The sequence below is a fragment of the Lysinibacillus sp. GW823-FHT06C08 genome, from assembly GCF_058795135.1.
Genome location: NZ_JBXAHN010000012.1, coordinates 1 through 57671 on the forward strand (window position 1 = coordinate 1; position 57671 = coordinate 57671).

Consider the following 57671-nt stretch of genomic DNA (forward strand, 5'->3'; position numbering starts at 1 on the left):
ACCGAAGTCATTTAATCGCTGTTTAATGTAGCAAATGGTCTTTTATTAAACTGTCTACTTTATAGGGTTCAGTTCATAGCTACTAGGCTTGGACTTTTTATAATGGAATATTACCATGTTTTTTCTCAGGACGCGTTTCCTGTTTATTAGATAGCATATCAAGTCCTTGAATCAGTTTAATGCGTGTATCTCTTGGATCAATAACATCGTCCACCATACCACGAGATGCAGCAACGTATGGATTGGCGAATTTCTCTTTATATTCTTCAATTTTTGCCGCACGTGTTGCTTCTGGATCATCTGATTTTGCAATTTCACGGGCAAAAATGATGTTTGCAGCTCCGGCAGCTCCCATAACTGCAATCTCAGCGTTTGGCCAAGCAAATACAAGGTCTGCACCGATTGATTTAGAGTTTAGGGCAACGTAAGCGCCTCCATAAGCTTTACGTAAAATCACTGTAATTTTTGGTACAGTTGCTTCGGAATAAGCATAAAGAATTTTCGCGCCATGACGAATGATGCCACCATGTTCTTGTTTAACACCTGGGAAGAAACCAGATACATCTTCAAATGTAATGATTGGAATATTGTAAGCATCACAAGTACGGATAAAACGAGCTGCTTTATCGGAAGAGTCTATATCTAATCCTCCAGCAAGTACTTTTGGTTGGTTACAAACAAGACCAACTGACTCACCAGCAATACGTGCAAAGCCAACTACAACGTTTTTCGCAAATTCTGCATGAACTTCCATGAATGAACCTTCATCCACTACTTGTTCAACGACTTTACGTACATCATAAGGACGTGTTGTTTCAATCGGTACAGTATCTACGATTTCTGGACGGTAGTCATCCCCCTCTGGTCGATCTTGACGAGGTGCTTTTTCTTTATTATTTTGTGGTAGATAGCTTAATAGTTTTTTAATTTCTTGAATTGCCTCTTCTTCAGATGGTGCACGGAAATGAGCATTACCACTTACTGCATTATTTACTTTCGAACCACCTAAATCTTCAGCAGAGATTTTTTCACCTGTTACAGTTTCGATCACTTTAGGTCCTGTTATAAACATTTGAGATGTTTTATCTACCATTAAGATAAAGTCTGTGATTGCAGGAGAATAGACAGCTCCTCCAGCACATGGCCCCATTATTACGGAGATTTGCGGAATAACGCCCGAGTAAATCGCATTTCGGTAGAAAATATGACCATAGCCATCTAATGAAAGAACACCCTCTTGGATACGTGCGCCACCTGAATCGTTAATACCGATAAATGGTGTGCCATTTTTCGCAGCGAGGTCCATAACTGTTGCCATTTTTTTCGCATGCATTTCACCTAGTGCGCCACCAAACACTGTAAAGTCTTGAGAGAATAAGTATACTGGACGTCCGTTAATTTTACCGAAACCAGTTACAACACCATCACCAGGGCCTTCCATTTTTTCCATTCCGAAGTCTACTGTACGGTGAGTAATAAATGGATTGATTTCAAAAAATGTGCCTTCATCTAGTAACAAATCAATACGTTCACGAGCTGTTAATTTCCCTTTTTCATGCTGTTTTTCGATGCGCTCATAGCCACCACCAAGTTCAATTACCGTCTTACGATCATACAAGTCATTGATTTTGTCGAACATATCCATATTAATCACTTATCCCCTTTTCCACTTTTATCACATAATTCATATAACACCCCGAACGAAGATTTAGGATGCATGAACGCAACCTCTGCACCTCCAGCACCAGGTCCTGGCTCTTCCGATAAAAGACGTACACCTTTTTCACGAAGCTCCACCATACGCTCACGAATTCCTGTCACACCAAAAGCAATATGGTGAATACCTTCTCCACGTTTTTCAATAAATCCATGAATGGCACTTTTTTCACTCATTGGTTCTAATAGCTCCAATTTCACGTTGCCTGCGTCGATAAAGGCAACACGAACTTGTTGTGAATCTACTTCTTCCACTTTCAACAACTTTAAACCTAAAGTTTCTGTATAATATGTAATGCGTTCATCAAGATCGCGCACCGCAATCCCAATATGATCTACTTTCTCCATGGTGACATCTCCTTCTGTTATGGTACATACTCTATTTTACAGACTTTTTTGTCAAAACTCTACTACTTGAGAAATTTTTCAGATTTGATAAACTATTTATAAGAAAAGAAGGAGCGAACGAGCATATGAGTAATAAAAAGTTTCAAAAAATCGTTGTTTATACTATGGTCGCAATCATGCTAATCTCATCTCTAGCATTCGGCTTATCAATGCTAGTTTAAGGCAAGGCCATAGCGTCCACACTACTGTGGGCGCTCTTTTTTTACCTTTAAACCTTTAAATGACTGCTTTATTTCTAAATACCTGTCCATTTCCTCAATAAACTGATAGAGTGCGGCTTGAGCGATAAATTGCTCATGATTTTGCGGCAATGGTAGCTGAGAGAAATCATGTTTCACCTGCTCTAGCTTTTCCCGATAATGACTCGCTGTATTTCCAGAATGAATATGTCCCCCGAGGTCTTGTAGAAAATCTGCCACAATTTCAGCCTCTTGTACTATAACAGGTAAAGTTGTAATTTTCGGTAATACCCTTTCGATAATTTCTAGCTGTTTTTCTCGCATATCGAAATACATATAGTAATCATTTTTACGTCTCGTAAAATGGTTTTCAACATCTTTAAATGCCAAGGACTTTGCATCATTTAATGTTCGAATAGCTTCAATGATCTCATGCCCATCCCATAACGTATCCCCTTGTCGTAAATAGCTAGCAATTTCTAAAAATATTTTGCTATATAGTTCCTCAATTTTAACTCTGTAGTAATTTAATTCCTTTTGAATATCTGGCATATACATATTGATGGCTATACCGGTTCCATAGCCGATTGCCATTAACGCCAATTCATTATAAACAAGCTCCATCGAAAAACTTTTAGCGGCGTAAATATGCATAATAATTACGACACTAGAAATAAATCCGTCTGCAACTCTTAAGGACACAATCGTTGGGATAAAAAGCAATAGCATACCTGCTAGTGTTAGTGGCTGGTAGGAAAAAAGCTCAAAGCTTACAAAGGCAAAAAACATGGCCACTATACTAGCAACTAATCGTGTATAGGCTGCATGAATGGATTTTTTCTTCGTTGGCTGTACACATAATATCGTTAGAATACCAGCAGAGGCATACGAGGCTAAATTAAAATATTGAGCAATGGCAATCGCAAGTGCTGCACCAATTGCTGTTTTTAAAGTTCGATAGCCGATTGAAAACTTCTTCAGGCCGACTGCCTCCTATCTTTTAGTACTCTTCAGTGAATATCGCTAATTATTTAGCCAATATTACAAAAATTTTAATGGTAATGCTGAACTATCTATATATGATAATTAAGTAGGAAGCCTGCATAGATAAACTTTCTATGAGGCTTTTCTACTTAAGTTATAAAGGATTGCTCTTATGCAAAAATTGACTTACAGCTCGTCACAATATTCTTCAAAGTTTGCTTGTAAGTTTGTCACAACTGACATCGGGTCATGCCCTTCAATTTCATAGCGCCCCACTTCAGCGACAACTTGTCCATCTTTTAATAGAATAAATGATGGTGATGATGGTAGGTGATCTTCCCCAAAAAGGTAACGAGCCGCTGCAGTCGCTTCTTTATCTTGTCCTGCAAATACTGTTACTAAGTGATCTGGGCGTTTATCGTAATGTACACATTGTGCTGCTGCTGGACGAGCAATACCACCCGCACAACCACACACTGAGTTCACCATAACTAATGTTGTACCTGGACGAGCAAACGCCTCCTCAACAGCCTCTGGTGTTTTTAGCTGTTCGTAGCCAGCCGTTTCAATTTCAGCACGAGCTGTTTTTAAAATTTCCTGCATAAATAAATCGTAATCCATATTCATATAGCGATAGCTCCTTTCAAATCGCGTCAATTCAGCTTTTTATAGTAGGTATTTGACGCACATACATCTCTTATCATAGCAGTTTGCAACGAATTTGTGCACCCACTTGCTCATACATGTCAGTTGAATTTTCTAAGCTTATAAAGAAACTAGTTTACTGATCTTCCTGTTCCTCGTTAAATAAACGATCTACACCTTGTGTAACCGTTAATTGGCCACTTAAAATTTGACGTTCCAGAAGCTGTACCTGTGCTTTACGTTGTGGATTTCCATAGAACATATCTATTAAATAATCAGTAATCATGGATTGGAACCACTCTTTTGTTTGTTTTTGACGTCGAGTAGCCCAATAACTGTTTGATTCAACAATTTGTTTAAATTCTTCTATGGTTCCCCAAACCTTATCGAGACCCCGTTTTTCCAATGAACTAACTGGCATTGCAGTTGACATCCAGCCTGGTGTAGCAGGCTGTAAAAAATGCAGAATCTGTTTATACTCTGCGACAGTTTTCTTGGCAAGCCGCACATTATCACCATCCGCCTTATGCACAACAATGGCGTCTGCTAACTCCATAATGCCCTTTTTCATGCCCTGCAATTCATCTCCTGCTCCAGTTAAAACTAAAAGCAAGAAGAAATCCACCATACCTCGAACATAGGTTTCACTTTGTCCCACACCCACTGTTTCAATGAGAATGACATCATAGCCTGCTGCTTCACAAACTAACATCGTTTCACGTGTCTTTTTATGAACACCCCCAAGGGTACCAGCAGATGGTGAAGGACGTACAAAAGCAGTAGGCTTCTTGACGAGCTCCTCCATGCGCGTTTTATCCCCTAAAATACTCCCCCCTGATAAAGAAGAGCTTGGGTCAATCGCAAGGACTGCTACTCGTTTTCCCATGTCACAAAGCATTGTTCCGAAAGCCTCAATGAACGAGCTCTTCCCCGCTCCAGGAACACCCGTAATCCCGATTCGAATACTCTTTCCTGTATGCGGTAAAAGCTCCTGTAAAAGCTCCTGCGCTTGGATTTTATGAGTAGCATTCGAGCTTTCAATGAGGGTAATGGCTTTTGACAAATGTGTGCGAGAGCCTGCACGTACTTGTTGTGCAAGCTCTCTAATATTAACAATGTCGGCTTTTTTCTTTCGGAATTTTTTAGGTGTACCATAGTGCATACCGTCGTGAGTCGCCTCGACTCCGTCCATCACAAATAGCGCACTTTCTTCCATTCCTTTGTTGTCCATTATTCAGACACTTCCTCATAGCCTAAACGTTTGTAGATTTCCTCAATGATTTTCTGTGCGGATACAGGAATCACGGTACCTGGTCCAAAGATAGCTACTGCCCCAGCATTATAAAGGAAATCATAGTCTTGAGCAGGTATAACACCACCCACAATGATGATAATATCCTCACGTCCTAATTTTTCTAACTCCGCAATCAATTCAGGCACTAATGTTTTATGACCCGCTGCTAACGAAGAGACACCGATGACATGAACATCATTTTCAACAGCCATTTGTGCTGCCTCAGCAGGTGTCATAAATAATGGAGAAATATCTACGTCAAAGCCTAAATCAGCATAGCCTGTTGCGACAACCTTAGCTCCACGGTCATGTCCATCTTGTCCCATTTTAGCTACTAAAATACGTGGACGACGGCCTTCGTTTTCAAGGAATTCTTCTGTCATTTGCTTCACTTCTGAAATTTGCTCCTCATCAGAGAAGTTGGCAGAGTAGACACCTGAAATAGAACGAATGACAGCTTTATGTCGTCCGGAAACGGCTTCAATTGCATCCGAAATTTCTCCTAAAGAGGCACGTGCACGAGCCGCATCAACTGCTATAGCTAGTAAATTTTCTTCGCCATCTTGCGCCGCTTTCGTTAAACGAGCTAAATGTTTTTGAACCTCAGCCTCATCACGTGCGGCTTTCATCGCTTCTAAACGCTCTATTTGTTTTTGTCGCACTAGGGTATTATCAATATCTAGAATGTCAATTGGCTCTTCTTTCGTCAGACGATATTTATTTACACCAACAATCGTCTCTGTCTTGGAGTCAATTTTCGCTTGACGTTTAGCAGCTGCCTCTTCAACTTTCATTTTAGGAAGGCCTGTTTCAATTGCTTTCGCCATACCGCCAAGCGCTTCAATCTCTTCAATTAATGCCCATGCCGATTTAGTAATTTCTTCTGTTAATTTCTCCACGTAGTACGAACCACCCCATGGATCAATTACTTTCGTCATTGCTGTTTCCTCTTGCAAAAATAACTGCGTATTACGTGCGATACGTGCAGAGAAATCCGTTGGAAGTGCAATGGCTTCATCTAGTGCATTCGTATGCAGTGATTGTGTATGTCCCATTGATGACGCATTTGCTTCGATTAACGTACGTGCTACATTATTAAACGGATCTTGCTCTGTTAATGACCACCCAGATGTTTGCGAGTGGGTACGCAAAGCTAATGTTTTCGGATTTTTCGGATTAAACGTTGACATCATCTGTGCCCAAATACGACGTGCTGCGCGCATTTTAGCCACTTCCATATAATAGTTCATGCCAATGGCCCAGAAGAACGATAGACGTGGTGCAAATGCATCGATATCAATGCCTGCTTTTAGTCCTGTACGCACATACTCCAAACCATCTGCTAACGTATAGGCAAGCTCAATATCATTTGTTGCTCCCGCTTCTTGAATATGGTAACCAGAAATCGAAATTGAGTTAAATTTCGGCATATACTTTGCTGTATATTCAAAAATATCTGCAATGATTTTCATCGACATAGCTGGTGGGTAAATGTATGTATTACGCACCATATATTCCTTTAAAATATCATTTTGAATCGTCCCTGCTAATTTTTCTGGTGTTACGCCTTGTTCCTCTGCTGCTACAATATAGAAAGCAAGAACTGGTAGTACGGCACCATTCATTGTCATAGAAACGGACATTTGATCTAACGGGATTTGATCGAAAAGAATTTTCATATCCTCAACAGAGTCAATCGCTACGCCTGCTTTTCCTACATCCCCTGTAACACGTGGATGATCAGAGTCATAGCCTCGGTGAGTTGCTAGGTCAAACGCTACAGATAAACCCTTTTGTCCCATTGCCAGATTTCGCTTGTAAAAGGCATTGGATTCTTCGGCTGTTGAGAAACCAGCATATTGACGAACAGTCCAAGGACGAGCCACATACATGGTAGGGTATGGTCCGCGTGTATTAGGTGCAATACCAGCTACATCATTTAAATGTTTAGCATCCTTGATATCTTCTTTTGTATAAATATCTTTAATTTCAATACCTTCATTTGTCATAAACTTATCATCAGACGCTTGAGGTGCATTAGCTGATAAAACTTTTTCTATTTCAATTGCATTAAAATTTGGCTTACTCATCGTTGGACCTCCTTTATGCTCGCGAACACTGACTGTAATTTTTCAATGATGTTCTGTCCTGCGAAAATAAAGCCGTTTAGGCCATTTGCTAACCAAGCTTCTTCTTCGTCTTTAAATTTCCCAGCCACATCCACAAGTACACCTGCTGGTTTGTCTGCTAAAATGGCATGGACAAATTCCTTTGTATCCTCATCATTACCTGCAATGACAACATATTTAGCCTCTGTTGCCTTTAGCCAAGCTATTGCCTCTTCAACAGTTGCCGCCGGTTCACTTTTTTCAGGAACAAGACCTACCGTATTTAAGAAACCAGCAATAAAATCTGCTCTTGGCTTGGAGCTTTTTAATGTACCTAATGCTAAAATACCCGTTTTCACATCAGCTGCCGTCATTTCTGCACGCAGCTTTTCAAATGGAATAGCACTTCGTTTAATGCTAGCAAATAACGGATTCGTCTCACATTCAAGTGCATCAGCTGGGTTGGCATAAATATTCGTTCCAATCAATGATTGCTTACGTGTTTGTGCAGCATGATTACGAGATTGATACGATTTCTCTAATTCTTCAGCGAGCTTGCCAGATGCAGTGTATTCATCAATGCCGCCAGCTGCCTCTATTTCTAAGAATAACGCCCATGCCTCTTTGACAAAGTCTGCCGTTAACGACTCGATAAAGTAAGAGCCACCTGCAGGGTCTATTACTTTTAAGACATTTGTTTCTTCTTTTAAAATTAATGACACGTTACGAGCAATACGTATTGATTGTTCTGTAGGCTTTGTTAACGCATCATGTGGATGAACCGTAAAGAGATCAGCACCACCGATTAACCCAGAAAGCGCTTCATTAGAAGATCGTAATAAATTCACATAAACATCCAATTTAGAGAAGCTTCTTAAAGATGTTTCAGCAACAGTTGGAATTTTTACACTTTCTGTAACATCATAGGCAGATGAGAACGCTTTCCAAAGTACTTTAAAAGCACGGAGTTTTGCAATTTCTGTAAAGAATTGCGTATCAACAGCAAAGGATACAAAAAATTTCTTTGAAAATGCTTCAAAGCTTACTTCCTGTTCTACAAATTTTGCTGCTAATGCAAGTCCATAGGCCAATTCTTGAACGGCGTTGGCACCTTCATTGTGATAAAGGACTGTGTTAGCGCCGACTGAGCGCACGCTCGGAAAAGCATATAAAGAGATTGGTTCGTTCGAAACGATGAAACCTTTCACAGCTTCTCGTTGATCCAAAGCAATTTTGTCAAACACTGTTAATAATGGGTCTTTTGTATCTTTAATAGTAATTTTAAATGAATATTCTGAGAAATATGATGCTAATTTGACCAATACATCTTCTGTCCAGTCAAAATTAACACGACTATCAATGGTAATAACTTCATTACCTCGAGCTAAACTGTCATCAAGCTGTGCAAAAAACGCTTCACTCGTATCAGCATGAATTTGCTGAGCTACTTGAAATGCTTGACTATTTTGTAGGGAACGAATTGTGGCAACTTGTCGATCAAGCTCATCACCAAGCTTAGCTACTAAACTTTCTTGTGTGTACATGGGCTGTAGTGTAACACCCTCATTTGTTTTCGTGAATAGAGACTCAAATGGTTTCCCCTTTAAAGCTTTGATTGCTGCATCTTGCCAGTCGGAATAGGCCGGCTTTTCAAATTCAATATTTTTCATGTTGTTTGACATGCGGACGCTTAATCAGCTTCCCCCCTTAGTAGTTTCTATTTGTTATTCTACATGACAAATTGCGACTCGGAAAGCATAAAAAAAATCGGAAACCCTTATACAGCAGGTTTCCGACAAGTCATCAGTAGACTGACGTCGAAGATTTATTTGTATTTTCGAGTATTTCTTTTACTCTATTTAGGAATTTACCACATACTAGTCCATCCAACACACGATGATCTAATGATAAACATAAATTCACAATATCACGAGCGGCAAACATTCCACCAGGTAAAACGACTGGTTTTTTGACAATACTTTCCACTTGAAGGATAGCAGCTTGTGGATAATTAATGATACCCATTGATTGAATAGAGCCAAATGCTCCCGTATTATTTACGGTAAATGTACCACCTTTAATATCATCCATGGCTAATTTTCCAGTTCTAACCTTGTTAGCAAGCTCATGAATTTCTTTAGCAATTCCTTTAATGGATTTTTCATCCGCGTGTTTTATAACAGGTACGAATAGTGCATCATCCGTCGCTACTGCAATCGAAATATTGATGTCATGCTTTTGAATAATTTTATCCTCAGCCCACATCGAATTCATCATTGGGAATTCTTTCAAGGCTTGAGCCACTGCTTTTACAAAGAAGGCAAAATATGTAAGGTTAAAGCCTTCTTTTTGCTTAAATTCACCTTTTAGGCTATCTCGATAAGCAACTAAATCTGTCACGTCTACTTCCATCATCATCCAAGCATGTGGAGCCTCATGAACACTTCTTACCATATTATTAGCAATGGCACGACGGACCTTCGTCACTGGAATTTCAATATCTCCCGGCTGAATAGGTTGTACCGGTGCGGCAGGTTTTTCTGCATGCTGAGCTTGTGCAGGAGCTGGCTGTTCAAATGGTGCTTGACTCGTTGCTGGCGTAGGTGCCGCACTAGTTGCAGTTGGGATATCGCCCGTTTCAATTAGTTGTAACAAGTCTTTTCTTGTAATGCGACCACCCTCGCCCGTTCCCGTAACTTGCTCGAGTGCAATATCATGCTCCTGTGCAAGTCGTAGGACAGCAGGTGAGTAACGCACTTTGTCCTTACGCGCTTCTTTTGGAGCGGCTAAAGGAGGAGTAGAAACTGATTGTGATGCCTCTTGTTTCTTTTGAACACCTGCATTTAAAATCGCTGTGCTTACAGCAGATTTTTTCTCAGGAGGTGGAGGTGGTAATTCACTATCCCCTGCAATTTCAATCGAGCATACGACTGCACCAACTGGTAATGTTTGACCTTCTTGTGCAATTAGCTCTGTAATAACCCCTTCAAACGACGATGGAATTTCCGCATTTACTTTATCTGTCACAACTTCTGCTAAAGAATCATATTTTTTTACTGTATCGCCAGGCTTCACAAGCCATTTTTCAATTGTACCTTCTGTTACACTTTCGCCGAGCTGTGGCATAGTAATATTTTGAACCGCCATCATTTATTCCTCCCATCAATTAAGCCTAGGCGACATTGTACCTGATGCAGCGCTAAATTAATAAACGAAGATAGGCAAATAGACAGATTTTGACTTTCAAACGGCTAAGTCAAAATCTGTTCTTCCGTCTGAGGCTTTCATTTTTTCAATCAGCCTTGCTTGGTATGTTAAAATGCCGCAAGCTCTCGCATCGCACGTTCAACTTTATCAGGATTAATCATAAAATATTTCTCCATAGTTGGTGCATATGGCATTGCTGGCACATCAGGTCCTGCTAGACGTTGAATTGGTGCATCAAGCTCAAATAAACAATGCTCCGCTATAATTGCGGCAACTTCACTCATGATACTGCCTTCTTTATTATCCTCCGTAACAAGTAATACTTTTCCTGTCTTACTTGCTGCCTCAATTATTGCTTCCTTATCAAGTGGATAAACTGTGCGTAGGTCAAGTATATGCGCAGAAATACCATCTGCAGCTAGACGCTCTGCCGCTTGTAGCGCAAAGTGTACAGCTAAACCATAGGTAATGACCGTCACATCATCCCCTTCACGCTTCACATCAGCCTTGCCGATTGGTAACGTGTAATCGTCTAGCGGTACCTCACCCTTAATTAATCGATAAGCACGTTTATGTTCAAAGAACAATACTGGATCCTCATCACGAATAGCTGCTTTCAGCAATCCTTTAGCATCATACGGAGTTGATGGTATAACTATTTTTAAACCAGGTGTACCCGCAAAAAGGGCTTCAACGGATTGAGAATGATAAAGTGCCCCATGAATTCCTCCACCAAAAGGTGCACGGATTACCATTGGACAAGTCCAATCATTATTAGAACGGTAACGGATTTTAGCTGCCTCAGAGACGATTTGGTTGACAGCTGGCATAATGAAATCAGCAAATTGCATTTCTGCGATCGGACGCATACCATACATCGCTGCCCCAATACCAACTCCTGCAATAGCACTTTCTGCAAGTGGCGTATCTAGTACACGGTACTCACCGAATTGATCGTACAGACCATTAGTCGCTTTGAATACACCGCCCTTACGGCCAACATCTTCTCCTAAAATGAAAACTCGCTCATCACGTTCCATTTCTTCTTTCATTGCTAATGTAATCGCATCAATATAAGACATAACTGCCATTACATGTCACCTCCGTCCACTGGTGCATAAACATATTTCATGGCATCCTCTGGTTGTGCATATGGAGCCGCTTCTGCATAATCAGTCGCTTCATTCACTTCTGCCATCACACGTTCTTCAATTTCAGTACGTACTTTTTCAGTCATGACGCCAGCATCTGTTAAATACTTTTCGAATAACACAATCGGATCTTTTGCCTTACCTTCTGCTATATCTTCAGCCGTACGATATTGACGATCATCATCATCCGAAGAGTGGGCTGTTAAACGATATGTGACTGTTTCGATTAAGCTTGGGCCTTCTCCATTACGTGCACGGTCCGCTGCTTCTTTTACCACTTTGTAAACTTGTAATGGGCATTTCCCATCAACCGTGACACCTGGCATACCGTAGCCAATTCCACGATCAGAAACCTTCGCGCAGCCTAACTGGCGTTCAACGGGTACAGAGATCGCATATTGATTGTTTTCTACCATGATAATAACTGGCAATTTATGAACACCTGCGAAGTTTGCCCCTTCATGGAAATCTCCTTGGTTAGAAGAACCTTCACCAAGTGTCACGAAAGAAACAAAATCCTCTTTTTGTAGACGTCCTGCAAGTGCTACGCCAACTGCGTGCGGCACCTGCGTTGTTACAGGCGAAGATCCTGTTAAAATACGATTTTTCTTTTGACCAAAATGCCCTGGCATTTGACGTCCACCAGAGTTTGGATCTTCCGCTTTTGCAAATGCAGATAACATCAGCTCTCTTGGTGTCATACCAAAGTGTAAAACAACACCCATATCACGATAATATGGTGCAATATAATCTTTATCTTTATTTAGTGCAAAGGCTGCCCCAACTTGTGCTGCCTCCTGACCTTGACAAGAAATAACAAACGGAATTTTACCAGAACGGTTTAATAACCACATACGCTCATCTAATCTTCTGGCCATTAACATTGTTTCGAACATAGCAAGTACATCTTCATTTGACAAACCTAAATCTTCATGTTTGATTTGAACATCTTGCATACGAACACCCCTTTCGTATTATAGAGAAATAACTATCTTATCCTATATCCCCACATTTGGATACGTTAGTTATGAAATTCAGAAAAATTTAAAAATGGATAGCACGACCATCAACTGCTAAAGCTGATTCCACTAATACCTCATTTAATGAAGGATGTGGATGGATTGCCTGACTAATTTCCCATGGCGTTGCATCCAATAATTTAGCTAAAGATGCTTCTCCAATTAAATCTGTCACGTGCGGCCCTACCATATGAATACCCAAAATATCATCTGTTTCTTCATCAGCAATAATTTTTACAAAACCTTCTGCTTCTCCATTTACCAATGCCTTACCAATTGCCTTGAACGGGAATTTACCAATCTTTAATGAAAGGCCTCGCTCTTTGGCAGCAACCTCTGTTAAACCGATGCTAGCAACTTCCGGATATGAATAAACGCATTTTGGTACGTTCAGATCATTTAAATGCTCGGTTTTACCTGTCGCAATATGCTCGATCGCTGACAGTCCTTCATGAGAAGCAACATGTGCTAACTGTAAGCCACCAATCACATCTCCAATGGCATACATATGTGATTCCTTCGTTTGATAAGAATCATTCACTTTAATGAAGCCATTTTCCACTTCGATTTCTGTATTTTCCAAACCAATATCTTGCGTGTTGGCTTCACGTCCTACACAAAGTAAAAGTTTATCAGCGTCAAAGATTTCTTCCTGATCATTCACTTCGGCAGAAATGAAAACGTTATCATTTTCTATTTTGAATGTATCTGCCTCTAAACGGGCATTTGTCACAATGCGAACTCCACGCTTTTCAAGCTGCTTTGTTACTTCTTTTACGATATCTGCATCTTCTGCAGGTAAGATAGTTGGTCCGTATTCTACCACTGTTACATTTACGCCAAAATCGCAAAGCATAGATGCCCACTCAATACCAATGACACCACCGCCAACGATTAACAATGATTTCGGTAAATGATCAAGCTCCAACGCATGATCTGAATTCATCACATATTGACCATCAACTGTTAATCCAGCCATACCTCGCGGCTTTGAGCCAGTTGCAATGACAACATTCGTCGGTACAAGCATTTCATTTTCTTCCCCATTAGACATTTCTACCGAGATCGTTCCTGGCATTGGTGAGAAAATAGAGGGACCTAAAATTCGTCCTGTACCATGATAAACATCTATTTTACCTTTTTTCATCAGTGTATTCACACCTTGGCTTAATTGCTCAACGATTGCTTGTTTCCTAGCTTGAACTTTGTCAAATTGCAGTGTTACACCTTCAATATCGACACCATATTCACTAGCTGTTTTATTAGCCATTCGATATACTTCTGCACTTCGAAGTAAGGCTTTACTTGGAATACAACCTTTATGCAAGCATGTTCCGCCTAAACGCTCCCGCTCTACAATAGCTGTTTTCAAGCCTAGTTGTGCAGCTCGGATGGCCGCAACGTAACCGCCTGTACCTCCACCTAAAATGACAACATCATAATTTTGAGCCATGTTTATTCCCCCTTTTGAGAAAAGTGCTAAAGTATTCTATCTATTAAACAAGCACCCTATCAATTAGCTTACGGTCTATTCTTGCTTAAGAAGAACTTTAGCTTTACTACAACGATGCTCTTATTTGTTGGTAAAATTAGAAGAAGTCGACAATGCGACTTCTCCAAATTTTCAAACCTTGTATATTAGCGACCGTGTAAAATATTTTTTTCATTTTTTAAGAATTGGCTGCGAGATTTCGCCACACGCGCAATGCGTTCTTCAGCTAAACGATTCGCTGCCACATATGTTGGAATGCCATCTCGTTTTGAAATAGCAAAGATCTTTTCAATACTATCATAAATACCGTCAACGCGTTTCAGAGCACGTTCACGATTATAGCCATATAATTCATCCGCAACGTTAATAACGCCACCAGCATTAATCACATAGTCTGGTGCATAGACAATCCCTAATTCATGTAGGTAATCACCATGACGTGAATCTTTTAACTGGTTATTAGCAGATCCAGCAATTACTTTTGCTTTTAGTTGTGGAATTGTTTCATCATTTAATATTGCACCTAAAGCACAAGGTGAGAAAATATCAACTTCTTGCGCGTAGATTTCATCTGGAGCTACTGCAATTGCGTCAAAGTCATTTACAACTCGATCAATTGCTGCCTGATTGATATCTGTTACAACAAGTTTTGCCCCTTCATTATGTAAATACTCACAAAGCTTGTAAGCTACATTTCCTAGACCTTGTACAGAAATTTTTAATCCCTCTAATGATTCTGAACCGAATGCTTCTTTTGCAGCCGCTTTCATACCGCGATAAACACCATACGCCGTTACTGGAGATGGGTTCCCTGATGAACCGAATGCAGGTGAAATTCCTGTTACATAATCTGTTTCCTCATGGATTAAATCCATATCTGTTACCGTTGTACCTACGTCTTCTGCAGTAATATAACGGCCATTTAAGCCTTGGATGAAACGACCTAATGCACGGAACATTTCTTCGTTTTTATCTTTAAATGGGTCACCGATAATGACCGTTTTTCCACCGCCAAGGTTTAAACCAGCTGCCGCATTTTTGTAAGTCATGCCTCGTGCTAAACGCAATGCGTCTTCCACTGCATTTTCCTCTGAAGCATATGTCCACATACGTGCACCGCCTAATGCTGGTCCAAGTGTTGTGTCATGGATAGCGATAACCGCTTTTAACCCTGATGCTTCATCTTGGCAAAATACCAATTGTTCATAATCATACTTTTCCATATACTTGAAGATTTCCATGAAACTCGCCCCTTTGCTTTGGAAAGTGCATCCCCAAATGCCCGTCCCAATCAAGTTTTATCTAACAATTCTTTCCCTTATTGTCCTCTTCTCAGCAAAAAACTGAGCCCCATTTTACAGTAGGTGTTTAGACCCTTATACAGGAAGAAAAAAATTGTTTAGTAATGGATAATATTGCTCCACTTATTTTTACAATACTGACAAATTCACAATTTCGCAACTATTATTACACATTCTTATTTAAGTAAGAATTTTCTAAACATTCAGTAACAAAAACCACTTTATGCCCTCCCTAGCTTTGAGGAATAAATATTATATTGATTCCTCCCCTTTCTTGACATTCCCCCATCCACAGGTACAATTAATCATAGGAATAAGGAGGGGTATACATGGCCCGTTTAGCTGCATTTATTGTAATGCTTATTCCTGGTCTTATGGCTGCAGGCGGCATTAAATTTATGCGTGATACATTATTTGGAAAGCTTCTTTCGCCTTTCCCATTTTTATGGCTACAATTTGTAGTGGGTGTTATTTTCTTTGTGATAGGCTTCGGCTTTTTCGCAGGATTTTTACTACATCGTGACCGCAAAAATGGAAAAGTAGCACCTCGCTTCCAAAAAAAATAAAAATAGCTATCCAAATAAGTCACATGGACTTACTGGATAGCTATTTTTATACTCGCTGCTGTGTAGTGATGACTTTATCAGGATAATCCGTAATCCAACCTACCACAGCATGGTGCGGATTCGTTAAGAACGGTTCATTACCATCAATGGCATAAAAACGACAGGCTTTGCCGCTTGTAACGCATGCCTCTAAATATCTTGGCTTGTAGTACCGTTTATGCATATGAACAGTATCAGCCGCTTTGTAATCAGCTAACAAATCCCATTTTAATTTTTTCGTGGCTATAAGAGCAGTTTCAAATTCTGGCCTATGTTTTTTCACCATTTCCAGTAATTCATAATGGAATGATGAGAAGTGGCTTCCTGTTGGTAATGAGAGCCCTTGAAGAAAATCTTTTAGCCCATTTTGATTGTCTAGAATGGTTGATTTTAATTCAATATTTAAAGGGAGCTTATTTGTTTTAGCCCATGCTAAAACTGCATCAAATGCTGGCATTTTAGCCGATGAAAAAAGACGCCTCCAAGGCTTTCCGAGTTTAAAACGCAATAACTCTTCCATCGTACAATCACTCACCAGTTTATTGATACCTACTAATCTTGACAATTGTGGATCATGGTACACAATTGGACATCCCTCTTTTGAAAATTGAATGTCTAACTCAATGCCATCAGCCCCCAACTCCAATGCCTTTTCGAAAGCTTTAAAGGTATTTTCAAGCGCATAGGCCGAAGCCCCTCGATGTGCAAACACTGGAATATAGGACGAATTAGACATTTAACTCACCAAACTCTAGCAGAAATTTCCCATTGGTCATTTTGCTTAATAAAGATGATTTTTTACCAATTTGAATATATGTTCCCGGATGCGCTTCCTTTGTGACAATAATCTCTTCTTTTCCAATATGACGCATTTCGTCCATTATCAGTTTAATTTCACGATCTAATGTAACAGCTTCTGCCTTTAATTTTGTTAAAGCCTGCTTGGTCTCTTCGAAAGACGCGGTTTGTTCTTTAGACATTTGATTGAGGAATGGTAATAAGCTTTTCATTTTGGACTCATGAGCTGCAATTTCTGATTGTAACTCTTTAAGCTGAACAGCTTTTTCCTGCATCATCGAATTATTCTCTTGTTTATTGACACTTTCAATAATCAAATCCGTTCGACGTTCCAATCGGTTACCTGATATGGCAGTGACAATCGTATTTTTAGCTACGGCACGTCCTCCAATAATTTTACCTTTTCGTTCGTCCACGAAAATAGAATGAGCAGAAAGTTGTGAACCTAATGCATAGAAGCCTATATGGATACTATCCGCCGCAAATAAATTTGCTTCGTTAACATGTTTGACAAAAATATTGCCACCCGCTTCCACAACTGTTGAGCCTAGACCAAAAATGCCACCGCGAATATAAACATCGCCTTCAATGGATTTAATTAGTTTGGCACCGCTTACACCTTCAGCACCATCAATAGAAATATCGCCAGTTGCAATAACCGTATAGCCATTTGTTACTGTTCCTTTAATACTAAGAGAACCATTAAATTCTAGATTTCCTGTTTCAACACCCACATCACCGTTAATAGGTAGGTGTCTGTTTACACCAATCATACCTTTCACATCATCTAGAACACCAGCAATTTTCGAGCGGATCACAATTTTCCCGTCCTCTTCCACTTCATATGCTGATTTTGTATCATATCGAATAGGAAAATCTCGTCCTGGTGCGGCAGCCACTACCTCACCTAGCACATTTTTCCCTGGTTTACCTAATGTAGCAGGAATCTTTTCACCTAGCCATGAGCCTTCTGAAATTTCTGAGATAAAATTCATATCAAAGTAATCCGCTTTTCCATCATCACGAATAACCGGTTTTCGCTCCGGTTTAGGTAAGTATGTAATTTGTGCATCCGTGCCTGCTATAGGTGGTTGCCCCTGTGCAATTAAAAATGCTTTTCCTGGTTCAGCCTTCGAAATATCAAAATCTAATATTCCATGCACTATTTCATTTTCCGCAAGTGTTTCTTGTACTTGCTGTGTTAGCTTTTCTTTATGATTTGCCATATATTCGTTTGTTTCATAGATAAAAATAGAGGCTGACATTTTATCACGGGCAATTTCAGCTTCTATATTTGGAAGCCAGCGTCCAATTTCTACTGGACTTGTGTTTTGAGTTGACAGCACATTTTTTAAAATTGAAAAATTAGATAATTTAAGTCGCGGATGACTACGTAGTATGCTATCAAATTCTTTTAATGGAAATCCGGCACTAAAAGTAAGCATAAATACCTTGCCATTCTCTTCAGAAATTTCGAAGTTTTCATTTCGAACTAGAATCAAGCTACCTCCTCCTTCCCTCTATATGTAAGTATATACAATCCACTTACATTTGTTTAGAGACCATTGTCACTAACGAGAAAGAAAATAGTACTACTTAATCATTAAAACATCCAACTATTTTTTATTTCCCATAAATATAAATAGGCGTATAATACTAAAAAAATGTTTATCATTTAAGTTTCTTAATAAAATTACCCTTAAATAGAAGGTTATTCTATTAGGATAATTTGAACAAACAGTATTCCTACTCTATATATTATAGGATAGGATCGTCATAAAAATTAAATAATAAAGGTTCTTTAGAACTATAAAATTATCGGATATTAAGGCTCTTTATTCAAGATAGCTCTTTATATTTCCAATTTGAAAGGTCGCACCAAGCTGTCCCAATTCCTCCTTACTCATATATTGCATACTTATTTTACCGTCTAATACGAGTCGGACTTCAAATAAATGTTCCTCTAGTTGTGTAATTTCTAATGAGTCCATTCCATCTAATTGAAAGTTGACACTTTTCATTTTGATCACCTGCTTCTAATTTTATTACCATGCAGTACTCGATTTCATCAGTATCATCGCTCATAAGATAATAGATACCCATCAAAAAAATACGCCTTTCTAAACAGTGGTCACACTGTCTAAAAATGGCGTTATAAAAACTCGAGGTATAATTGCTATATCAGTTTTTCTATCGTTTATTGCTAAAAATTTTAAGTTTAGCTAGCCATCATGTCGATGCGGATTTTGTCTGCAATCATAGCAATGAATTCACTATTTGTCGGCTTGGATTTCAAGTGATGCACCGTGTAGCCAAACATCGACGAAATGGATTCATAATTACCACGATTCCATGCAACTTCGATAGCATGACGAATTGCGCGTTCAACGCGTGATGGTGTCGTATTGAATTTTTTCGCGATTTCTGGATATAAAATCTTTGTCACAGATCCTAATAATTCAATATCCTCAAATACCATTTGAATGGCTTCACGCAAATAGGAATACCCTTTAATATGTGCAGGTACACCGATTTCTTTAATGATAGCTGTAATCGTGCTGTCTAATTGATGCTGATTTAATTTTTGAGGGACGGTAGGTTGTAAAACGCTTGTCTTTTTAGGAAGTGTCGCCTTCTGTCCAGCACAATGTAAAATCTTCTGCACTAATTGATCAAATTCAAATGGCTTTAGCATGAAATAAGATGCCCCTAGATCTACAGCCTGCTTCATGACATCTTCTTGGCCAAAAGCAGTTAACATAATTACTTGGACTGATGACATTTTCTCATTTTGATACATCGATTCTAAAACAGCTAAACCGTCAAGATGAGGCATGATTATATCTAGAAGTAAAACATCAGGTGTAAATTCCTCAAGCATTTGTAGACAAACTTTCCCGTTTGAAGCCGTAGCAATAATTTCTATTTCGGCATGCCCCTGGAAATATTGCTCCATTGTTTTTAATAACTCACGATTATCATCTGCAATCGCTACTTTTACCTTTGTCATTTTAATTCCTCCTTCTGGACTTGCTTTGAACACTCCAAAGCGTTAACCTAACCCCTAAATGCCGTTTTTGGCACACTGTGGAATTTTCGACATTTTTGTTTAAAAACCTTTTTCATTTCCAAAAATGAGTATGTAGTCCGATACTTTCTTTTAATATCGACAAGTTGTGCTAAATATTGGCAAACTGTCGAAACACTCTTATTACCTATTTTAGATAAAAAAATAAGATAAAACTACAGTTTTTTTAAATATCATGACTCCTTTCGGTTATTATTAGAAATACTTGTTGAATTCAAAGTGTTTTTAACATAAAGATAAAAACCCGCAAGTTTCCAGCGGGCACCTGTTCTGCCTGCGGAAAATGCGGATTTTTACCAAATGCCATCCCACTTTTTAAGAAGACTTTCTTAACATTTCAGCTACTGTTAGAGCTGCTCCCTTTTTCGGCTCCTCCACAAACATATGTGTTACAGCACCGACAAATCGACCGTCTTGAATGATAGGACTGCCACTCATTCCTTGCAAAATTCCACCAGTTTTTTCAATGAGCTTTTCGTCAGAAACTATAAATTCAAGTCGTTCATTTTCAACTTTTGTTATTTCAATGGAAAAAGTTTCGACTTTTCGGCCTTCAATGGCTGTATATATTTCCGCTTTCCCCGTTTTTATATCTTTTTCATGCATAATTTCAATCGCTTTGGGTAATCTTTGTGGATAGCCTTCTTCCCAACGGCCAAAAATTCCATAAACAGTATTTTTATCTATACTACCCAGTCGTTCCTGATGTTTTTCAATGGAGGAAATTTTGTAACCTGGTTGGCCAGGCGTACTTTTACGGATTTGTTGAATTGAAGCTAAAAAAATGGAGCCAGCTCTAAATACAGGGGCCTCTTGTAGGGTTGAATCAACAATTTGATGACCTAGTGCACCATAGTTTTTTGTCTCTGGATCAATATAAGTCAGTGTTCCTACTCCATCTGTTTCATCTTTTAAGAAGGATATGATATGCTCTGCTTCTTGATTTTGTAATTCGAGTGTAACTTGTTTTCCGTCATTATTGATCGTCCATTTCTGTTGGCCTTCTTTAGCCATAGCTTGTTTGGCGTCTGCCAGCGATTTTACAGGTATATCATTAATTTTTTCAATCACTGCGCCACCTTTCATCCACTGATTGGAAGCTAACAGTACATCATGCGCTACGAACACATGTGATAATTGAAGTTGGATTCCAATGGCTTCACCCATCGGTATAAGCTTTTTGGCGGCTAAAGCTTGTATAGGCATCACTAACAAAAAGATGAGCATAGGCAAAATGACTAATTGACGCCAACGACGATTCATACGACACCTCCTTTTCATTTTTGTCTTTTTACTATGTGTTGTTGTGGCGTTCTTATAAGCGGTAAATATTTGTGCAAAAAGAAAAAAACCAGAAACAGGTTTAACTGTTTCTGGTATATGGTTAACGCATTTGTTTTTTACGCTCTTCTGCCATTGTTAATAACTCCGTTGCATGCTGTAGTGTTAAAGCCGTAATTTCTGTTCCAGACATCATACGGCTGACTTCTTCAATTCGTGCCTTTTGATCAATTTCTGATAAAGACGTAAATGTTCGATCATGCTCGACTTCTTTCTTAATGAAGTAATGATGATCAGCCATCGCAGCTACTTGAGGTAAATGTGAAATACATAGCACTTGAGAATTAATGGATACCGCAGCAATTTTTTCTGCAATGGCTTGTGCCACTCTTCCACTAACTCCTGTGTCCACTTCATCAAAAATGATGGATGTGATACCATTAGAAGAAGAGAAAATAGTTTTCAGCGCCAGCATCATTCGTGATAATTCTCCTCCCGAGGCAATTTTCGGTAAGGACTTTGGCGGTTCTCCAACATTGGTAGAAATATAAAAAATAATTTGATCTTTTCCATTTGCATCGAAATATGGTAATTCTTCAAAATTGACAATAAATTTAGCTTTTTCCATATGTAATTCCCGTAACTCTGCCATAATGGCTTCACTTAACTGTTGGGCAGCAGCTTTACGCACAATTGAAAGTTCTGTAGCAAGCTCATTAAGAACCGATTCCATTTCAAGCACTCTTCGTTCTTTCACCTGCAAAATTTCATCGCGATTTAGCAGTTCATTTAACTCTATTTTTATTTTTTCAAAATACGCTAAAATGTCCTCCACAGTCGAACCATATTTGCGTTTTAAATTTTGGAATAGTGCTAATCGTTGTTCTACCTCATTTAAACGCGCTGGATCAAACTCCAATTCATCTAATACATTTTTGACCTGATAAGCCGCATCTTGTAGCGCATAAAAAGCCGATGTCACTGCCTCAGAAGCTTCTTTAAATTGCTCGTCAACTGTTGCTGCATCATCCAAAGCACCCATTGCATTCCCAATCCAATCAAGACCTTTTGATTCTCCCTGAATGGCCTCATAGGCAGCACTAGAACGTTCAAAAATTTTATTATAATTCATGAGACGACGGCGTTCATCAAGAAGTTCATCTTCCTCACCTAGCCTTAAATTGGCTTCTTCTAGCTCTTTTATTTGGAATTGATACAAATCAATGCGTTGTGCCATTAATTGTTCATCGATGGAAATCGAGGCTAAGTCCTTTTTCAGCAATCGATATTCTTCATATTGTTCGCTGTATGTTTTTTGAATAGGTAGCAGCTGCTCTTCTGCAAACTGGTCGAGTAAATTGATATGCTGTTTTTCATCCATCAGCTCTTGGTTTTCATGTTGGCCATGAATATCAATGAGACTCCCACCAATTTCTCTCAGTACTGATAATGGCACAAGTTTACCATTTACACGGCAAATACTTTTCCCAGAATCATTTAAATCACGACGTAAAATAACTGTCTCTTCTTCAATCTCAATGCCTGCTTCTTCTAATTTTTTCAGCACAGGATGCGTGGAATTCGAAATTTGAAATAAGCCACCTAATTCAGCCTTTCTTGCCCCATGACGAATAAATTCAGTATTTCCCCGTCCACCAGCAAGTAAATGAACAGCATCAATGATAATAGATTTACCAGCACCAGTTTCCCCCGTTAGTACAGTCAAACCTTCTGAAAAACTCACAGTCAAATCCTCAATGATAGCAAAGTTTCGAATACTAAGCTCTCTTAACACAAATTGTCACCTCTGAATCCATTTCCCCATTTTTTAAAGCATGTCTAGTAAGCGATTTTTAGTATTTTCCCGCTCATTTTCATTTCGACAAATAATTAAAATGGTATCGTCTCCAGAAATTGTACCTAAAATTTCTGGCCAATCTAAATGGTCTAGTAAGGATGCAATCGCATTCGCATTACCTGGAAGAGCTTTCATCACTAAAAAATGCGATGCTCCATCAATGCTTATAAAGGCATCCGCTAATGCGCGATGTAATTTTTGCACTGGGTTAAATCGTTGATCAGCGGGCAAGCTATACTTATAGCGACCGTCCTGTAATGGTACTTTCACCAAATGTAGTTCTTTAATATCTCTTGATACCGTAGCTTGTGTCACATTATAGCCTGCATCTTTTAGGAAATCGACTAAATCATCTTGTGTTTCAATTTCATGATTCGCAATAATATCCCGAATTCGTATATGTCTTTGTCCTTTATTCATCGTAGCCACCTCTAATAAATAATTAAATATGTGTATAATCACACTACCATTTTCAACAAAAAAGCACAAGAAAAAACACGGCTCTATAAGCGAGCACGTGTTATTTTAAAGAATTATGCGCTTCTTCAACGAGTGCATTAAAAGCTGTATATGCAGGAATGTCTTCTTCTCCAATAGGATTCACTAAATGGAATAAAAATTCAATATTTCCTTCCCCACCTGTTATCGGGGAATAAGAAGCATCCTTTACAACAAATCCAATTTCTGTGGCCATTGCCGCTGTTTTTTCTAATACTTCGAGATGGACTTTTTTATCACGAACGATACCTTTTTTTCCAACTTTATCTTTTCCCGCCTCAAACTGCGGTTTCACCAATGCCATCACATCGCCACCTGGTAGCAATACTGTTTTTAACACCGGTAAAATTAATGATAAAGAAATAAAACTAACATCTATTGTAGCAAAATCAGGTAATCCTTCAGATAAATCTGCTGCCGTAGTATAACGGAAATTAGTTTTTTCCATGACGGTAACACGTTCATCTGACCGAATTTTCCACGCTAATTGATTGGATCCGACATCCAGTGCATAGCCATGTCTTGCGCCATGTTGCAATGCACAATCTGTAAACCCACCTGTAGAGGAGCCAATGTCAAGCATTAGCTTCCCTTCTACAGACATATCAAAAATTTGTAGGGCCTTTTCTAGCTTCAGACCACCACGACTAACATATTTTAAATCGGAACCTTTTACTTGTAGAGGCGCATCGATAGCAATTTTTTCTCCTGCTTTATCGATTCGTATTTCATTTGAAAAAACAAGTCCCGCCATAATGGAACGTTTTGCTTTTTCTCTTGTTTCACATAATCCACGCTCTACAAGTAAAATATCCACTCGTTCTTTTGGTTGTTTTGTCATTATTTATTTAAACCTACTTGCTGTTTTTGTTGAAGTAATACTTGCATACGTGCTGCTGCATCCTCTGCTGTCATATGAATTTCTTCGAGCAGTTGATCAACGTTACCATGTTCGATATATTGATCTGGAATACCCATTCGATCAACAATTGCATTGAGATAGCCGTGGTCGTGAGCAAATTCTAATACTCCGCTACCAAATCCGCCTTTTAGGACAGCTTCTTCGATGGTTAATATCGGTTTATGATTGGATAAAATTCGGTGTAGCATATCCTCATCCATTGGTTTGATAAAGCGTGCATTGACCACCTCGATATCAATCCCTTGCTGCGCTAACATATCTGCTGCTTGCATGGCCATCGGAATCGTTGTGCCAAATGTCAAAATGGAACCATCTTTTCCTTCTCGTAAAACTTCCCAGCTACCAATTGGTAATGCGACAAGCTCATCATCTAGTGGAACGCCAATCCCATTACCACGTGGGTAACGTAGTGCAATTGGACCACCATCGTACTCAATAGCTGTTTTAACCATATGTTGCCCTTCATTTTCATCCTTAGGCATCATAATCGTCATATTTGGAATATGACGTAGGAAAGCGATATCAAATACGCCCTGATGCGTTTCACCATCTGCCCCAACTAAACCAGCACGATCAATACCGATAAAGACATTTAAATTAGGACGCGCAATATCATGCAACACTTGGTCATAAGCACGTTGTAGGAATGTTGAATAAATCGCTAAAAACGGCTTCATATTTTGTGTAGCTAAACCCGCTGCCATTGTTGCTGCATGTTGCTCGGCAATCCCCACATCGAAGAAACGATTTGGAAAGTCTTGTTGAATACCCTGTAATTTTGACCCGACAGGCATAGCAGGTGTGATCGTCACGACTCGCTCATCTTCATGAGCAATTTTACGAACAGTTTCTGCAATTAAACTACTCCATGCTGGTCCTTTAGTCTCTGACTTCACAAAGGCACCATTTTCAATTTTATAAGGACCTGTTCCATGCCAATTACCGATCGTATCGTCTTCAGCAGGTTTATAGCCCTTTCCTTTTTTCGTAATTACGTGAACAAGGACTGGCCCCTTCACTTTTTTTGCATGGGATAATGTCATTTCCAATGCTTCAAAATCATGACCATCAATAGGACCAAGATATTTAAAGCCTAATTCCTCAAAAAAGACACCTGACACCACTAAATATTTTAAACTGTCCTTAAGTCGTTCCGCGGTAGAAGCAAGCTTCCCACCTAATACCGGAATTTTATTAATAAGTGATTCTAGCTCTTCTTTGGCTTTTGAATACTCCTTGGCAGTACGCAAACGACCTAAAACACTGTGAAGCGCACCAACGTTTGGAGCAATGGACATTTCATTATCATTTAGGATAACAATCATATTCGTTTTCGCATGACCGATATGATTTAACGCTTCAAGCGCCATACCGCCAGTTAAAGCGCCATCCCCAATAATAGGAATTACATAGTTATGTTCTTTTTTAATATCACGTGCTGCTGCCATACCCATGGCTGCTGATAAGGAAGTCGAGCTATGACCTGTTTCCCATTCATCATGTTCACTCTCCACGCGCTTTGGAAATCCACAAAGCCCTTTGAACTGACGTAGTGTGTCAAATTGACTCGCACGACCTGTTAAAATTTTATGCACGTAAGCTTGGTGGCCAACATCCCACAAAAACTTATCTTTTGGACTGTCAAACATTTTATGCAACATGATCGTAAGCTCGACTACTCCTAAATTCGGGCCGATATGTCCACCTGTGACAGAACATTTTTCGATTAAGAAGGTACGAATTTCTTGCGCTACCTGCTCAAGCTCCTTCTTATTTAAGTTTTTTAAAAAGGATGGACTAGTTATTTTATTTAAATCCACCTTTCTCACACACCTTTTCAATAAAATATTCACCGCATTTGTTTTCACTATTATAGCAGTGTTATCAATATGCTAAAAGTACGAGCACTTCATTGTTTACAATTTGTAAACGTTCCCACCTATTCTAGCATATTCTTTTCCTTCAATGCCTTGATTTTCTCTCAGTTTTTACGATGAACAATATATGCCGCAAAGTCTCGTAATAAGCTAGCATCTATTGGTAATTGATCGAGTGCATTAATAGCATGTTGATAATGCTCAGCAAGCTTTTCTTTCGCTCCATTTAGCGTTAAAAGTGCTGGGTAAGTACTCTTATCACTAGCTACATCTTTCCCAGCCGTTTTTCCTAGTTCCTCTGTTGTTCCTTCGATATCTAAAATATCGTCTTGGATTTGGAAAGCTAGGCCGATGTGATGGGCATATTCCTTCAATGTAGCACGGTCTTGTTTAGATGCGTCTGCTAATACGGCTCCCGCTTCAATACTAAATCTTAATAAAGCACCGGTTTTATTAACATGGACTTGCTCCAGTTCAGTTAAATCAAGCTGACGCTGCTCACCTTCCATATCCAGTACTTGACCACCAACCATGCCCTCAGCACCTGCGGCAACGCTTAACAATTGAACAAGCTCGATCCGCTTTTCAGCCGTTACTTCCATACGGGCTAAAATACCAAACGCCAATGTGTTTAATGCATCTCCCGCCAGTGTTGCAAGTGCTTCTCCATAAACTTTGTGGTTTGTTGGCTTGCCTCTTCTAAAATCATCATTATCCATGCTTGGTAAGTCATCATGGATTAACGAATACGTATGAATGATTTCAATGACAGATCCTACAATTAAACCATCCTGTAATTTTTTTTGATAAAGCTCCAGGACAGCTAATACAAAAAGTGGTCGAATGCGTTTACCGCCTGCCTTTAATGAATATAGCATGGAGTCCTTTAAATCTACTGGAGCATCAATTTTTGAAACAAGTGCAAACATCGTTTCTTCGATTTGTGGTATGTTGCTTTCGATAAAGTACTTTAATGGCTCATTCATTTCCTAATTCTCTCCCTTTAGTGGATCAAATGCTGTTGTTTCACCTGTCTCTTGGACAATAGATACTAGCTGCTCTTCAGCATGCTGCAGTTTACTATGGCAAAACTTTGATAGCTCCATTCCTTGCTTGTATAAATCAATCGCATTTTCCAATGGTACATCGCCTTGTTCTAGCTGGCGAACTATTTCTTCCAATGCCGTCATAGCTTCTACGAAAGTTTGTTGTTTTTCTGTCACAACGATTCCCCCTCATTCTTTGGCAAAATATCCTTCACTTCAGCCACAACCTTCCCATCATGGAAAGTCAATGTCAGATGATCCTGCTTCTGCACGTCAGTGGATGATTTAATCATCTGTTGATCTTTATAAGCGACTGTAAATCCTCTTGTTAAAATGGATAATGGATTTAATGCTTCTAATGTTCGAATAGTTGCCTCAAATTGTTGTTGCTGCTTCGCTACATAATACGTTGTAGCACGTGTTAATTGTTGCATGCGCGCTTCTAGCTCCCGTTGATGGAAGGCAAGTGCTTTTTTTGGTGAATGTTGTGCCACCGTACTATGTAATTGCTGAAGCTGAGCACTTTTCTTCATCAAATCTACTTGCATGGCTGTTTGCAATCCTGACTCGAGCTGTGCCAATCTTTCAGTAAACGGTCGATATAGTCTTTCTGGCATTGACAGTGGATAAGACTGTTGGAGCTTATTAAGACGCTGTCGTTCAGCCATAAGTTGCGACCTAACCATTTGATGAATTTGAGATTTTTGGGAAAGTACCCGTTGGAATAGCTCCGCTTGATCTGGGACTGCCATCTCAGCGGCCGCTGTTGGTGTAGGTGCACGTAAATCAGAAACATAATCGGCAATTGTCGTATCTGTTTCATGACCAACTGCGCTAATAATAGGAATTCTACTGTCAAAAATAGCTCTCGCCACTATTTCTTCATTGAATGCCCATAAATCCTCGATCGAGCCTCCCCCGCGTCCAACAATCAACACTTGACAAGTTGCCTCTTGATTGGCACGTTGAATGTTTTGTACAATATTTGGTGCCGCCTGTGCTCCTTGTACAAGTGTAGGGTAAATCAGAATTTCAGCTAGAGGGTAACGTCTCTTTAAAGTCGTACAAATATCTCGAATCGCTGCTCCTGTCGTTGATGTTAGCACACCTATTTTTTCAGGAAACTTTGGAATCGATTGTTTCCATTCTAATTTAAAAAGCCCTTCTTTTTGTAATTGCTCTTTTAATTGATTAAAGGCAACAAATAGACTACCTATACCATCCGGTTGCATTTCTTGGACATATAGCTGATAAGTCCCGTAGCCTTCGTAAACGTTTACATCACCACGGATAAATACTTGCATACCTTCTTTTGGTTCAAATGCTAATTTCGTGGCAGCCGTTTTAAACATCGTGGCAGCAATTCTTGCCCCATCATCCTTTAATGTAAAGTAAATATGGCCAGATTGATGAATTTTTACATTTGATAGCTCACCTTTCACATACACTTCGCGTAGGTGAGGGTCCGCATCGAATTTTCGTTTAATATATTTTGTTAATGCTTTTACAGTTAAATAAGAAGCAGAGGACATGTTTTCGGCTCCTTTACTAAGATCAAGTTTTTTACAAAAACTACACCTATCATAACATTTTTTACTGGTGTTGACGCGTTTAAATGCAGTTTCGCTAGAAAAAATGCCTGTCTTTTTTCTATCAAAAAATAACTATAACATATTCCAACACGTTCTAACTAATAGAAATTGACTATTCAATGAATAACAAAACAAGGTCCCATAACAACAGTTGTTATGAGACTTTACATTTTAATAAAATAATAATAATAATGTTCCTACAATAAAACAGTAGTACGTAAAATAGCTAAGTTTACCACTTTTCATTATGCCCATAAACCAACGCATGGCAAAGTACGTCATAATAAGTGTAGCTAGAAAAGTGGCTGCATAAGGAAGCGCTAACGCACCTTTATTAGGCTCATCTAAAAAATCAGTTATTCCTAATACGACCCCACCTAAGCTTACTGGAATATAAAGCATAAAGGAGAAACGTAAAGCTGTATCCTGTCTCATACCTACTGCAATAGCTGAAATAATCGTCGCACCTGATCGGCTAATACCTGGTGTGAGAGCGACTGCTTGCCCTAACCCGACAATAATGGCATCCTTCGCACTTAAATCTGCATCTTTTTTCTTCCCACGCTTATTACGAATCAACCATAAAGCCGCACCCGTAACAAACAACATGAGCGCAATTGTCGTCATACTCACATTGTCTGCAATAACATCACTTAATAATACTCCTAAAACGCCCGCTGGAATAGAACCTATAATGATATACAAGGCAAAACGAAAATCAGCATTGTAGCGCTTCTCACGTGTTTTCAAGTACAAGAAAAAATGGGAAATCAATCGTACTATATCCTCACGATAAATATAAACAATAGCAAGTAACGATGCTGTATTGGTTAGAATGGCGAACGTAAACCCTTGTTCACCAAGCCCTAGTATTTCGCTGGCAATCATCACATGTCCACTTGACGATACCGGAATTGGTTCTGTAAACCCTTGGACAAGACCAATAATGATATGCTTCACAATTAACACAATATCGATATTTTCCATAAAAACCTCCTACTAAGTATGTATGTCCCAAACGTTACATTAGACGTCAAAATTAGCATAAAAGTTCTGGAATCAATCCATAAAAAAAGTCATCTCAACATGATATTGAGATGACTTCATAAAAAGGCTATTAATTAGCAAGCTTATTTTCAGCTGCTTGCACAGTGTTGAATAGTAACATTGTGATGGTCATCGGTCCAACACCCCCTGGTACAGGTGTGATATGAGACGCTATACCATCTACTTCAGCAAAGTTTACGTCGCCGCATAATTTATTGTTGTCATCACGATTAATGCCAACATCAATTACAACAGCCCCTTCTTTCACATGCTCTTTTGTAATAAAGTTTGCACGTCCAACAGCAGCAATTAATATATCCGCTTGTTTTGTAAATGAAGGTAAATCTGGCGTTTTGGAATGAGTATACGTTACCGTAGCATCTTTTTGCAATAGTAGTTGCCCCATTGGCTTACCTACAATATGACTGCGTCCTACGATTACAGCATGTTTTCCTGCAATCTCAATTCCTGAATACTCAAGAAGCTTCATTACGCCAAAAGGAGTACAAGGTAAAAATGTTTCTTGGCCAAGCATCATTTTCCCAACACTGACAGGTGAGAAGCCATCAACATCCTTCTCGACAGCAATTGTCGCAATGACTTTATCCTCATCAATATGTTTTGGAAGTGGTAATTGTACTAAAATACCGTGAATATCTTCACGTTGATTTAATAGTTGAATTTGTGTTAATAATTCCTCTTGCGTCGTTTCTTCAGGTAATTTAATCAGTTCCGAATACATACCAATTGCTTCACAAGATTTTTGTTTATTTCTCACATATGTAGCTGAAGCTTGGTTGTCCCCAACTAACACAACCGCTAAACCAGGTGTTAACCCTTGTTCTTTTAAACGAATTACACGCTCTGCTACAGCATTACGAATTTCTTGACCAATCTCTTTACCATTAATAATTGCACTTGACATAAACCTTCGTTACTCCTTCCAATTCAACACATTATTCTTGTTCTGTAAATTTAGAAAGTACACCATTGACGAATTTAGATGAACTATCATCGCCAAATGTTTTACATAACTCGATTGCTTCGTTTAGTACTACTCTTTTTGGTGTTTCTGGCATGTATAACAGTTCGTATACAGCTAGGCGTAAAACAGTTCTCTCAATTTTGGGTAAACGGGCAAGTGACCACTTTTCAAGATGCTGTTCTAATGTAGCATCAATTTCCTCCAAATGTTCAGCTGTTCCAGTAACAATTTTTTCGTAGAAGGCATTTGTCGGTTGGCCTTTAATATGACCCATTGCTTCTTCAACTGTTAAATCTGTATTGTCTAGCTGAAACAAAACTTGCAACGCTTTTTCGCGTGCTTCATGTCGTTTCATGTAAAGCTCTCCTTCTTAAGTGGCATTAAGGTTTATAATAGCATAAAATCGCCTGAGAAACACGATTTCAAGCAAGTTTTCAATAATCTGAAACCTTTTTCAAGAAACTTTTTGCGCATCTAACAATTCGTCTCGAGCATTCCAAAATGCTTGTTTAATTCACAAAATGTTATAATAAAGAAAATTGAAAGAATCTACAGAGGTGTTCACAATGCAATATGAAGCTATTTGCACGAGCTGTAAAAAACCATTCAAGCTCCAAGAAGGTGAAGCACAATACAAACAAATGAAAGAACGTGAAGCTCACCTATTTTATTGCGAAGAGTGCAAGCATAAAATTCGCTTTGATGCCATCCGAAACTTCTTTAGCTACTACTAGTGGAGGCCATTATGAAGGAACATTATTATACAATCGGTGAGGTTGCCAAACTGTCCAATCTATCCGTTCAAACGTTACGTTATTATGATCAGATCGATTTATTTAAGCCTGCTTATACCGATACTTATACCAATTATCGCTATTATAAAGACAGTCAAATTTTCTATTTAGATATCATTAAATCACTTAAATATATTGGCATTTCGTTAGAGGATATAAAGAAAGCGCTCAAATTAACGTCTGAAGAACTACTTGACTTTTTTGCTCAGCAAGAGCAAAGAATTGATACTAAAATTTCACGCTTGAATGAAGTAAAAAACACGTTATTAAAAACCAAAAAGCAATTACAGGAACAAATCGATATCCCCTTCTTTGGTGAGGTATATATACAAGTAGAGGAAGCCATGCCCATTTTACAAGTGACAACTACCAAATTAACTCCAACTTCTAGTACCAATACATATTACGCAACACTTACAAAAATTATTGAGAAGGAAGGCAGTGTATTAAATAGTCGCTATGGTTGTATATATCCGCTCGCTCCCTATGAAAATGTGAATGCAATTATTTATGACGCCATTTTCACCCCGCTATTAACAGAGCGAGTATTTTCGAAGCTATCGTCGAATATTGAACAAACCATTATACCTGCTGGTACATTTGTCTGTATTGCATTTATCTACCATCCGGATACCTACTTTTCTTTTTATGAAAAATTAAGAAATTATGTCATGCCTCAGTCAGAAGCTTTTGAATCTCAAGTTTATGAACTGTATATGCCCGCAACCCTTACTTTAGAGCATGAAAAGAAATTCATTGTTGAATTAAAGATTCGAAAAATACAATAAAGATACAATCTCCCTTTATGTATAACTGTCCACATTAATTTCCAAACTGATAAAAAATCATCAAATTGAAAACAAATCTTTTGACCCTATAGTTACTATAGGGTTTATCGTAATACATGGAAATATTCTAGTAGAATGTCAATTTCATGTATCGTGAACGAATAAAAGGAGAACATTATGAGCAAGAAGCAAAATATAACATTAGCAATTTTACTATCGAATCTATTCATTGCCTTTTTAGGTATTGGTTTAGTCATTCCAGTTTTACCAACCATCATGAATGAGCTTCATATTTCAGGCTCTGTCGTTGGTTATATGGTGGCAGCCTTTGCTATTACGCAACTGATCGTGTCACCTATTGCAGGTAAGCTAGTCGATAATATTGGCCGCAAAGTCATGATTGTTGCAGGGCTTTTTATTTTTGGACTTTCTGAGTTTTTATTTGGATTGGGACGTTCCATTGAAGTCCTCTTTATTTCTCGAATGTTAGGTGGCGTGAGTGCGGCCTTCATTATGCCAGCCGTCACTGCTTATATTGCCGATATTACAACACTATCTCAACGCCCGAAAGCCCTTGGCTATATGAGCGCTGCAATTAGTACAGGCTTTATAATTGGTCCTGGAATTGGAGGATTTCTAGCCGAATATGGTACACGTGTACCTTTCTATGCGGCCGGTGTCCTTGGCCTTATAGCAGCAATCTTTTCATTGGTATTATTAAAAGAACCAACACGTGCTGGAGATAAGGAAGATACACCAACATCAATTTTAGGGAGTGCCAAGCGAGTATTTAGCCCGCTTTATTTCATTCCATTTATTCTTATTTTCGTCCTATCATTTGGCTTAGCTGCATTCGAATCATTATTTAGTTTATTCGTCGACCATAAATTCGCCTTTACGCCATCAGATATCGCCATTATCATTACAGGTAGTGGAATTGTAGGTGCATTGGCACAATTATTACTATTTGATTGGCTGACAAAGAAAATGGGGGAAATTAATGTCATTCGCTATTCGCTGATCCTCTCAGCGGTCTTAACTTTTGCTATGACTATCGTGAATCATTATTTTGCCATCTTATTTGTCACATTCTTTATTTTTGTTGGTTTCGATTTAATTCGTCCAGCAGTCACTTCTTATTTATCTAAGATTGCTGGCAATGAGCAAGGGTTTGTGGGTGGTATGAACTCTATGTTTACAAGCCTTGGTAATATTTTCGGTCCTATTTTAGGCGGAATATTGTTCGATATTAATTTGAACTATCCATATTACTTTGCCACAATTGTTTTAGTAATTGGTGTCATCCTTGCGTTATTCTGGAGAAAACCAAAGCATATTGAATTATAAACGGACAGCGATACAATATAATATTATGAATGAATTTCCAAATTTAAAAAGGATTGCCCACAGATATGTCATCTACGGGCAATCCTTTTAGTTTTATTCATGTACTACAGTTTCTTCTTTTTCGAAATGAATCGCTGTAATATGCACATTTACTTCTGCAGTTTCGAGTGCTGTCATATTAAAAATAGCTTGGCGTATCTGTGTTTGTACTTCCTTCGCTACCTTAGGAATGGCATATCCATATTTCACAGAGCAAAATACATCAATAGCGATTTCACCCGTTTCTGTTACACCTGATTTAATCCCTTTATTGTGTACCTTTTTACCGAAACGTTCCACGACACCTGTCGCAATATTACCACGTGTTGCAGCAATGCCTTCGACCTCATTTACTGCGATCCCTGCCACAACCTCGATAACCTCTGCCGCTACTTCAATTTTTCCAAGCTCTTCTTTTCCAGAAGGTGTTGGTTGTACGAAAGATTGTCCTATTTTCTCTGCCATACAAATATCATCCTTTCCCTTACACATCACAAACAAATGCTGTACTTACATATATTATACTATAAAAAGGAAGACTTGGCTGTCGAAAGCCGTTTTAATTTATAAAGAAGCTTCATGAAATGATTATTATTGATCTTCAACATTTATTAAATAAATCCCCTTGTCAAAGCCTCCGCGCTCCATTTTCTTCTGATTACGGAATGCCTCAAGCTCTTCATAGCTCACACCTAGTGCACTAATTGCTGTATATACTAGCTCTAAAATATCTACTAACTCCTCAACCTCATCTTGTACAGTAGTAGCTTCATGAAACTCCCTAGCTTCCTCGAGCATTTTTGCTTTCACTTCCGTTAAAAGCTCAATTGGTTCTAGAGTACGCGCACGATAAGTTACACCTTTCGCATCCATTATTTCTAATATATTATCTCTTACTAGCTTATTATATACAGGCATCTTGATCCCCCTCCTCAACTGCTCTACCCAAATTATACAATGGTATAAACAAAAAACCTCTAACTGCAAAAAAAAGTTAGAGGCTTTTCAAATAACGACCGCTTACTTCACTTTTTCTGCTACACCCAATACTTCGTTCTCTTCAAGGAACTTCGTATTGAATTGTGCTGATTTGAAGACGTCATTGTTCATGAATGCTTGGTGGAATGGAATGGTTGTTGCACTTAGTTTATTAGGAGTAGGATTTATGTGAATGATGAATCTCATATATGCTAGTCCTTTTTATGCTTTCAAATCAATCATAAGAACGCTCATAGGTGCTACAGTCGCTTTGAACACTTCTACAAGATTTTGCAATCTCCATTTAACTACCAACTCTTACTCTAATATGTTATGTTTTTAAATAAAAAGAATTTTCTGTTAGTAAAGGAAAAGATAGAAAATATGAGGGGGGAATGAAGATGAAAATTAGAACAGCAACAATTCAAGATGCACAAGGTATTGGAAAGGTTCATGTTGACAGTTGGAGGACAACCTATAAAAATATTGTTCCTGATAGTTTTTTAGATAAATTATCCTATGAACAACGAGAAAAATTATGGGAAAGAAATATCATCAGAGAAGATAATTATGTTCTTGTCGCTGAAAATGAAATTGGAGAAACTGTTGGCTTTGCAGTTTCTTCAACTAGAGAAACAAACGTTGAACGTAATTCAAGTGACTTAACCTCTATTTACCTACTAGAAGAATATCAAGGCAAAAGGATTGGAAAACTTTTATTGAAAGAGTTATTTATGTATTTTAAACAGAGTGGGTATCAGTCAATATTTGTAGAAGTATTAGCAGAAAATAAAACACGTTTTTTCTATGAATATTACGGAGCGGAATATGTGAAGACGGTGCAAATTAATATTGGTGGAAAAGTGTTAGAAGAATACGTCTATGTGTGGAATGATATTGATAAGGTTTTGGAAAAACTAAAATAGGAACTATGATCAACCATTCGACATTCAAAACAATAGTTATCATACTAAGGGCTTGTGAGTATGATTCAACCTCATTACAATCAAGTCCTTTTGCTATGCTCTCACAATCAAATGTGGGAGAATAATCCACTTGAACAAACATCTACTAAACGTTTAAAAGTTTATATATATTCACTGATTGACGCTTTACGAACCCCTACAGACGCATTTGCCCTTTCACCATTTACAAAGCACTTTTAATTTCTACACCCTTCTTAGCCTCATGTCATTCAGCTACATCAATCATTAGCTTTGGTGGAGTAAAGAGTATCGTATCTTCCTCTTTAAACGTACCATCAAAGCTTGGTAGCTGTATAGCTTCTGTCATATCTTCTAAATCAAAGTCCCTTGTACGCTGATCTTTTCTAGATAAACAAAAAACCTCTAACTATAAAAGTTAGAGGCATTTCAAATAGCGAACGCTTACTTCACTTTTTCTGCTACACCCAAAACATCGTTCTCTTCAAGGAACTTCGTATTGAATTGTGCTGATTTGAAAACGTCATTGTTCATCAATGCTTGGTGGAATGGAATCGTTGTATTGATTCCAGGACCAGATACTTCAAATTCACCTAGCGCGCGATTCATTTTCGCAATCGCCTCTTCACGTGTATCGGCATGAACAATAAGTTTTGCCACCATTGAATCATAGTATGGTGGAATTGTATAACCTGCATAGACAGCAGAATCAATACGTACACCATAGCCACCTGGCGTTACATACGTATCCACAGTTCCTGCTGAAGGCATGAAGTTTTTATAGGCATTTTCTGCGTTAATACGGCATTCAATAGCCCAACCATTTAATTGAATATCATCTTGAGTGAAAGGTAGTTTTTCACCAGATGCAATTTTTAATTGTTGTTGTACAAGATCTACACCAGAAATCATTTCTGTTACTGGGTGCTCTACTTGGATACGCGTATTCATTTCCATGAAGTAGAACTTGTCCTCTTGATAGTCATAAATGAACTCAATTGTTCCAGCACCTTCATAGTCACAGGCTTGGGCTGCTTTTACGGCAGCTGCACCCATTTCAGCACGGCGTTCAGAAGAAAGAGCTGGAGATGGAGCTTCCTCTACTAACTTCTGCATACGACGTTGAACAGTACAGTCACGCTCGCCTAAATGCACGACGTTACCATAGCCATCCGCTAAAATTTGGATTTCACAGTGACGGAAGTACTCGATGAATTTCTCTAAATATACGCCAGGGTTACCGAATGCAGCAGCAGCCTCTTTTTGCGTAATATCAATACCTTTGACAAGATCTTCTTCTGTACGTGCTACGCGAATCCCTTTACCACCGCCACCAGCAGTGGCTTTGATGATTACAGGATAGCCAATTTTAGCAGCCCATTCTTTACCTGTTTCGATATCTGGCACAATACCAGTACCCGGAACAAGTGGAACTCCTGCTGCTTCCATTGTTGTACGTGCTACGTCCTTGATACCCATAATTTTAATGGAATCAGATGATGGACCGATAAATTTAATGCCAGCGTTTTCACAAGCTTCTGCAAAATCAGCGTTCTCCGATACAAAGCCATAGCCTGGGTGGATACCGTCAGCACCTGTTTTTTCAGCTACACTAAGTAGAGCTGGGAAGCTAAGATAAGAATCTTTTGATAGCTTTGGTCCAATACAGTAGGCTTCGTCTGCTAATTTCACATGTAATGCGTCTGCATCTGCCTCAGAGTACACAGCAACTGACTGAATGCCTAACTCTTTACAAGCACGAATGATACGCACAGCGATTTCGCCGCGGTTTGCAATTAAAACTTTTTTCATGATTTGCACTCCTTACTGAGCTTTTACAAGGAATAATGGTTGGCCGTATTCTACTAATTCGCCATCTTTCACAAGTACTTCAACGATTTCCCCTTGCACTTCTGCTTCAATTTCGTTGAATAATTTCATTGCTTCTACGATACATACAATTGTTTCGTTCCCTACTTTGTCGCCTGCTTTTACGTAAGCTGGTGAATCTGGGTTTGGTGATTGATAGAAGGTACCGACCATTGGAGATACAATTTTATGTAGCGATGGGTCGTTAATCGCTGGCGCCGCTGCAGTAGGTGCTTCTTCCACTTTAGCTGGTGCTGCTACTGGAGCTTCTGCTGGTGCAGATTGTTGTACAACAGGTGCTACTACTTCTTTTTTAGGTGCTACAGTTTCTGTAACAACAATATTATTCTTTTTTAACTTAACTTTTGCGCCATCTACCTCATACACAAACTCGTCAATTGAAGAAGAATCTACTAATTTAATAATTTCGCGAATTTCTTGAATTTTGAACATTTCTAACTCTCCTTATGAAATAAAATCTACTACAATAACTATTTTATATTTTTTCGAATCAATTTGAAATAGTTAAATGAAAATTAAGTAAATATGAACAAAATAAAAGGCTTTCCTTTACTAAGCGAAAGCCTTTTCATAACGCTGATATATAACAACTCTTTTTAAATAAACTAAAAATTTATTATTTTCTATATTTTTAATAATTATTCGCGCTGAACTTTACTTGTACATCATTTGCGCCTTCCATCTCTGTTCTTACTAAATATATAATTTCATTTGCTTGGGATTTTGATAATTCTTCAGCCATGACTGTAACAGAAACTTTTTCTCCTTCAGCACGAACAAATGCATCAGAATAGCCTAATGATTTAATGAGCATTTCAAGCATTGCTTCTGCTGATTCTCGTTTAATAAGACCATCCATTTCATTGAATGCCTCATTTTTTTCGTCAGCGGAAGATTCTTCTGAAGCAATTTTTTGTGTTAACTGCTCACGAAGTTGGCTTCTCTCATCACTAACTTGCATACGCATTTCTTCAAATAAATGACTCGGTGAAGAAACTTCTTGTGTCACATCATTCGTTGCTTTTTGATCTGTAACACCACTTACAGCTGTTTGTTGTAATGTATCATCCGTAAAAATAGTAAGACCATTGAACTGTTTTGCTGGATCAACCAAATAATACACTGAAATGACTGCTACTAAACTTAATAATGTCATAAACCAAACTGTTCTTCTACGTACGCGCATTTACTTTTCCTCCTTATTTTCCATTGGAACGATAATAATTCGATGAATCGGCAACTGCATCACTTGACTGACGACTGCACGAATTTCATTTTTCACAAAGATATCGGATGCACCTTCTGAAACAACTAGCATTCCTGTTACGTTTTTCGCGCCTTGCTCAGTCCCTCGAAAATATTGGCTGAATAGTTTATTGGCATCTTGGTCATCTGTCATCTCTCCATAATAAAAATAGACTTTAACCTCCCCAACACCTTGCATTGCTTTCAGTGTTTGCTCAAGTTTTTCTTCATTCGTGAGCGGTGAACCTTTGTCGTTCGTTGAATTCGTTTGATACATAGGCAAAATGATGAAAATACCAACGGAGGCAGCTACCAGTATTAAAACCATTAATGACGTTGTTTTTTTTCGTGTCTTTTCCACATCACTTGTACATTGCCTCCTTTCATCTTCTCTTTTTCAAGTGTATGTACGCTTGTTTCTTCCTATGAATTGATAAATGGAATCTTTAATAGCAATTGCAAAAATACTAACGTGATGACCAGTTTTGTGAGTGAAATTATTTCCTTATCATCCGTTAGAAACACAAATATCTGACAAACAAAGAGCAATGCCAATAAAAGAATCAATCTATCTCCCCCCTGCCATAACTTGTACGAACACAATGAGGAAAAAACAAGAGAACATAAATGAAAAAGCAATCAAAAATGATACTGCACATAAGGTAAATAGGGATTTACTAATTTGATCTAGTAGTCTACAAATATCATCAAAGGCAATTGGTTCTAAAATAGCCGCAAGCATTTTTAAAGAATAGGCACTGACAACAAGTTGAACAGTTGGAATAAACGATACGGTAATAACTGCGATAAAGGCACTAATGCTAGTAAGGGAGGATGTAAATTGTGTCATATGCTGAAACATTGAAAAGCTATCAACTATAAACGAACCAACCACCGGAATATTTTCTTCAATTAATTTTTTGACTGGCTCAGCTACAGCTGCATTGACGCTAAACGCTGCCACTCCTCCTGCAGTCATCAATAGGACGTAGCAAATAACAGAGGCAGAAACGATACTCATAATGGTAAAGCGAATCAAATCCGCGATCCGTGTAAAAGATATTTCCTTGACAATCACACTACATACATCAAAAACAATGGCTAACAAAACACCAGGAATAAGCCACTTACTACTAATAATTGTGAGAACTTGTACAAAAAACAGCAAAAAAGGCTGCCAGGATGCAATGGCTGTAATACTACTAGATAACATAAAGCTTGAGGTCAAAATAGGATAAAACGCCGTAAATAAATGGGCTAGTCCTTGTGCAATTTCATCAATTAATGTAAAAGATTTAACAACAACTGGTCCTATCGTAGCTAACACAATTAGAAAAAAGAGGATTCTTGTCCCTTTTTCAAATTCTGGTAATATCATGTTGATGATTAAAATCATGATGACATAACTACAAAGCAAAAGTGTCATCTTGAGCAAGAGAAAGAATGGGTCGATTAAAAACGATAGTATTTGCTCCTGCAATGGCTCCGCTCCTTAGTTTAGCCTTTGTAAAATGGCCGACACCTCCTGTAAAACAGCCAAAAATTCTTTGAACCAATACAATAAAATAACAATCTTTACCGCCGTAAAAACAATGTTCCCGAGCACCCTATAGTTATGTTCTACAAGCAGCAATGACACCCATTGCCCGACATAGAACATACTTGCACTAATTAAAATAGCCTTTGCATAAGGCAAAAACGCAAGCGTTTCTAAAAGTTGCTTGACGAAGGGCAATAAAAGTGTCGAGAACAGCATGCCAAAAAGCAAAAACGAAAACATCACACTTATTAGCGCGTGGAGTGGCTGTATGACTTCTTTTATCAGCAATAATAAAAGCAGCATGACAACAGCAACGATAACAATTTCCATTTACCCTACCCGGATGATGTCAGCCATTGAAAGAATGTGAGAATTTCGGTAAAAAATAGACGTAAAAATCGGAGTAGTTCTGCTGTCATATATAAGTAGGCAATAAAAAATAGGAAAAATGAAAATTCCTTCTTCCCTGTTTGATCGAAGAAAACATGAAGAAGCGCAACTACTAGTCCCACTCCAGCAACTCTTAATACGTCTTGTAATTCCATTCCTACGCCCCCTCGTGTACAGCAATATATGTCGCTCTACAAAAAAAAAGACCTCTATACAGTTGTATAGAGATCTCTTCTATGTAAAAATTTTATAGCCATTTATCTACGATACTTTTGACCGTACCAGTTTGCTGAACAAGATGGCTATTTTCGCCCATCCACATCGATAAATATTCGGCATTGCCCTGTTCAGCACTTTCCTTACGAATAGTTGTCGTTAAATAATTTTGCAACGGATAGGGTGCAACTGTCGCATCCTTCATACGTCTAGTAAAATCATTTGCTAGACCCCTTGCTGGTTTACCCGTAAATGCGAGTGTAATGGTTGTTTCCTGTTCTTTTGATGCCAGCACCGCATTTTTATAAAGCGGAGAAATTTCACATTCTTCTGCCACCAGTAAAACCGTCCCAACCTGCACTGCCTGTGCACCGCTCTCTAAAGCCTTCTGAATATCCTCCTTCGTCACGAGACCTCCCGCTGCGATAATAGGAATAGCTATGTTCCCCGCTACCTGCTGCAGTAGGTCATATAAAGGAATCAATTGAAGTGGTGCTGTAAAGGAACCTCGATGACCACCCGCTTCTCCGCCTTGTAGGACCACCGCATCCATGCCAGCCTGTTCAACTAGCTGAGCTTCCGCTAATGTAGTAGCTGTACCAATTGTATATACCCCATGTTCCTTTAACTGTTGGAGCACCTCCGCTGAAGGAATACCGAATGTAAATGAGCAGATCTTTACATTCTCCTCAATAACCGCTTGGACTTGTCCAGCAAAAACTTCCTTGGATACAACGCTTTGTACAGGCGATAGTCCAAGCTCATCATAAAAAGGTTGGAGTGCCATGCGGGCCTTTTGTAAAACCTCGATATCAATTTGCGGCTCCTCTTGTACGAATAGATTGACCGCAAAAGGTTTTGTCGTTAGCTTTTTCACTTCCTGAATAAATTGCTTTGTTTGTTCACCATCTAAGTAACCTGCACCTATAGAGCCTAATAATCCTGCCTCGGTACAAGCTGCAACGAATTTAGGTGATGTGACACCTGCCATAGGTGCTTGAATGATTGGTTGTTGACTATCTAGTATTGTTTGTAGCATAACTCTCACTCCTTACGATTATTGTAGACATTTCTCCCAATAATGACCATCTATCTGATGATAGAAACTTGGAGGGAGACAAGAAAAAAAGAGACAGTTTCTCTATCCATTATCACAATGTCCCGATCGTTTAACAAGAAATGTATAAGAAAAAAATAAAAACCTACCCTTTTAATAAAAAAGAGTAGGTTAATGATCATTAATAATTAAGCACGAGAAACGTAAGAGCCTTCTTCTGTGTTAATGATTAGTACATCACCTTGGTTTACGAAGAATGGTACTTGTACAATAAGACCTGTTTGAAGAGTAGCAGGTTTCGTACCACCTGAAGCTGTGTCACCTTTAATGCCTGGTTCTGTTTCAGTTACTTCTAATTGAACCGTGTTTGGTAATTCAACACCTAGCATTTCACCTTGGTAAGATTGAATATGAACTTCCATGTTTTCTTTTAGGAATTTTAATTCATACTCGATTGCTGCTGAAGCTAGTTCAGTTTGCTCGTATGATTCTAGGTCCATGAATACATGGTCGTCACCTTGTGCATATAGATATTGCATTTTGCGGTTATCGATTTGTGCTTTTTCTACTTTTTCACCAGCACGGAATGTTTTTTCATTCACTGAGCCGTTACGTAGGTTACGTAATTTAGAACGTACGAAAGCAGCACCTTTACCTGGTTTAACGTGTTGGAAATCTAACACGCGGTATAATTGGCCATCAACAACAATTGTTAGACCTGTACGGAAATCGTTTACTGAAATCATTTGTGTTCCTCCAAAGTTTATAAAATAATGAGTTCTTTTGACGAATGTGTGAGTAATTCATTCCCAGTCTCAGTGATTAAAATATCATCCTCAATACGGACACCACCGATACCTGGTAAATAAACACCCGGTTCAATCGTCACGGCCATACCTGGCTCTAGCACTGCATCAGAACGCATCGATAAGCCAGGGCCTTCATGTACTTCAAGACCGATACCATGTCCTAAAGAATGACCGAATGCTTCGCCATATCCTTTTTCTTTTAAGTAGTCACGTGCAATAGCGTCCGCTTGAATACCTGTTAATCCAGGACCCACTTTTTCAAGTGCTAACAGCTGAGAAGCAAGGACTGCATTGTACATATCTACTAATTTTTCAGATGGTTCTCCAACAGCCACAGTACGCGTAATATCCGAAATATAGCCATTGTATAGCGCACCAAAGTCTAATGTAACAAAGTCGCATTTTTCAATCACTTTATCCGTTGCCACGCCATGTGGTAATGCTGAACGAAGACCAGACGCAACAATTATGTCAAACGAAGACTGAGTCGCTCCTTGTTTACGCATGAAAAATTCTAATTCATTCGAAACCTCAAGCTCTGTTTTACCAGGCTTGATGAAGCCTAAAATATGTGTAAATGCGTGATCTGCAATTTCACACGCAGCCTTAATAATATTAATCTCTTGTTCCGTCTTAATCAAGCGAATTTTTTCAATTAGCCCAGAAATCGGCACTAAATCAGCTTGAATATTCGATTTATACAGTTCATATGTGCCATAGCTTACAGTATCTCTCTCAAAGCCCAGTAATTTGATGCCCATATTCTTTACTTGTGTAGCAATTTCTTCAATAATTGTTGCTTCATGCTTAACAATTCGGAAGTCCTGAATTTGCGCGGCAGCTTGTTCTGTATATCGGAAATCTGTAATAAACACAGCATCATTTTGAGACACAATTGCTACGCCTGCTGTCCCTGTAAAACCAGTCATATAGCGGCGGTTATACCCATTCGTAACTAAAATACCATCGATGTTTTGTTCTTGAAGTGCTTTACGTAGCTTTTGTAATTTCAACATAATCAATTCTCCCTCTCGATAAATGTACGTAGTGCCAGTTCATAGCCTTTCGTACCTAGTCCACAAATTTGACCAAGGCAGGCCGGAGCAAGATAGGAATGATGACGGAAAGCCTCACGTTTATGGATATTGGAAATATGTACTTCGATTACTGGCACAGAAATTCCTGCAATAGCATCGTGTAACGCGATGCTTGTATGGGTATATGCACCAGGATTAAAGATGATGCCATCATATTTTTCGTCTTCTGCTTCATGCACCCAATCCACAAGTACCCCTTCGTGATTGGATTGACGAAATTCAACTGTGGCACCTAAAGAAGCCGCAAGATTTTGAACATTTTCTTGAACATCATCCAATGTTTCATGTCCATAAATATGTGGCTCTCTTTTTCCAAGTCGATTTAAGTTGGGTCCATTCAAACATAATAACTTCACGCTTCTATTCGCCTCTTTCTATGTACTTGCCATTTATTTTATCATACACGGCGCATACAGCAACTAATTTACTTTTTGCGCCGTATGCTCCCTCTGATGAAAATTGGCTGTTTCTAACAAGAAACGTAAAAGGCAAACCACGACAACAATGAATGGGATCGAAAGCTTTTTAAAGGAAGAAAGTTGTAATGGTAAATCTAATGCAATCCATTCTAATAAAATCGTTACAAAAAGCCCTAGCAGTAGCGAAGAAAAGACCGCCGGAATGACATAGACATAGCGCATAGTCATATATACAAACAATCCGATGATGAATAGAAGAAATATAAAGAAGGTCCAGTGAAATAATTTAGAGCTTTCTTCAAACCATCCCCATTTTTTATAAAAACCAATCGGATGCCATTTAATAAGATTAAAATAATGCAAACCTTTTAAGCACAATGCTAAAACAAGCGCATTTACAAGTGACGTTATTGTCCCTATTTTCACAATATTTCCTCCCTTGCCCACTAATCATTTCCTAAAATGTACGATTAGTGTAGCCATATAGAAAATTTACTATGCGTAACTGTAGAGGTTTTTGACTAAATTTAGTACAATGGTACAGTTGAAATATATAAAGAGAGTGGTGTTAGCCTTGAGCAATTCACCTGTATACGGGGGACAAGCACAATTAGAAGGTGTGATGTTCGGAGGAAAGGATCATACAGTTACAGCCATTCGTCGTAACGATGATTCCATTGATTATTATCATTTTAAAAAAGTACAAAAGCCTATTTTACAAAAGCTTAAAAAAATCCCATTTGTTCGAGGCGTTGTCGCGTTGATTGAATCAGCAGGCTTAGGTTCTCGTCATATGCAATTTGCAGGGGATCGTTATGATGTAGTACCTGGTGAAGAAGAAGATAATAAAGAAGAAGGATCCAAACTTCAAATGATACTTGGCGTTGCTGTAGTAGGTATTCTTTCCTTTTTATTTGGAAAATTTGCCTTTACACTAATTCCAGTTTTTATAGCTGATTTTTTCTCTAAATGGATTGAAGGAAAAACGGGCCAAATTTTACTTGAAAGCGGTATTAAACTACTATTACTGCTCACATATTTATATTTTATCTCGTTAACGCCTCTCATCAAACGAGTATTTCAGTACCATGGAGCCGAGCATAAAGTCATCAACTGCTATGAAGCTGGTTTAGACGTTACAGTTGAAAACGTCCAAGCACAATCACGTCTACACTATCGTTGTGGTAGTAGCTTTATTCTTTTCACAGTCTTTGTCGGCATGTTCTTATATTTCTTTGTGCCAACTGACCCGCTATGGCTACGTATTTTAGATCGTATTTTATTAATTCCAGTAGTACTAGGAATATCATTTGAAGTATTACAGGCAACAAATGCTTGCCGTAATATCCCTGTATTACGATTCCTTGGCTATCCTGGTCTATGGCTTCAATTGCTAACGACTCGCGAACCAAAGGATGATCAAGTGGAAGTTGCCATTGCATCCTTTAATATGCTACTTCAAGTAGAGCAACAGCCAGAAATAGCAGCAACATTAAATCATGATTAAGGAAAAGGCAGTCCCAACGTAAGTTGTTGGAACTGCCTTTTTTATATAGATGCTAGCCTTGCATTTTTCGTTTAAATGCCATAATCGCAGCTCGATAAACCTATCCAAAGGGATGAAACGTACAACTAAACTTACTTGGAAACTTTCCTATTGACTGTAAGGGCAGTAAATATCCCCATCATACTAGGCAGAATACTGAATAATAAAAACAGCCAATTATTTGTTAGGATCGAGATAATGGTAAAAATAAGTAGTGATGCGACATTGATGCATATACCTAACTTCACATAAGAAGGCTTAAAAGGTATTGGTCTGTACATGTTGATAGTCAAAATGAGCCCAATGATCGCCCAGCTCCCTAAGTGTACAAATAAAAGTACAGCTAAAACCATGGCAGTGCTTAATTTAATCCCAAACACTACTAAAGAAAAGAAAATATAAATTGCTGCTAACGTCAAATACCATGAATAAGATTTCGCCTTTTGCCAAATATGGTCGTGTACTTCATCTAAGCCTCTATTTTTCTTCGCTTTTTTCCTTCCGAACCACCAGCCAAGGATGCCAAAAATCATCCCGCCGTACAGTCCAAGAATACCCCCTATAGAAAATTCCATTATGTCATTCCCTCCTCTTCGAAAATAAAAACTTCCTCAATCGTGCAGTTGAACGCTTTTGAAATATTGTAGGCAAGCTCTAATGATGGATTGAATTTTCCCGATTCAATTGCAATAATTGATTGTCGTGAGACACCCACTACATTAGACAAATCCTCCTGCGTAATCTTTTTCGATTTCCGCAATTCACGAATTCTGTTTTTCATAATGCCTCCTCATTAAATGTAAAGTAAACTGTACATTTAGTAATAAGTAAAGTTTACTTTACATCTTTTATTATGTCAAGCTAGCTTTACAATTTGATTTTCGTTTAAACAATGAGATGTGAGGGGCTTAGCGTAAAAATCCGTTTATTAAAACAGGAAATAAAAAAAGCGTGTTTTGAAAAATCAAAACACACTTGGGATCTCCACACTATTTATTTAGTGTAACCCTTTCTATTTCAACACTTTACTATGAATAATATTTATAATTTTCTGTTGAGCGTCTAGTGCTTCGGGGATGGGCATGACAACAAATACATGGTTCATTTTAGGATAAACAAAGGTTGTAATATCAATCCCTTGCTCGCTTAGTTGTTCATCAAACTTTACTGCATCTGGATATAAACTTTCATGGGTGCCAATAAAATGAGTAATACTCGCTAGACCTTGAAAATCACCATAAATTGGACTAATCAATGGGTCCTTTAGATCCTTATCAGCTGCCCATATCTTTGTGATGACGCTCATTCCTTCACTAGCTAGCATAGGGTCCTTTTCTTCATATTCAGGGATAAGAGGATTTTCTAGACTTAGGTCAACACAAGCCGATAGTAAAATAATATCTTGTGGCTGTGGCAAATGGTTTTGCTTTAAAAGCTGGGCCAAACCAAGTGCTATATTACCTCCTGCAGAATCTCCTATAATCGTTAATTGATTGGAGCTTTCAACCGACTCTAAAATCCTATTATAGAGATGAAGTATTTTTTGGTACGTGTCCTTATGATTAAAATGAGGTACTTTTGGATATATCGGAGCGATAACTTTTGCCTGTAATGCTTGTGCTATTTTATCCATGAACAGCCAGTGTAAATTTAACGGTTGATTCGTCCAAGCACCACCATGAATATAGAGAATCACTTTTTGCTTCGAGGACTTTTGATCATTTAATGTAAAAACTTGCATATCCTCAAAAGTTTGTTCATCCTTAACACTTAAAAATTGAACATCATCCCCAATGACATAAGGCTGATTATTCACAGTTGCTCTTTGCTTGATGAACTGTTTAGCATTTTCAACACTAGAAAAACTCACTTTATTACTCTGGGAAAATAACAACTTTTCAAATAAAACACTTTCTTCAGAACGCTCTCCATTAAAAATTACTACACTCATTACTTTATCCCCTTTCACCATTTTTTTATCTAGCTGGATGTATGAGAACCCTAAATAAACAAGCCTTAAAATCAAATGTCATTAGCTAGTACTTTACAAAATAGGTGTTGTCGTCAAACTTTATTACAATTGACCGGACATTATTTTAATTCCACAAATTGGCGTATACTCCTTCAAATTTGCATGTTAAATATAAAATATCTATCCGCTTCTTTGAAGAAATAAAGCTGGGTTAAAATGAATGAAGTTCCCAAAGCGTTTTTGAGAACTTAATTTTGCTTACCATTTATCCGTATGAACCCGAATCAGTATTATTTTTTATTTTTTATTTTTTATTTTTTATTTTTTAGCTCTAATAGTATAGGTACTATATTTAGTAAGATAGAAACAATTGTCAAAAACCATAATGCCCTTTCCATACCTGGTACTACATCCTCTAAAGCTGCCCAATCTTCTACTTGTACCCAGCTAGATACAAAACTATATTCCGAACAAAGTGTCAATGCTGTAAATGATAACCCCATTGCCATCGCTAGTTTATAATCTTTACCTGTTGTATACAAATAAAGATTTATAAAAGTTGCTACTATAGCAATAAGTCCGAATAGTAACCACATTATTCTACCTCCCTTTTCAATATAGACATAAATTGTAATGAGGATGTTCCCAGCCCTTAATTGGAAATTATTATAATTATTGTTGTAAATCCACACTTTCCTGATGCGACTCCTATATATATAAATGTTTGATTGGTAATGATTCTTTCTTGCTTTAATGGAGATTTTACCATAAGGATATATATTCCAACATAATCAGCCTTTCACCAGAAACATTGTTATAAAAGTATTCCACTCTTCCTTTAAGTACAATACTAATCGGCACCAGAACTTTGTCCAAAACCCATTCTTCAATATCCTCACAATAGATGATGAACATTTAGTCGAATAAGTTTTGATTCTACTGGAGTCATATCAGACCTATAATTTTCAGAAAAATATAAAAAAATAACCTCTTACGGCCATAATACCGAAGAGGTTACTTTTAATCAAAATTTATTACCGTTTTCATTCTTTTATTCAAAGCAACAAGAACATAAAATTTACAGGCCGCATTTTAACTGTGCGCCACAGTTTGTACAAGTATTACAGCCGCCCATTTCTTCGACTGTTCCTTTACGACATACTGGACATGTATTTCCTACGTCCGAGCCAATTACCGTCGTGGACTCTAGTGCTTGAATCGTATCAACTAATACGACTGGACGTGTTGTATGTTCTTCTACTAATTCTTCCTCAAATGATAGTTGATCCATATCATTTTCTTCGGCTTTTAGCGTAAGTACCTGTGAATCACGGCTACCATCCACATAGACCGTACCACCTTTAGCGCCACCTTTATATAGTCTCTCATATACTTTTTCAACTTGTTGTACAGTATAGCCTTTTGGCGCGTTTACTGTTTTAGAGATCGATGAATCAATCCATTTTTGAATAATACATTGTACATCCGCATGTGCCTCTGGTTTTAGCTCCATTGCCGTTACAAACCATTCTGGAAGCTCTTGCTCACTAGCCTCTGGATGACGATCTAAATATTCTTTTACAATTTCAGCTTTCACTTCAATGAACTTACCTAGACGGCCAGAACGGTAGTAAGTGAAGGAGAAATATGGCTCAAGACCTGTTGCTACGCCTACCATTGTTCCTGTTGAACCTGTTGGGGCAACCGTTAATAAATGGGAGTTACGGATACCTGTTGCTAAAATTTGCTCCTTGATGTGAGCAGGCATTTTTTGCATGAAGCCTGTTTCTGTGAAAGCTTTACGTAAACGAGCTGTTTCTTCGTCAGTAGCACCTACTAAGAATGGGAAGCTTCCACGCTCTTTAGCAAGCTCTGTAGACGCCTCATACGCGGTTTCAGCAATTGTTTTAAAGATTTCATCGACTAAAGCATTACCTGCTTCAGAACCGTATTCTTTCTCACAATAAATGAGTAAATCAGCTAGGCCCATTACGCCTAGACCAACACGACGCTCACCAAGTGCTTGTACACGGTTTTCCTCTAAGAAGTATGGAGTTGCATCAATAACATTATCCTGCATACGAACACCAACACGAACCGTTTCACGTAGTGCTTCGTAATCTACAGTTTGATTGTCTTTATTCGCAAATTGTGCAAGGTTTACCGCTGCCAAGTTACACACTGAGTATGGCGCAAGTGGCTGTTCCCCACATGGGTTAGTTGCAACAACGCTTTGACCATATGCCTTTGCATTCGTCATATCATTCGCATTGTCGATAAAGAAAATTCCTGGCTCTGCAGAGTATGTTGCACATACGTTAATTAAATTCCACAATTCTTTCGCTTTGATCGTGCGATATGTGCGGATTTTATAGCCCATTTTCTCCCATTCACGAACGTCACCAACATGATGCCATTCTGTGTTGTAAGCATGCATTTCTTCTTTCGAGTATTCTTCAACCGCTGGGAAACGCAGTTCGAAATCAGCATCGTTTTCAACAGCTTCCATAAATTCTTTTGTTAATGTTACGGAGATGTTTGCACCTGTTAAAAACTCTGAGTTATGCACAGTATATGTGCCACCATCACGTAATTTATTTTCAGCCTCACGAATAATGGCTGTATCAAATCCACCTAAACCTTCAATGCTTTTATAGTTTACAATGCCTTGATACATAGCTTCTTCCTGCATAGAAAGTGGCTTGAAGTTTAATTTCTCTTTAGCTAGACGAATGATTGTTTCATCCGTTGTATTTTCAATTAGGTAACGAAGGATACGTGGGTTTTGCATTTTCGAAATAATAAACTCCACAATATCTGGATGCCAATCGGCAAGCATAATCATTTGTGCTCCACGACGTGAGCCACCTTGCTCTACAAGATGTGTTAATTTAGCAATATCATCTAACCAAGAAACAGAACCTGACGATTTACCGTTTACTCCACGTGCCAATGTGTTGCGAGGACGTAATGTGGAACCATTTGTTCCTACTCCACCACCACGGCTCATAATTTCCATTACTTGTTTACGGTGATCACTAATACCTTCACGTGAATCCGCAACAAAAGGCATTACGTAACAGTTAAAGAATGTTACATCTGTTTCAGATCCTGCTCCGTATATTACTCGTCCTGCAGGAATGAACTTTAAGGACACTAATTGCTCATAAAATTTTTCAAACCATTCTTGGCGTTTTTCTGGTGTTTTTTCAACAACCGCCAGTCCTGTTGCATTTCGTTTAGCGATTTGTTCATAAAAAATCTCAAGAGGCTTCTCTAGCACGTCAATTGAACGCGTAATCACACCCGTTTCTTGCTCCTGTGGATCGTCTAAAACGCTACGATAATCTTCCTCAATCAAAATATCAGCTGTTTTTGTAGTCATGTCCAGCTTTTGAATTGTCCCTAAACCACGTGCAGGGAACTTTGGATCAGCTTTTACCGTTAAAACAACAAAGTCACCGGCTTTTAGTGTTTTCTTTTCTGTGTCTTTAAACGAGTAGCGATCGATCATGACAAGTCTTGATACACCTTTGTGCGTGATGTGCATATCAGGCGTTACAGGGTGTACCTGCGGGAATTGTTCGATATCTTTGTTTAACTGTTCAAATTGATTGTTTACATCGGGTTGATGATTTGTGAGTACCATCGTTTTGCCTCCCTTACAAAATAAATACACAATATCATGTGTTGTTAAACACTACATATTGTGTATATGTCTTTAAAAAAGATACTATATATAGACTTTCAATTCAACTCTTGCTTTTTTCAATAGAATCGTAACTACTTGTAATAGCAAGGATTTAACGCTTAAAAATATTTTTTTTATACCATTTTTTACTTTTTGAAGTTCCACTCATCAGATGCATATTTTTTTTCTTCTAATGCACGGACATATTCTAACTGCTCCTCAGAAAGTGTAAATGGTTTTAATTCAATTTGCAACGATTTTGCAAAACCATCTCGAAAAGCAGTCACACATTGTTCAACTGTCACAGGTTCATCCACAAGACTGTTAATCGCTACTGCTTTCTCTGGTAATTTTCTGCGCATACGATCCTTCGCTTCTTCACTCGAAAAATTAAAGACCGATAATAACTTCTCCTGATCTAAATCTAATAAAATGGCACCATGCTGCAATATAACACCTTTTTGACGTGTTTGCGCACTTCCCGCTATTTTTTTCCCTTCAACTACCAGCTCATACCAGCTTGGAGCATCAAAGCATACTGCACTTTTCGGACTCTTTAAGTCTGCTCTTTTCTCCTCTGTATCAGGGACACTAAAATAGGCATCCATCCCTAAGTTATGGAAACCTTGCAAGATGCCTTCACTTAGCACACGGTACGCCTCTGTCACTGACTCTGGCATATTTGGATAGCTTTCTGTTACGATGACACTATATGTGAGCTCATGCTCATGCAGCACAGCTCGTCCACCAGTTGGTCGACGTACAAAACCTAAGCCTTGCTCACGTACAGCATCTAAATTTATATCTTTTTTGGCTTGCTGAAAATAACCGATTGATAATGTTGCCGGTTCCCACTCATAAAAACGAATGACTGGTGGAATTAACCCCTCACTATGCCAATCAAGTAATGCTTCATCTAGTGCCATATTAAAAGAAGGACTACATTTCCCTGAATTTAAAAAATACCAAGTTGTCATATGTTCATCTCCTACAATTTATAAAAATACCTCAGGCCCCACCTGCGGTTCAACCTTAACGAAGATTACGTTACAGTTCAAGTTGTGGCTTTGCAAACGATATCGACGAATTCGCCACAATCTAGTTAATTTTATCAAACTCATTGGACTATCGCTAGCGCATCTTTTATAATAATAAAGAAGATAGAAAGGGGTAAGAAAATCTTGGACATACTTATCACAATCGGTGTCGTTTTAGTAGTCGTAATTGCATACATCGGTATAAATGCACTAAGACTCAAAAAAGCTGTAACAAACTTAACACAAGAACAATTTATTGAAGGCTATCGTAAAGCGCAGCTAATCGATGTTCGTGAACAAAAAGAATTTGATGCTGGTCACATTCTTGGCGCACGAAATGTTCCTTCCACAACATTACGTCAACGTTATAAAGAAATTCGCCCAGATTTACCAGTATATTTATACTGTCAAAATACAGGCCGTAGCTCACGTGCTGCACTATTTCTTAAAAAACGTGGGTACAACCAAATTTACCAACTTCAAGGCGGTTTCAAAACTTGGACAGGTAAAATAAAAGCCAAAAAATATTAATATTTCCCTAAAAAAAGTCGTCTCAAAGAACTAGGAGACGGCTTCTTTTTATACAAAAAATTCAGAGTTTCTACTATATTATATCTATTGCAAAATTTTAAGTGGCTATTTCGTACACTCTTTCATACTATAGTGATCCTCTCTCCCCTCACTTGTCCCACTCCATTTCTTCACATAAACCTTTCGTATTTACCCATTTGCGCATACTACGGAAATCTTTGTATGTCCAAAAATACTAATTATCGTTAGTAATTTTCATTTATTCACTACATTCTTCTATTTTTCTGAAAATAATATAAATTTCTAGTTGAATATTTGTAAAAGCACTGCTAGGATATATAATATCTTAAAATAATATTTATGTTAAAAAATTAATAAGCTATGAATGCTATGGATCAAACTATAGCAGGAGCAGTTCTGGAGAGAGCGCAATTTGCGTCGCCGAAGGGTTCACTATCTCAGGCAAAAGGACAGAGGAGTAATAACAGCTTTTTTAAGCGATGCCATACGATGGTTACGAATGATTTCATGAACCATCCGTGATCAAATGGTATTTGTTATTCTGACGTTTTTCCGAGACTAGTGTCACAACTAGTCTCTTTTTTTATTTTTTCAGTCATTTTTTATGCATCTTTGGGGGGATTAACGTGGAACAGCAACAATTAAAACGTGAATTAAAAAATCGCCATGTACAGCTTATTGCCATTGGTGGGACAATAGGAACCGGTTTATTTCTAGGCTCTGGGAAAGCCATTGCATTAGCAGGGCCTTCGATCATCCTTGCCTATTTAATTGTCGGAACGGCACTCTTTTTTGTTATGCGTGCATTAGGCGAACTATTATTATCGAATTCAGGATATACATCATTTACGGATTTTGCCTCCGAATATATAGGGCCATGGGCAGGGTATGTAACAGGCTGGACCTACTGGTTCTGTTGGATCATGACAGCGATGGCGGATATTATCGCTGTAGGGGTTTATACACAATATTGGTTTGATATCCCTCAGTGGGTTCCAGCTATTGGTTGTTTAGTAGTATTACTACTACTGAATTTATTGACGGTCAAACTATTTGGGGAGTTAGAATTTTGGTTTGCTATCATTAAAGTGATTACCATTGTGGCGCTCATTATCCTTGGACTTATGATGTTAGTGACAGGCTTTCAAACAAGCTCTGGGACGGTTTCAGTAGATAATCTTTGGGTCCACGGCGGCCTGTTTCCAAATGGAGTATATGGCTTTTTAATGGCCTTCCAGATGGTTGTTTTCGCTTTCGTCGGTGTGGAATTAGTAGGGGTATCAGCAGCCGAGACTGCAGACCCACAAAAAAACATTCCTTCTGCTATCAATAAAATACCATTTCGAATTCTACTCTTTTATGTAGGGGCACTGTTTGTCATCCTATGTATCAATCCATGGTATGAAATGTCTGCCGCAAGCAGTCCATTTGTCCAAGTATTTACGTTAGCGGGCATTCCAATTGCTGCAGGTATTATTAATTTTGTTGTGCTCACTTCAGCCGCTTCTGCTGGTAATAGTGGTTTATTTTCAACAAGTCGCATGCTCTTTAATCTTGGTAAAAATAAACAAGCATCACCTGCTTTTGCTAAGCTCAATAAAAATAGTGTTCCAAGTAACGCACTAGTCATTTCTGCAATTGTTGTATCTGTAGGGGCACTGTTAAGTAAGCTAATGCCAGAGAATGCCTTTAGTATCGTAACGACTATTAGTGCGATTTGCTTCATATGGGTGTGGAGTATTATCATCATTTCTCACATCATCTATAAACGGAAAAATCGTGCCCTACATGAAGCCTCAAGCTTCAAAGCACCGCTGACACCTTTTATTAACTACGTAGTGCTTGCGTTTTTTGCTTTCCTATTAATTGTGATGTTTATTTCTGAGGCAACACGTACAGCTCTTCTCCTAACCCCTATTTGGTTTATTGTCCTATTCATTCTATATAAAATGAAAAAAAGATGACTTCAGAGCTCACTCTGAAGTCATCTTCTACTCGTTAAAAAATGGTCATATCCCATTCTGTCGCTAAATGTTTCAGTAATTGGACACCTGCGACACTATTCCCGATAGGATCGATGGCTGGTCCATAAATACCTATGCCACAGCCAGCAGGGAATGGTGAATCTAACCCTGCATGGCCTGGGACAGCAGTAAGAATGGCACCAGAAACACCACTTTTAGCAGGAAGTCCAATAAATGCCGCAAATTTTCCTGAAGCATTGTACATACCGCATGTTACCATTAAAGCCTTTGCTAATTTTGCCACTTGTTTAGGAAATAACTGTTTCTTTAATAGCGGATGATAGCCATCATTAGCGATAACTAAACCAATCATCGCTAAATCGGATACATTGACTTCAATCGCACATTGCTTTAAGTAAACCTCAAGAGCCGCTTCTACTGGGCAGTCTAAGAAACCAGAATCCATTAAATAGTAGGCTAGTGCTCGATTACGGTTAGCTGTCTGCCACTCAGATTGAAACACTTCCTCGTTGACACTTAATTGCTTACCTATGATTTGCTCTAAAAATTGCAGGATTTTGTCAATCTTCTCCTGTGGTGAATGACCAATCATCATAGAGGAGACAGTAATCGCCCCAGCATTAATCATTGGATTAAAGGGCTTTCCTGGCTGATGACTTTCTAAGCGAATAATAGAGTTGAATGTATCCCCTGTTGGCTCAACATCAACCCTCTCTAATACATAGGGCAATCCTCGATCCATACAGGCCAGTATAAAGGTGATTACTTTGGAAACACTTTGAAGCGTAAATAACTCCGTCGTATCACCAGCTTTAATTTCATGCCCTTCAGTGCCAATAATGGCTATAGCTAATTGATTTGGGTCTTTTTTAGCTAATGCAGGGATATAGTTAGCGCACCGTCCTTCTTTTGCGGCAGAGCGAAACTGTGTGACCGATTGTGCCACAAGCTGATCGTGACTAGGTTGTGTTGACATTACTGTGGACTCCTTTCAAAATGTGCAAAAACAGAGTCTTCATAGTTCTCCTATGAAGACTCTATCCATATTTTTGCTATCCTTTTATAGCTTTGGAGACATTGTCCCCTCCGGAATTAACGATTCATACGTCTCCCCATCAAGACGTTCTTGCCATTCCTTTTTAGCTTTCTCAATCAGTATTGGATTACCCAATAACTCAATAGCTGTACACGCCATAATTTTAGCAGCTTGTAGCATACCTTTATGGGCGATTGGTGTGACACCTTGAGAAACAACTTGCCATGTATGCAGTGGCGTTCCTAATGCCATACATACTGTCGTACATTGAACAGTTGGCACATTCCAGCTAACATCTCCCACATCAGTAGAGCCACCCATGATAAATTCAGGGAGCATTCGAGGAATATGATCAGCAATAACTTTTCCTTGTAATTGTTGAACATCACCTTTATGTAGACCAACTAATGAAGAGGCTTGTACTTCAGGAGAAAACGTATTGAAAATAGCCTGAGCATACTGTTCATCCTCTATTGTATAGTCTGGCATGCCAATTTCAAGTATTTGTTGATACATGGCATCATAAAGTGTCTTATTCGTTATTAAATTAGAGGCAGCACCTTCAAAATCGATTTCTAGGGAAGTACCTGTCATGAGCGTTGCACCCTTCGCTATTTGTTCAACGCGCTGATAGATTTCTTGCACTTGTTGCTTTTTAGGTGCTCGCACTAAATAGGTAACCTCAGCATATGGTTGAACAACATTCGGAGATGTTCCACCAGAGTTTGTAATAGCATAATGCACTCTTGCTTCTGGAATAATATGCTCTCGTAAGTAGTTTACCCCAACGTTCATCAGCTCAACAGCATCTAATGCACTTCTTCCCAGATGAGGAGCAGCTGCAGCATGTGCACTTTTACCTGTAAACTTAAATGTAACAGCATAGTTTGCTAGAGAGCTACAAGTCATCACCGTTGAAAACGTACCAGGATGCCAAGAAATGGCGATATCTACATCATCGAATAAGCCAGCTTTCGCCATATAAGCTTTACCAGATCCATTTTCTTCTGCAGGGCAACCGTAAAAACGGATGGTTGCGGATTGTGGATGTTGCTCTAAATAATCTTTTACGGCAACAGCTGCTGCAAATGCTCCTGTTCCTAATAAATTATGGCCACAGCCATGACCACTTCCCCCATTCTCAAGAGGCTCATGAGTGGTAACACCGCCCTTTTGGCTCAAGCCTGGTAGTGCATCG

59 protein-coding genes and 1 riboswitch (1 of these 60 running past the window's edge) are annotated in these 57671 nt (G+C 38.5%); of the genes, 9 read left to right on the plus strand and 50 right to left on the minus strand.

The genetic code is table 11. The annotated features are described in order from the left end of the window. Positions 1-97: 97 nt before the first annotated feature. Together AC1Q6O_RS20585 and mce are read right to left on the minus strand one after the other, a co-directional pair. Positions 98-1645, minus strand: a complete 1548-nt coding sequence (locus AC1Q6O_RS20585) for an acyl-CoA carboxylase subunit beta (protein ID WP_025116102.1) — start codon at positions 1643-1645, stop codon at positions 98-100. 5 nt (positions 1646-1650) lie between these two features. Then, positions 1651-2064 (minus strand): methylmalonyl-CoA epimerase, encoded by a 414-nt coding sequence (gene mce / locus AC1Q6O_RS20590; RefSeq protein WP_012295035.1) that lies wholly within the window; start codon positions 2062-2064, stop codon positions 1651-1653. 125 nt (positions 2065-2189) lie between these two features. Between mce and prli42 the strand changes: the two genes are divergently transcribed. Beyond that, on the plus strand, positions 2190-2285 hold the full coding sequence (prli42, locus tag AC1Q6O_RS20595; RefSeq protein WP_150907189.1) for a stressosome-associated protein Prli42: 96 nt from the start codon (positions 2190-2192) through the stop codon (positions 2283-2285). A 21-nt stretch (positions 2286-2306) separates the two neighbouring features. Here prli42 and AC1Q6O_RS20600 read toward each other — a convergent pair whose 3' ends face one another. The 10 genes from AC1Q6O_RS20600 to AC1Q6O_RS20645 form a co-directional block, all read right to left on the minus strand. Continuing rightward, complete coding sequence (locus AC1Q6O_RS20600) at positions 2307-3284, minus strand: aromatic acid exporter family protein (protein WP_036126910.1); 978 nt, start codon at positions 3282-3284, stop codon at positions 2307-2309. A 189-nt stretch (positions 3285-3473) separates the two neighbouring features. Next, positions 3474-3914, minus strand: a complete 441-nt coding sequence (locus AC1Q6O_RS20605) for a BrxA/BrxB family bacilliredoxin (RefSeq protein WP_008179942.1) — start codon at positions 3912-3914, stop codon at positions 3474-3476. Between the two features lie 154 nt (positions 3915-4068). Further along, entirely contained in the window at positions 4069-5163 is a 1095-nt protein-coding gene (meaB, locus tag AC1Q6O_RS20610; RefSeq protein ID WP_427535342.1) for a methylmalonyl Co-A mutase-associated GTPase MeaB, read from the minus strand. Then, positions 5163-7316: a methylmalonyl-CoA mutase gene (gene scpA, locus AC1Q6O_RS20615; protein WP_008179938.1), complete on the minus strand. Its 2154-nt coding sequence runs from the start codon at positions 7314-7316 to the stop codon at positions 5163-5165. Before scpA ends, meaB begins: the two co-directional genes overlap by 1 nt. After that, positions 7313-9016 carry a methylmalonyl-CoA mutase family protein gene (locus tag AC1Q6O_RS20620; RefSeq protein WP_342550387.1) on the minus strand — a complete coding sequence of 568 codons (1704 nt, stop codon included), beginning with the start codon at positions 9014-9016 and terminating at the stop codon, positions 7313-7315. Before AC1Q6O_RS20620 ends, scpA begins: the two co-directional genes overlap by 4 nt. Positions 9017-9137: 121 nt before the next feature. Next, positions 9138-10481, minus strand: a complete 1344-nt coding sequence (locus AC1Q6O_RS20625; RefSeq protein WP_492402139.1) for a dihydrolipoamide acetyltransferase family protein — start codon at positions 10479-10481, stop codon at positions 9138-9140. Positions 10482-10648: 167 nt separating this feature from the next. Further along, positions 10649-11632, minus strand: coding sequence for an alpha-ketoacid dehydrogenase subunit beta (locus tag AC1Q6O_RS20630; RefSeq protein ID WP_008179931.1), 984 nt, complete (start codon positions 11630-11632; stop codon positions 10649-10651). After that, positions 11632-12648 (minus strand): thiamine pyrophosphate-dependent dehydrogenase E1 component subunit alpha, encoded by a 1017-nt coding sequence (locus AC1Q6O_RS20635; protein WP_008179928.1) that lies wholly within the window; start codon positions 12646-12648, stop codon positions 11632-11634. The genes AC1Q6O_RS20630 and AC1Q6O_RS20635 overlap by 1 nt, the downstream gene beginning before the upstream one ends. 88 nt (positions 12649-12736) lie before the next feature. Next, on the minus strand, positions 12737-14164 hold the full coding sequence (lpdA, locus tag AC1Q6O_RS20640) for a dihydrolipoyl dehydrogenase (RefSeq protein ID WP_342550388.1): 1428 nt from the start codon (positions 14162-14164) through the stop codon (positions 12737-12739). A 185-nt stretch (positions 14165-14349) separates the two neighbouring features. Continuing rightward, on the minus strand, positions 14350-15444 hold the full coding sequence (locus AC1Q6O_RS20645; RefSeq protein ID WP_089986068.1) for a Leu/Phe/Val dehydrogenase: 1095 nt from the start codon (positions 15442-15444) through the stop codon (positions 14350-14352). 389 nt (positions 15445-15833) lie between these two features. On the opposite strand from AC1Q6O_RS20645, the gene AC1Q6O_RS20650 reads away from it, so the two are divergent. Then, positions 15834-16070: a DUF2627 family protein gene (locus AC1Q6O_RS20650; RefSeq protein WP_008179922.1), complete on the plus strand. Its 237-nt coding sequence runs from the start codon at positions 15834-15836 to the stop codon at positions 16068-16070. Between the two features lie 46 nt (positions 16071-16116). On the opposite strand, the gene AC1Q6O_RS20655 is transcribed toward AC1Q6O_RS20650, so the two are convergent. From AC1Q6O_RS20655 to nusB, 15 genes are all read right to left on the minus strand, one after another. Next, a complete protein-coding gene (locus tag AC1Q6O_RS20655) occupies positions 16117-16845 on the minus strand; it encodes a glycerophosphodiester phosphodiesterase (protein ID WP_492402092.1) in 729 nt (242 codons plus the stop codon). After that, a complete protein-coding gene (locus AC1Q6O_RS20660) occupies positions 16838-18409 on the minus strand; it encodes a flagellar assembly protein A (RefSeq protein ID WP_008179917.1) in 1572 nt (523 codons plus the stop codon). The genes AC1Q6O_RS20655 and AC1Q6O_RS20660 overlap by 8 nt, the downstream gene beginning before the upstream one ends. A 333-nt stretch (positions 18410-18742) precedes the next feature. Beyond that, positions 18743-18928 (minus strand): hypothetical protein, encoded by a 186-nt coding sequence (locus AC1Q6O_RS20665; protein ID WP_008179914.1) that lies wholly within the window; start codon positions 18926-18928, stop codon positions 18743-18745. A 197-nt stretch (positions 18929-19125) separates the two neighbouring features. Continuing rightward, the gene (spo0A, locus tag AC1Q6O_RS20670; RefSeq protein WP_008179911.1) at positions 19126-19917 is read right to left on the minus strand and encodes a sporulation transcription factor Spo0A; all 792 of its coding nucleotides are present in this window, start codon (positions 19915-19917) and stop codon (positions 19126-19128) included. A 393-nt stretch (positions 19918-20310) separates the two neighbouring features. Continuing rightward, positions 20311-21258, minus strand: coding sequence for a SpoIVB peptidase S55 domain-containing protein (locus tag AC1Q6O_RS20675; RefSeq protein ID WP_008179909.1), 948 nt, complete (start codon positions 21256-21258; stop codon positions 20311-20313). Between the two features lie 121 nt (positions 21259-21379). Then, positions 21380-23071 (minus strand): DNA repair protein RecN, encoded by a 1692-nt coding sequence (gene recN / locus AC1Q6O_RS20680; RefSeq protein WP_008179907.1) that lies wholly within the window; start codon positions 23069-23071, stop codon positions 21380-21382. A gap of 33 nt (positions 23072-23104) precedes the next feature. Beyond that, entirely contained in the window at positions 23105-23554 is a 450-nt protein-coding gene (gene ahrC / locus AC1Q6O_RS20685; protein ID WP_008179906.1) for a transcriptional regulator AhrC/ArgR, read from the minus strand. Between the two features lie 100 nt (positions 23555-23654). Then, positions 23655-24473 carry a TlyA family RNA methyltransferase gene (locus tag AC1Q6O_RS20690; RefSeq protein ID WP_008179905.1) on the minus strand — a complete coding sequence of 273 codons (819 nt, stop codon included), beginning with the start codon at positions 24471-24473 and terminating at the stop codon, positions 23655-23657. Next, complete coding sequence (gene dxs / locus AC1Q6O_RS20695; protein WP_043990667.1) at positions 24473-26374, minus strand: 1-deoxy-D-xylulose-5-phosphate synthase; 1902 nt, start codon at positions 26372-26374, stop codon at positions 24473-24475. Before dxs ends, AC1Q6O_RS20690 begins: the two co-directional genes overlap by 1 nt. Positions 26375-26535: 161 nt before the next feature. Continuing rightward, a complete protein-coding gene (locus AC1Q6O_RS20700; protein WP_089986071.1) occupies positions 26536-27417 on the minus strand; it encodes a polyprenyl synthetase family protein in 882 nt (293 codons plus the stop codon). A gap of 3 nt (positions 27418-27420) precedes the next feature. After that, positions 27421-27654 carry an exodeoxyribonuclease VII small subunit gene (gene xseB, locus AC1Q6O_RS20705; protein ID WP_492402097.1) on the minus strand — a complete coding sequence of 78 codons (234 nt, stop codon included), beginning with the start codon at positions 27652-27654 and terminating at the stop codon, positions 27421-27423. Continuing rightward, on the minus strand, positions 27651-29009 hold the full coding sequence (xseA, locus tag AC1Q6O_RS20710; protein ID WP_089986072.1) for an exodeoxyribonuclease VII large subunit: 1359 nt from the start codon (positions 29007-29009) through the stop codon (positions 27651-27653). Before xseA ends, xseB begins: the two co-directional genes overlap by 4 nt. A 231-nt stretch (positions 29010-29240) precedes the next feature. Continuing rightward, positions 29241-30056 (minus strand): undecaprenyl-diphosphate phosphatase, encoded by an 816-nt coding sequence (locus AC1Q6O_RS20715; protein ID WP_492402099.1) that lies wholly within the window; start codon positions 30054-30056, stop codon positions 29241-29243. A 130-nt stretch (positions 30057-30186) separates the two neighbouring features. Continuing rightward, entirely contained in the window at positions 30187-31041 is an 855-nt protein-coding gene (gene folD / locus AC1Q6O_RS20720; RefSeq protein ID WP_089986073.1) for a bifunctional methylenetetrahydrofolate dehydrogenase/methenyltetrahydrofolate cyclohydrolase FolD, read from the minus strand. 31 nt (positions 31042-31072) lie between these two features. Beyond that, on the minus strand, positions 31073-31456 hold the full coding sequence (gene nusB, locus AC1Q6O_RS20725; protein WP_008179889.1) for a transcription antitermination factor NusB: 384 nt from the start codon (positions 31454-31456) through the stop codon (positions 31073-31075). Between the two features lie 211 nt (positions 31457-31667). Between nusB and AC1Q6O_RS20730 the strand changes: the two genes are divergently transcribed. The 3 genes from AC1Q6O_RS20730 to AC1Q6O_RS20740 all read left to right on the plus strand — a co-directional run bounded on the left by AC1Q6O_RS20730 (position 31668) and on the right by AC1Q6O_RS20740 (position 34030). After that, on the plus strand, positions 31668-31835 hold the full coding sequence (locus tag AC1Q6O_RS20730) for a DUF2197 domain-containing protein (RefSeq protein WP_083796517.1): 168 nt from the start codon (positions 31668-31670) through the stop codon (positions 31833-31835). Between the two features lie 11 nt (positions 31836-31846). Next, positions 31847-32683 (plus strand): MerR family transcriptional regulator, encoded by an 837-nt coding sequence (locus AC1Q6O_RS20735; RefSeq protein WP_492402102.1) that lies wholly within the window; start codon positions 31847-31849, stop codon positions 32681-32683. A 177-nt stretch (positions 32684-32860) separates the two neighbouring features. Continuing rightward, complete coding sequence (locus tag AC1Q6O_RS20740) at positions 32861-34030, plus strand: MFS transporter (RefSeq protein ID WP_008179884.1); 1170 nt, start codon at positions 32861-32863, stop codon at positions 34028-34030. 93 nt (positions 34031-34123) lie between these two features. Here the strand turns inward: AC1Q6O_RS20740 and AC1Q6O_RS20745 are convergent, their stop codons facing one another. The 3 genes from AC1Q6O_RS20745 to AC1Q6O_RS20755 all read right to left on the minus strand — a co-directional run bounded on the left by AC1Q6O_RS20745 (position 34124) and on the right by AC1Q6O_RS20755 (position 35254). Further along, positions 34124-34534 (minus strand): Asp23/Gls24 family envelope stress response protein, encoded by a 411-nt coding sequence (locus AC1Q6O_RS20745; protein WP_492402104.1) that lies wholly within the window; start codon positions 34532-34534, stop codon positions 34124-34126. Between the two features lie 126 nt (positions 34535-34660). After that, positions 34661-34987, minus strand: a complete 327-nt coding sequence (locus tag AC1Q6O_RS20750; RefSeq protein WP_008179881.1) for a nucleoside triphosphate pyrophosphohydrolase — start codon at positions 34985-34987, stop codon at positions 34661-34663. A gap of 102 nt (positions 34988-35089) precedes the next feature. Further along, positions 35090-35254, minus strand: coding sequence for a hypothetical protein (locus tag AC1Q6O_RS20755; protein WP_164908727.1), 165 nt, complete (start codon positions 35252-35254; stop codon positions 35090-35092). 194 nt (positions 35255-35448) lie between these two features. Between AC1Q6O_RS20755 and AC1Q6O_RS20760 the strand changes: the two genes are divergently transcribed. Then, complete coding sequence (locus AC1Q6O_RS20760; RefSeq protein ID WP_492402107.1) at positions 35449-35973, plus strand: GNAT family N-acetyltransferase; 525 nt, start codon at positions 35449-35451, stop codon at positions 35971-35973. A gap of 462 nt (positions 35974-36435) precedes the next feature. Here the strand turns inward: AC1Q6O_RS20760 and accC are convergent, their stop codons facing one another. The 12 genes from accC to AC1Q6O_RS20820 form a co-directional block, all read right to left on the minus strand. Beyond that, positions 36436-37803 (minus strand): acetyl-CoA carboxylase biotin carboxylase subunit, encoded by a 1368-nt coding sequence (gene accC / locus AC1Q6O_RS20765; RefSeq protein WP_008179874.1) that lies wholly within the window; start codon positions 37801-37803, stop codon positions 36436-36438. 12 nt (positions 37804-37815) lie between these two features. Continuing rightward, complete coding sequence (gene accB / locus AC1Q6O_RS20770; protein WP_008179873.1) at positions 37816-38313, minus strand: acetyl-CoA carboxylase biotin carboxyl carrier protein; 498 nt, start codon at positions 38311-38313, stop codon at positions 37816-37818. Positions 38314-38512: 199 nt separating this feature from the next. Next, complete coding sequence (locus AC1Q6O_RS20775) at positions 38513-39067, minus strand: SpoIIIAH-like family protein (protein WP_008179871.1); 555 nt, start codon at positions 39065-39067, stop codon at positions 38513-38515. Then, the gene (locus AC1Q6O_RS20780; protein ID WP_008179869.1) at positions 39068-39487 is read right to left on the minus strand and encodes a SpoIIIAG-related protein; all 420 of its coding nucleotides are present in this window, start codon (positions 39485-39487) and stop codon (positions 39068-39070) included. A gap of 207 nt (positions 39488-39694) precedes the next feature. After that, entirely contained in the window at positions 39695-40606 is a 912-nt protein-coding gene (locus tag AC1Q6O_RS20785; RefSeq protein WP_036126944.1) for a stage III sporulation protein AE, read from the minus strand. A gap of 12 nt (positions 40607-40618) precedes the next feature. After that, complete coding sequence (locus AC1Q6O_RS20790; protein WP_492402109.1) at positions 40619-40996, minus strand: hypothetical protein; 378 nt, start codon at positions 40994-40996, stop codon at positions 40619-40621. A 5-nt stretch (positions 40997-41001) separates the two neighbouring features. Next, positions 41002-41211, minus strand: coding sequence for a hypothetical protein (locus AC1Q6O_RS20795; protein WP_008179863.1), 210 nt, complete (start codon positions 41209-41211; stop codon positions 41002-41004). Between the two features lie 92 nt (positions 41212-41303). Further along, positions 41304-42311: an NAD(P)H-dependent flavin oxidoreductase gene (locus AC1Q6O_RS20800; protein ID WP_089986075.1), complete on the minus strand. Its 1008-nt coding sequence runs from the start codon at positions 42309-42311 to the stop codon at positions 41304-41306. A 206-nt stretch (positions 42312-42517) separates the two neighbouring features. Then, positions 42518-43075, minus strand: a complete 558-nt coding sequence (gene efp / locus AC1Q6O_RS20805) for an elongation factor P (protein ID WP_008179859.1) — start codon at positions 43073-43075, stop codon at positions 42518-42520. A gap of 17 nt (positions 43076-43092) precedes the next feature. After that, positions 43093-44154, minus strand: coding sequence for a M24 family metallopeptidase (locus AC1Q6O_RS20810; RefSeq protein WP_492402112.1), 1062 nt, complete (start codon positions 44152-44154; stop codon positions 43093-43095). A 2-nt stretch (positions 44155-44156) separates the two neighbouring features. Further along, positions 44157-44591: a type II 3-dehydroquinate dehydratase gene (gene aroQ, locus AC1Q6O_RS20815; RefSeq protein ID WP_036126950.1), complete on the minus strand. Its 435-nt coding sequence runs from the start codon at positions 44589-44591 to the stop codon at positions 44157-44159. A gap of 63 nt (positions 44592-44654) precedes the next feature. Beyond that, positions 44655-45080: a hypothetical protein gene (locus AC1Q6O_RS20820; protein ID WP_089986076.1), complete on the minus strand. Its 426-nt coding sequence runs from the start codon at positions 45078-45080 to the stop codon at positions 44655-44657. 109 nt (positions 45081-45189) lie between these two features. Here AC1Q6O_RS20820 and AC1Q6O_RS20825 point away from each other — a divergent pair, with 109 nt between their 5' ends. Next, the gene (locus AC1Q6O_RS20825; RefSeq protein ID WP_051998125.1) at positions 45190-46161 is read left to right on the plus strand and encodes a DUF1385 domain-containing protein; all 972 of its coding nucleotides are present in this window, start codon (positions 45190-45192) and stop codon (positions 46159-46161) included. 131 nt (positions 46162-46292) lie between these two features. Here AC1Q6O_RS20825 and AC1Q6O_RS20830 read toward each other — a convergent pair whose 3' ends face one another. The 6 genes from AC1Q6O_RS20830 to AC1Q6O_RS20855 form a co-directional block, all read right to left on the minus strand. Then, the gene (locus tag AC1Q6O_RS20830) at positions 46293-46775 is read right to left on the minus strand and encodes a hypothetical protein (protein ID WP_089986077.1); all 483 of its coding nucleotides are present in this window, start codon (positions 46773-46775) and stop codon (positions 46293-46295) included. Continuing rightward, positions 46775-46981, minus strand: a complete 207-nt coding sequence (locus AC1Q6O_RS20835) for a helix-turn-helix transcriptional regulator (RefSeq protein WP_089986078.1) — start codon at positions 46979-46981, stop codon at positions 46775-46777. The genes AC1Q6O_RS20830 and AC1Q6O_RS20835 overlap by 1 nt, the downstream gene beginning before the upstream one ends. Positions 46982-47212: 231 nt before the next feature. Beyond that, positions 47213-48151: an alpha/beta hydrolase fold domain-containing protein gene (locus AC1Q6O_RS20840; protein WP_089986079.1), complete on the minus strand. Its 939-nt coding sequence runs from the start codon at positions 48149-48151 to the stop codon at positions 47213-47215. 332 nt (positions 48152-48483) lie between these two features. Continuing rightward, the gene (locus AC1Q6O_RS20845; RefSeq protein ID WP_089986080.1) at positions 48484-48768 is read right to left on the minus strand and encodes a hypothetical protein; all 285 of its coding nucleotides are present in this window, start codon (positions 48766-48768) and stop codon (positions 48484-48486) included. Between the two features lie 482 nt (positions 48769-49250). Further along, entirely contained in the window at positions 49251-51821 is a 2571-nt protein-coding gene (locus tag AC1Q6O_RS20850; protein WP_089986081.1) for a vitamin B12-dependent ribonucleotide reductase, read from the minus strand. A 188-nt stretch (positions 51822-52009) separates the two neighbouring features. After that, positions 52010-52840 carry a lipoate--protein ligase family protein gene (locus AC1Q6O_RS20855; RefSeq protein ID WP_025116068.1) on the minus strand — a complete coding sequence of 277 codons (831 nt, stop codon included), beginning with the start codon at positions 52838-52840 and terminating at the stop codon, positions 52010-52012. A 204-nt stretch (positions 52841-53044) separates the two neighbouring features. On the opposite strand from AC1Q6O_RS20855, the gene AC1Q6O_RS20860 reads away from it, so the two are divergent. Next, positions 53045-53431, plus strand: a complete 387-nt coding sequence (locus AC1Q6O_RS20860; protein WP_008180167.1) for a rhodanese-like domain-containing protein — start codon at positions 53045-53047, stop codon at positions 53429-53431. A gap of 407 nt (positions 53432-53838) precedes the next feature. After that, a riboswitch (glycine riboswitch) is annotated at positions 53839-53915 on the plus strand. A gap of 163 nt (positions 53916-54078) precedes the next feature. Next, positions 54079-55416 (plus strand): amino acid permease, encoded by a 1338-nt coding sequence (locus tag AC1Q6O_RS20865; RefSeq protein ID WP_089986082.1) that lies wholly within the window; start codon positions 54079-54081, stop codon positions 55414-55416. Positions 55417-55450: 34 nt separating this feature from the next. Here AC1Q6O_RS20865 and AC1Q6O_RS20870 read toward each other — a convergent pair whose 3' ends face one another. Then, complete coding sequence (locus AC1Q6O_RS20870) at positions 55451-56413, minus strand: glutaminase (RefSeq protein WP_008180161.1); 963 nt, start codon at positions 56411-56413, stop codon at positions 55451-55453. A gap of 84 nt (positions 56414-56497) precedes the next feature. Then, positions 56498-57671, minus strand: partial view of a M20 family metallopeptidase gene (locus AC1Q6O_RS20875; protein ID WP_492402115.1) — the 3' portion only. The gene runs 242 nt beyond the window's last position; the window shows 1174 of its 1416 coding nt (coding positions 243-1416); the start codon falls outside the window, past its right edge — the gene reads right to left on this strand; the stop codon is at positions 56498-56500.

Bases quoted from the DNA above. Each gene is read 5' to 3' on its own strand.
- AC1Q6O_RS20585 (WP_025116102.1), bottom strand. From the start codon at position 1,645: ATGGATATGTTCGACAAAATCAATGACTTGTATGATCGTAAGACGGTA.
- mce (WP_012295035.1), bottom strand. From the start codon at position 2,064: ATGGAGAAAGTAGATCATATTGGGATTGCGGTGCGCGATCTTGATGAA.
- prli42 (WP_150907189.1), top strand. From the start codon at position 2,190: ATGAGTAATAAAAAGTTTCAAAAAATCGTTGTTTATACTATGGTCGCA.
- AC1Q6O_RS20605 (WP_008179942.1), bottom strand. From the start codon at position 3,914: ATGAATATGGATTACGATTTATTTATGCAGGAAATTTTAAAAACAGCT.
- meaB (WP_427535342.1), bottom strand. From the start codon at position 5,163: ATGGACAACAAAGGAATGGAAGAAAGTGCGCTATTTGTGATGGACGGA.
- scpA (WP_008179938.1), bottom strand. From the start codon at position 7,316: ATGAGTAAGCCAAATTTTAATGCAATTGAAATAGAAAAAGTTTTATCA.
- AC1Q6O_RS20620 (WP_342550387.1), bottom strand. From the start codon at position 9,016: ATGTCAAACAACATGAAAAATATTGAATTTGAAAAGCCGGCCTATTCC.
- AC1Q6O_RS20625 (WP_492402139.1), bottom strand. From the start codon at position 10,481: ATGGCGGTTCAAAATATTACTATGCCACAGCTCGGCGAAAGTGTAACA.
- AC1Q6O_RS20630 (WP_008179931.1), bottom strand. From the start codon at position 11,632: ATGGCAGTTATGTCTTATATTGATGCGATTACATTAGCAATGAAAGAA.
- AC1Q6O_RS20635 (WP_008179928.1), bottom strand. From the start codon at position 12,648: ATGCAAGATGTTCAAATCAAACATGAAGATTTAGGTTTGTCAAATGAA.
- lpdA (WP_342550388.1), bottom strand. From the start codon at position 14,164: ATGGCTCAAAATTATGATGTTGTCATTTTAGGTGGAGGTACAGGCGGT.
- AC1Q6O_RS20645 (WP_089986068.1), bottom strand. From the start codon at position 15,444: ATGGAAATCTTCAAGTATATGGAAAAGTATGATTATGAACAATTGGTA.
- AC1Q6O_RS20650 (WP_008179922.1), top strand. From the start codon at position 15,834: ATGGCCCGTTTAGCTGCATTTATTGTAATGCTTATTCCTGGTCTTATG.
- AC1Q6O_RS20655 (WP_492402092.1), bottom strand. From the start codon at position 16,845: ATGTCTAATTCGTCCTATATTCCAGTGTTTGCACATCGAGGGGCTTCG.
- AC1Q6O_RS20665 (WP_008179914.1), bottom strand. From the start codon at position 18,928: ATGAAAAGTGTCAACTTTCAATTAGATGGAATGGACTCATTAGAAATT.
- spo0A (WP_008179911.1), bottom strand. From the start codon at position 19,917: ATGACAAAGGTAAAAGTAGCGATTGCAGATGATAATCGTGAGTTATTA.
- AC1Q6O_RS20675 (WP_008179909.1), bottom strand. From the start codon at position 21,258: ATGAATCGTCGTTGGCGTCAATTAGTCATTTTGCCTATGCTCATCTTT.
- ahrC (WP_008179906.1), bottom strand. From the start codon at position 23,554: ATGAATAAAGGACAAAGACATATACGAATTCGGGATATTATTGCGAAT.
- AC1Q6O_RS20690 (WP_008179905.1), bottom strand. From the start codon at position 24,473: ATGACAAAACAACCAAAAGAACGAGTGGATATTTTACTTGTAGAGCGT.
- AC1Q6O_RS20700 (WP_089986071.1), bottom strand. From the start codon at position 27,417: ATGAATGAGCCATTAAAGTACTTTATCGAAAGCAACATACCACAAATC.
- xseA (WP_089986072.1), bottom strand. From the start codon at position 29,009: ATGTCCTCTGCTTCTTATTTAACTGTAAAAGCATTAACAAAATATATT.
- AC1Q6O_RS20715 (WP_492402099.1), bottom strand. From the start codon at position 30,056: ATGGAAAATATCGATATTGTGTTAATTGTGAAGCATATCATTATTGGT.
- folD (WP_089986073.1), bottom strand. From the start codon at position 31,041: ATGTCAAGTGCAATTATTAATGGTAAAGAGATTGGTCAAGAAATTCGT.
- nusB (WP_008179889.1), bottom strand. From the start codon at position 31,456: ATGAAACGACATGAAGCACGCGAAAAAGCGTTGCAAGTTTTGTTTCAG.
- AC1Q6O_RS20730 (WP_083796517.1), top strand. From the start codon at position 31,668: ATGCAATATGAAGCTATTTGCACGAGCTGTAAAAAACCATTCAAGCTC.
- AC1Q6O_RS20735 (WP_492402102.1), top strand. From the start codon at position 31,847: ATGAAGGAACATTATTATACAATCGGTGAGGTTGCCAAACTGTCCAAT.
- AC1Q6O_RS20740 (WP_008179884.1), top strand. From the start codon at position 32,861: ATGAGCAAGAAGCAAAATATAACATTAGCAATTTTACTATCGAATCTA.
- AC1Q6O_RS20745 (WP_492402104.1), bottom strand. From the start codon at position 34,534: ATGGCAGAGAAAATAGGACAATCTTTCGTACAACCAACACCTTCTGGA.
- AC1Q6O_RS20750 (WP_008179881.1), bottom strand. From the start codon at position 34,987: ATGCCTGTATATAATAAGCTAGTAAGAGATAATATATTAGAAATAATG.
- AC1Q6O_RS20755 (WP_164908727.1), bottom strand. From the start codon at position 35,254: ATGAGATTCATCATTCACATAAATCCTACTCCTAATAAACTAAGTGCA.
- AC1Q6O_RS20760 (WP_492402107.1), top strand. From the start codon at position 35,449: ATGAAAATTAGAACAGCAACAATTCAAGATGCACAAGGTATTGGAAAG.
- accC (WP_008179874.1), bottom strand. From the start codon at position 37,803: ATGAAAAAAGTTTTAATTGCAAACCGCGGCGAAATCGCTGTGCGTATC.
- accB (WP_008179873.1), bottom strand. From the start codon at position 38,313: ATGTTCAAAATTCAAGAAATTCGCGAAATTATTAAATTAGTAGATTCT.
- AC1Q6O_RS20775 (WP_008179871.1), bottom strand. From the start codon at position 39,067: ATGCGCGTACGTAGAAGAACAGTTTGGTTTATGACATTATTAAGTTTA.
- AC1Q6O_RS20790 (WP_492402109.1), bottom strand. From the start codon at position 40,996: ATGGAAATTGTTATCGTTGCTGTTGTCATGCTGCTTTTATTATTGCTG.
- AC1Q6O_RS20795 (WP_008179863.1), bottom strand. From the start codon at position 41,211: ATGGAATTACAAGACGTATTAAGAGTTGCTGGAGTGGGACTAGTAGTT.
- AC1Q6O_RS20800 (WP_089986075.1), bottom strand. From the start codon at position 42,311: ATGCTACAAACAATACTAGATAGTCAACAACCAATCATTCAAGCACCT.
- efp (WP_008179859.1), bottom strand. From the start codon at position 43,075: ATGATTTCAGTAAACGATTTCCGTACAGGTCTAACAATTGTTGTTGAT.
- AC1Q6O_RS20810 (WP_492402112.1), bottom strand. From the start codon at position 44,154: ATGTTGAAATTACAAAAGCTACGTAAAGCACTTCAAGAACAAAACATC.
- AC1Q6O_RS20825 (WP_051998125.1), top strand. From the start codon at position 45,190: ATGGTACAGTTGAAATATATAAAGAGAGTGGTGTTAGCCTTGAGCAAT.
- AC1Q6O_RS20830 (WP_089986077.1), bottom strand. From the start codon at position 46,775: ATGGAATTTTCTATAGGGGGTATTCTTGGACTGTACGGCGGGATGATT.
- AC1Q6O_RS20835 (WP_089986078.1), bottom strand. From the start codon at position 46,981: ATGAAAAACAGAATTCGTGAATTGCGGAAATCGAAAAAGATTACGCAG.
- AC1Q6O_RS20840 (WP_089986079.1), bottom strand. From the start codon at position 48,151: ATGAGTGTAGTAATTTTTAATGGAGAGCGTTCTGAAGAAAGTGTTTTA.
- AC1Q6O_RS20845 (WP_089986080.1), bottom strand. From the start codon at position 48,768: ATGTGGTTACTATTCGGACTTATTGCTATAGTAGCAACTTTTATAAAT.
- AC1Q6O_RS20850 (WP_089986081.1), bottom strand. From the start codon at position 51,821: ATGGTACTCACAAATCATCAACCCGATGTAAACAATCAATTTGAACAG.
- AC1Q6O_RS20855 (WP_025116068.1), bottom strand. From the start codon at position 52,840: ATGACAACTTGGTATTTTTTAAATTCAGGGAAATGTAGTCCTTCTTTT.
- AC1Q6O_RS20870 (WP_008180161.1), bottom strand. From the start codon at position 56,413: ATGTCAACACAACCTAGTCACGATCAGCTTGTGGCACAATCGGTCACA.